Consider the following 57,671-nt stretch of genomic DNA (forward strand, 5'->3'; position numbering starts at 1 on the left):
TACTGAATTGTCTCTTCTCATTTTCACCCATTTTGTCCACTTTCATTTGACGACATACACATATAAGCCTGTAGTTCTGCTACAACATTTTGTTGTTCGGACTCGGGAAGCTTTGTTAATTCACGTAAAAACTTCCTTACAGTATCATTCATCATATAAATTGAAAGTTAAAAGTTTCCGCAGGTAGAGCAATTCGTTGACGCCATTGATAATGGTATTTGTTGGCAGGTAGGGCAAGATTGCTGAAACGTCCAAAGGCCGTATCGCTTAGCTATTCGATGGTCCTTGTCGCTTAATTTGAAGTCGTAAGTTGCAATTGCCCTCTCCCTTTCCTTTAATACCCTGTAGACCGCTTGGGTTTCATTAGAAGATTTGGGCGGATAGTCAGCTAAGGATTTATAGTCACTACTCAGCAAGGCATTTTGTGTGGCCATATTAGATAGTTCGGCCACAGTTTCTTCTAAATTAATCGACACCAGAACAGTTGAATAAACTAATTGAACCAACGCTAATGGTGCGGCAATGGCAATCGCTATCCCCATAACCTCTGGAAACTGATAATAACTTGTAACCATTCCGCCTAAAAAGACCGGAACTACAATACCCATGATTTTTGAGCCATTAAGCCACTTCTGCAATCCTTTTGCCTTTTTTTCATACACATAACTACCACCAATGGCTTCGCCTGCCCTGATGAAGCTTTCCGCTTGAATACGATTAATGTTTGATGGTTGCATATTGTACCATTGAAGTACAAATATAATTCCTCTTTCGCTCCAACCTATGCATTCACTTCGCCTTATAACAAGACGGCGGGAGAAATACGGGAAATTCCCCGGGGTGGTGATGAGGGATCTGCTTGTTATTCTTCCCTTGTCCTTGCAATTGTCAATGAGGATGTTAGTTTTGCGGAAGTAGCGATTTTAGATTGGAGTAAATCAAAAAAGCTAGGTGTAGGGTCTGGCTTTTTTGATGTTCTGCTGGTGTGCTTGACTAAAATTTATTCCGCCTTATTATTTCAAACTTGCTCCTCAAGTTGCTCTACCTTGCCGTTAACCTTTATTTTTATAACCTCAAGGTTGTCCAATCCATCATTGTCCACTACTCTGACTGCAATTTTATGCACTCCAGGTTTGAATTTGTGAGATATGCGTCCTTCCTTATCTAGATATATTTCGGGTATAAATTTGCGATCATCGTAGTTGAAATCCCATGAATAAAACTCTATTCCTCCTTTTGAGTCTCCTGTAGCGTTAAATTCAATCCCATTGTATCCTTTAGCGTCCTTGCCTAAGTCAGACACATTAATACGCAAAGTTGGCTTTTTGGCTATCGGAACGAAATCTTCGACCCTAACTAATTTAATAATCACATCCTGGTTGTTTTTTAGCCGAGCAACTTCCTCAATAGCTCCTTTTCCAAAGGAGAAAGCGATGATATAACCTACCGGTTTTTGTTCGGAAATGTTCTTATCAAAAAGGAGTTTATCGTAACGCTGCACAGCAGCTAAAAAATTGTCTATTACATTGCGGCCAATGTTATCAGAGCGCTTGGCCTGAATCGGAGTATTGTCACCCATACGCCCATCTATTCCAAGATCACCGCGTTGACGATTGTTGGGAAGTCCTCCAAACGCAGCAATTATAAAAGACTCAAACTGAAATGCGTCTTTGTAACGTAATGTATCATAATCGTATTTGTGCAACTGAACCATAAAAGGTTTACTGAACAAATCCATCTGGTTGTATAATCTCAATTCGGCAATTTTAATAGCCTGAACAGATTGGTCGATTCCAATCCACTGGCGGGTTAATTTTTCAGCAACAGCCGCAGTCGTTCCGCCCCCAACGAAAGGATCCAGCACAATATCGCCCTCATTAGAAGCTAATCTGATAATGCGATTCAAGAGAGCCATAGGTTTCTGGGTAGGATAGCCGATTCTCTCTTTTGATTGTGATTGAACGGGTCTTATATCATCCCAGATATTCTGAAGCGGGACCCCTGGCATTTCGTCAAGATAGCGTTTATAAGCAGGTACAGCCCCTGGTTTTGTTTGAATGACGCGTCCCTCGGCAATCAATTGATTCATTTTTTCCCGGGAGTATCTCCAGTATCGGGTTACGCCCATTACTTCGTAGCGTGGATTACCCTTAGAAGCCCCTCCGGGTCCGGTCAAATTATCCAATCGGTACCGCCTACCATTTTCATCCGTGTGTCGGTAAAAGTCGTTGATATATTCCTGGTTGTAAGGGGTATAGATTGGATTAAACGTGTAGTTGTCCGATTTGGAGTAATACCATATGGTATCGGTAACAAATCCTAATGCCATACGCCCCTGTTTAATGTCATTATGAGCTGAACTTCGTTTCCAAATAATTTCAGCTCGGAAGTTGGCAGAACCAAAAACCTTGTCCAGAATGTGCACCCTAATATTAGCAGCAGCGTGCCAGTCACAGTGAAGAAAAATAGAGCCGGTAGGCTTTAAGACTCGATGCATCTCAATAACTCGCTCTTTCAGCCAGGCAATATAATGATCGATGCCTCCCGAGAACCGGTCCTCAAAACTTCTCACCTCGCCTTTGTCTCCCCAGATTACTTCATAAATTTTGTTGCTAAAAAATGGGGGGTCGAGGTAGATTAGATCAACGGAGTTGCTCTCCATCTCTCGTAGGACTTCAAGATTGTCCCCAAGTAACAGTTGATTTATGAACATGGGAAAAGGCTTAGGATTTATCGGACGGCAAGTATAAGTAAATTTCCTTAACAACAAAAAAGTCTAACTTTTTGGGTTAGACTTACTTAGAGGTGAGAAAGGTAAACTTTACAGATGCAACTCTCCGTTACTGCCGCCATTGGGGCTTTTTTATTATCTCAATTGCAATATTTAGCAATCTGAATTATATTTACTTGCATACAAAGCAACATAGATATGGCTACCGAGAATAAGGCTCGTACATTCCGATGGGAGGACGCAACAAATACTAAAATTAAGGAGATTGGTAGACTCCTGGGGCTAAATGATACCGATGTTCTGAAGCGAGCGGTAGATTATTTACACAGTAACCTGAAAGAAGTCGCTGAAGAGGATTTCAAGACAAGGTTAAGCGGCCTCAAATAAAAAAAAGCGTTGTGCGATTAGCCAAATTGGCAGATTTTCTTCCAATAGAATAATATTTATCCAAACAGGTGCAATATAAATATTGCTTTATATTTCTTTCTTTATTATATTCGCTTATTCAATTCAGAAATCGAAGCCCAAAAGCCGTATAGTACCGAGGAGGTTGCCCGGTAAAGTAAGTGAGATTTAAGTAAAAACAGTAAACCCCAGCGCTAGTATCTTGGCAGAAGCAGCGTCGGGGTCCCAGTCAAACCATTTTAAACTTTCATTCAAAATGAATCAACGCGAGCAAAGTTCGGGTAAGGGGACCATTTTTCCAAATCAACCCGAGAGTATTGAGTCAACGGTCAATTCAGAGGGCAAACCCTCGCTTACCACCTTCGTTACCCTAGCCAATGCGCAGGTTGAAGCCGCCCTGAATCACTTCATTAAGTATTGGCAAGGCTCAGACATTCCGGAAAAGGAGCTTCACGGACTAACCGAGCAAATCAAAAACATCATTGCGCTCAACTTTATCGGCGAGACCCCGGTGCTGCCTGATTCGACTTTCCCGATTTACGTGCAGGTGCCGGAGTATATTGCCGACCACATCAATGATCCCTTCCAGCCAGAGTTCTTTGTCGAAGCCATCAAGATGATGCGTGACGCAACCATGAACGACCCGCAGTTTGTAATCCCCGAGGGTGTGGATTACGAGGAACTCGCTTATGCTCTGCAAGACGTTATCGCTGCGGCTCACCAGACTGTCACCGGTCGCGCAACAGGAAAAGCCCTGCACCCCGCAGCCGTACCGTCGGGCAACCCGATGCCCTTTGTTCCCCGCTTTATTATTGACCGTTTGGGCGATGCCGAAAAAGCCGAATCTTTGGTCGAGCTGGTGAACAAAGTCTTTAGCGACGCCGAGTGGCACGATCTCAACGAAAACAATGCCGAGGATCAGGAGGCTATCCACGGCTTGCGCCGGGCAATCGTTCAATGGGTCAATATGGCCCACACAGCACAACAAACCGGCAACTCGCACCCCCTGCCCGAGAAAGAAGAGGATGAGCAGACCGACGAAAACAAAGTGGTGCTCGACCGCACCAAAACGGATTATTATTTCGCTGCCAGTCAGGTGGTCAGCAAAACGGTTGCAATCGAATCCAACAGTATCTTGTTCGACATCATCACCGAACCGGATGACCTGGGCCTTTTGATCGGCAATCTAGCGGCATGGTATTCTTGTTGGGTTGAGCACATTGACGAATCTGCAGGTGACCTTCGGACGGCTCACTACCATTTTGCAAGCTTGATGGCATTCCTGGGTATGATGCCGGTCGCTATTGCCGATGTGGTCGCTGATAAAGCAAAAGACGCCCACGAGATGGCCGTTATGCAAACTAGGCTGGATGCAACCAATGAGCTGATTGCGGAAATCAAGGGCCATAATGCAACTCTGAGAGACAGCGCCGAGACGGCCCGTAAAAGTATGCAACTGGCCGAGGAGATGCGTGGCCAACGCGACGCATTAGCCGAGGAAGTCAAACGCCTGCGGGATCAGCACGAGCCGGCCACCGAGACCAGCCCGGCAGAACCGGTCACTGAATAATCACCTCTTCACGGCCCCAGCTATCCGGCCGGGGCTTTTTTCTCACCACTTCCAAACGACTTTCAGACAATGAATACCCCCAGCTACATTATTGAGCGCAACAATCAGGTCATGGTCAGTTTACGGCCCCTTTACGAGCAGGCCGGATTTGCACCCAAGCACTTCCCTGAGTGGATCAGCACGCGCCTGGGCCGCACGAAACTTAGCCCCGGTAAGGACTTTGAAACCTTCAAACAGGGCCATCATATTCAGTACCTGATGCCGGTGCCGGTTGCCCTGTCGATTTTGGACACCTTGCCCAATGAGCGCACCCAATCGGCTAAGCGGCTCATTACTGATTCCATCAAAGGACTCACCGGCAATGAGCCCGAAAACAGCCCCGCACAGCCACTAACGGAATCAGAGCAGGCCATTACTCCAACGCATACCGAGAACACGCCTAAAGCCGCAAATCTGGCCGCTAATCTGCCCATTCCCCTCTACCAGATCGAAGGCCGGGCAGCCGTCAGCGGACTGGACCTATTCAAGCAGTGGAACGATGCCGAGGACCGGCGCCTGGGCGCCTGGATGAGCTACCGCATTGATAAGATGGGGCTAATTCTGGGCAAAGATTATGTTGAATTTGTTCTGCCGCCCTCACCCGCGCACCGCCGGGGCTTTACGGGCTACCTGCTCAGCCTGAATGCGGCTATTTCGATTGCTGATGCCGAGAAGAAAGGTCAGGGCAAGGTACTGGCGGCTTTGCTGATCGACTACCGCAAGGAGCTATCCAAACTTCGGCTATCGACCAAAGGTTTGCTGTCGGATTTCATTGGCGCAGAGCCCATAAATAAGCCCGTTTCAGACCTGCAAGGCATCGAACCGGCCAACGATGCCGCCGAAGAGCAGAAAGTTGCTCAGGCATCGCTTTTTGACCAAAATACTCAGGCTGGCGGGAGCGAAACAACCCAGGAGGTGACGGACAAGATTGTCCCTGACCCCGAAGAGCCGGAGTCGGCAGAGCAAAACGGAGATTCCCGTTTTGGTGGGGACAATTCTCCCAATTCGCAGTCAGAGCAGGAAAGGCCCAGCGAACGGGTTGCCGAGGACGCCCTGGAAGACTACGGGCAGAAGCTGTTTGATTTGATGGTTTCGTTTGCTCAAAGTTTGCTGCAACAGGCTCAGGCCCTATCTGATCAGTACAAGACGCAGCAGGAGACAAAAAACACCGTTTCGGCGCTGGTGGGCATCGAGCAGGAAGCGGGCCGCCGGAAAATGGGTCTGCACCGGGGCAGCGCCGAAATCCCTGTTCTGACCCTGAGGGACAAAATCCGCCATGCCGTCAGCAAGCGGGCGTCAGTCACTAAAGAAGACCACGATAAAATCTATAAGCACATCTACAAACGGCTTCAGTACGACTACGGCATCAGCGTGGGTGACTTCCCCCGCCAGAAAGATGAAACGCACCTGGGGGCCTGTGAACGTTGGGGGCTATTGGATACGGTCTGGCAGATTGTCGATAGCCGGGAGTTCAACGCCTACGACACCCACCGCCAGGCCGCTTAAAATACCGAATGAAAGTTACGGTTAAGTCGAGTGTAAAGGCCCGGTAATTTGGCCGGGCTCTTTCTCCCATCTTTAACCCTCCAACAATCATAAGACAATGGCAATATTTCAAGAGCACCGATTTTCAATTATGTTCTGGCTGCGCAAATCCAGCGCAAAAATGCCCCTGCCAGCCGGGCACCCTGAAGGGGATTACTTTTGCAGCCTCTGCGTCCGCATTACACTCAATGGGGAACGACTGGATCTCGGAACAACGGGAGTGTATTGCTGGGAAAGCCAGTGGTGTGCCGGAAACCGCAGTAAGCCAGGGCAAATTATTGGCACGGCCCCTTTCCCGGCTACGAATGCCGAGGAGGCCAACCTGAAAATCAGCAGTATTTACAGCAAGATTAGGATGACCTATTTACGGTTGAGTGAAGATCCTGAACTGAGGCTCATTCAGCTTCAACATGCTCTGCTTATTGCCGACGGCAAGCCTTCAGCGGTGCAGAAAGCAGCCCGCGTTGTTGGCGTTATCGAGGAGTACCTGGCTCACCAGGTTAAGCGTTTTGAAGCGGGAGAGATCACTAAAACAACAAAGGTTAATCGCTTCAACTACGCCAGACTCTTCAAGTTGTATCTGGCCTATGCCAAAAAATCAACCATTCAGGTCAGGGATGTAACCCATGGGTTGATGGATGACTTCAAGCATTACCTCGCTACCGTCCGGCACCACAAACACACCCATTCAGGTAAAGTGATGGAATTTGTCAAACAGGCTTTTACGTTCTGCCACCAGCGCAAACTTATTTTAGACAACCCAATGGTAGGGTATGTGATCAAGAAGGCGCAATCGGAGATGGACACGACTCATTTGGAAGAGGAGCAGTTAACCGTTCTGATTCGCTTTGATCCCTACAAATTAGCTGATCAGGGATTAATAACCGAACAGGGAGCCGCAAGCCTGGATCGGGAGCGGGATGCGTTTGTTTTTACGTGCCTGACCGGTCAGCATGATGGTGATTTTAAAGGTAAAGCCTATGAGGTGGTACAATCTAAGTCTGGCAACTGGCTCAAAGGTAGGAGAGGTAAAACAGGCAGCATTTATGAAGTGCCGTTAGATCCGTTCGCCTTGAAAATTATTCGCAAATATGGCGGGATTCAAAACTTGCCCTTTGTTAGTAACAAGACCCGAAACCAGACATTGAAGCTGCTGGCTATGTACGCTCAGATTCCTGTTCATCTGACGACGAAAATTGGCCGTAAGACATTTGCTGACCGGGCGCTAAATATAATGGGCATGAGCGTCGATGAAGTTGCGCAAATGCTTGGTCATCGTGATTCATCCTACGTCAAGCATTACGCCCGCATCCGCAATGTCCGGTTGATGGAGAAGTTTATACCTCTGCAAACCGCAGAACCGGAAGGTATCCGTCGATTGCCAACTTCATTTAACCACTCAGGGACGGTAGACACTTCACAGACCCAGACCGCTTAAGAAACACTTTCAAATTCCATGAACTTCAAGCGCATTCTGTACCGGTTCGCCCGCTGGGTGGACCGGTACGATAAACACGTCCTGACTTTTTACTACATCGTCTTTTTGGTCCTGCTGGCGGCCGGTTTCGCCTTCTCGGTCGAGCCCATCACGGCTCTGATCTGGAAGAGGTAGCAACGTATAGCAATACCCGTAATCACCATGAGCAATGCTGTTCCTTACCGGCAGATGGCCCAGAAAGCCATTCGCCGGGTGATCGACAACAACTCCACGACCCGCCTGACCCAGTTGCGCCGAAAGATCCGAAGTGCCTACCCGTTTGGCTATCCAGACCGCCAGATTATGCAGGTCTGGAATGATGAGGTAGCCCGCCTGCTGGCCACCCGGAAACGACCTAAAAGATGTTCGCAATAACTTAGTTTAATGATTGATTATCAACGCATTAATTCGTATATTGAATCATGGCAAAAGTAATTCAGCCAATCGAAAAAGTGCCCTTTCCCCGGCAGATCAACACCCACATCAATCCGGATGCTCCCATACCGAGCATCGAAGGGAAGCAGAAATACCAGGTCTTCGGCGAGGGCATCCTGCGCCCGGTGTGGATCTACTTCTTTCCGCACCAGCTGACCGCCAAACAAAAGAAGTACCGAGAGCGCGGGCAGTGGCTGTTCGGGCCGCTGCCGCTGGATGAATAACAACGATTAAACAAACCAATGAGTACGGAGAACATTTCCCGCGATTGGGTCAAAATGATTGACCTGGCCACCCCCGAGCATTCGTCTTATTGCTCTACGAGATTTACAAGTCTGGGACTCAGCGCCCGCCAGTTGATGGAGGAGCTTTCAAACGGGCCTATCATCAGGGACGGGTGTATTTATGAGCCGATCCTTGAAGGGCAATTACCTGCGTTTGTGGAGAGACCCACCGACCGGTTTATTATGCAGGAGTTTTTGCAAGTCACCGGCATGACCGGGACGGGTCGGCGCTTTGAGGAGACGGTGTTTAAAGAGCCTTACGAGTACCTGGGATTTGAGCGGGTGATGGCTTTCAGTCCCGATCATTACGTTTACCGGCGCAACGGCTATTCGTATGCCTCCCTGGGGCGCACATTTCTTACGGCGGGCATCAAGGTAAACCCGGCATTCCTCGGGCTGCTGATGGATATTGACAACGACCCTGAGCGCGACATGATCTGGTTCATTACCTCCACCCAGCGGGGCATCAACCGCTCGTTTGATATTTTGTACGATGTCAGCTACCGGGATTACCTGCTGGAGTTGGGACGTCAGTATCAGCAGGCGTTTATCAACAAAGAAGACCAGCGGGAGTTCATTGAGTCACTAATTCCGCCGGTGTTTCTCGAACCCAATCAGCCCCCCTCCACTGATCCTTACGACGTGCTGTACGAGTTCTATTTCGGCGATGTCCGGTTTGATGCGGCTATATCCAGCGGGGCGGATGATAATCAAAAGACCATTGCCATTTTCGCCGATGAAATAGACTACGCCTTTCGCAAGTGGCTGGTGAGTCCCAAAACAAACTTGCACCGGGTTTACTACAAAGGACAGACACTGGTTGAATGTGCTGGGGAGCAGGCCCCGCAGTTACTGGCGGAGATTTTCGGCAGCCTGAAAAAGCAGCTTCTGGAGGGTGAGTATTATGAGCATCTGGTCCGTTTCGAGAAAGGGTTGGCGAAAGTGAAGCATCGAATGAAAATTGATTTTGAATTGCCTTGAATGGGGATTGGGCCATCCGGAGCCATTGTTTACGGGAGTTGCAAAATTGATGGGAGCTTCTTCGAACATTTACCCAATACCCCCGGTTTACAGGCGGTGCGAGCGAACGAGGGGAATGCAGAGAGATTTCGAATAGCCAGGCTGTAAAGTCTGGCTATTTTTCTTGATTCATAGGGCATTTCATGTTGAATCACAGAAGCTAACGGGTTGAATCTCTAGTAGTTCGTCAAGCTTAGAAATAGGCACTAAAAAAAGGTGCCGGACCTGTTGCTCACTTTTACTGGCTGGCAATCGCTTTTGGCACAAATTTCGTACGTATAGTTCTTATATCGGAAAACAACGGTTATTGCTTACCCTTCAATAACGTGTATTTGTTTTGAGCAAGCCCTTCACCCCGCAGCAGGAAGCTTTCTTTTTGGAAGCACTGGTTAGCCACAGTCGAAAAGCATACAATGAACTCTATGATCGCTATGCCCGGGCACTGTTGGGGATTATCTACCGCATTGTCTTGGACGAAGCGGTGGCGGAAGACCTTTTACAGGAGACCTTTATCAAAGTCTGGCGACATGTGCATCACCATGATCCGGCCAAAGGGCGTTTGTTTACCTGGCTGGCGCAGGTAGCCCGCAACACGGCGCTGGATTACCTGAAATGTTCTAAAAATAGGCGCACCATTGAATTAGAGCCTCCAATGGGTGGGGTTGTTTGTCCCAATATTAGCTTGATTGGTCTTGAGGAAACGGCCTGGAAAGCCGTTTCGCCTCAATACCGGCCGGTGGTGGAACTGGTTTATTTTCAGGGCTACACCCATCAGGAAACCGCCGAGCAACTGGTCCTGCCGCTGGGCACCGTCAAGACGCGGGCTCGGCTGGCGCTGGTCGAGATCAAACGTGCTTTTGCGGGGGAATTATAATTCGGCGATGAAGGCTGTGGTGTGGGTAGATCAAACAGTCTCTGGAAAAGGTATTTCTCAGCTTTCCAGGTGCCATGCGTGCTCGCGGTTTGATCGTGCCCGGCGGCAGTGCTTAATCACAGGTAGTGGCGGTTCAGCAGCCAATTGCCGATCCTTAAAATCTATCTGCCTTCTTTTTACGTAAATGAGTGCAACTAAATCAACCGATATGAAAACCTTAGCCCATCTCTTTGAACGCTTTGATCGACTGGATACCCGCATGAATCAATGGCTGGTGCTGCACAGTATTGCACTTTTACGCATTGGGATGGGGATTGTCTTTCTGGGCTTTGGCTTTTTGAAATTCTTTCCCGGAATAAGCCCCATCGAAGTGTTGGCCACCAAAACCACCACTGTTCTGACTCTGGGTGAGCTTCGGGGCCACAGTGCGATGAACTTTGTGGCGGCCCTGGAATGTATTATTGGAATTTGTTTTATTTCGGGCCGGTTTCTACGGATCGGTGTTTGGCTGATGGGCGCCCAAATGATTGGCGCCATGTCGCCTTTGGTGATCTATTCCGGCGAGTTGTTCCCGGGTCCTCTTCATGCCCCGACCCTGGCAGCCCAGTATATTATCAAAGATATTATTTTGGTAGCCGCCGGCCTGGTCATTGCTTCAACCTGGACTGGAGCCCGAATTGTAGCCGAATCCAAAAGTTTTCGTAGCAGTCTCTTCACGCGGGTAGCAAGCGTGGGTATCAGGCCGTTGGTTCTTAAACCTTCTTCATTAAATTAGACGCAATAAATTCCTGGATATTAGCTCGGTACAGAAGGCCAGTGAATAGAGGTAAAGTACGGTATCTGGTAATAATTAAACAGTTGAAATTAGTTTATACGTACTGGTTTGAAACGGTCCGTCTACCCGCTTAGGATGTAATTAGTCATTAGCAACCAGCTCCAAGATTCCGCGTTAGGCTGTATGCGGTCTGGCTATTTTTATACCGTATTATCACTATTAATACCTCACAAAACTATAAAGTCAGAATGCTCGTACATATGATAAGAATTAATTAAGTATTAGCACGAAATAGCCAGGTGGTATCCACTTGGCTATTCTTTTGGGCAATGAAAAGCCCAGCCCCGAAGGGCCAGGCTTCATCATAGGACGAGATTATGGTAGCGAGGCACTCTCCGCCCATAAATACGTACGAACGCCAGTATGATTTAGATTTGGCTTTTAGTATAACGATTTGTCAGCAGCGCCCGCCCGCTAAAGCAGCCACCTACAAGAGCTTTCCTAAAAACATTTCCCCGGCACACCCGGTTTACAGGCGGTACAAAAGCATTTAGTGGATTTGATTAGAAGTATTCGGAAATCGCCAGGCAATTTGTTGTCTGGCGATTTTTATGGGCCATATGCTCACTTTACCCGCTAACCATAAAGACAGGGCGTTTATTAGGCATTACATATTGAGTTAGTTTTCAATAGCCGGGCGGTATTCACCCGGCTATTCTTTTCGCGGACAAAATAGCTGGTAACGTATTCGCTGATGGTGCTTCACTTCGTAGTTCGGTCTCCCAAAGGCGTAGATCGTCAGATATCCGTTTATGCACAGGAATTGAGCGCCCAGCTTGAGGTGATTAGCGACTTTATTGCCGCCAACCATCAATTGGTTTTGGCCTATTTAGTCGATAAGGGTGAAAAGCGCATTGACCTACCGCTGGAAGGAGTTAATGGTCAATCCATGCAAGATGCGCTGAAAAGCCTTCAGACGCAGTGTCAACATATTCTGGATAGGCAATGAGCTGACCTCAGGAGAACTTTTGTCGGTTTTGTTGGGTAGTCAGTTTATGGTACGAATAAAAACAATTCATTTAAAACTACAGGCTTCAATAATGTTTACAAGCATTTTGCCCGTTTGGTAGGGCCGAATACTAACTTCTGGTATGGGTAAAAAACAAACCATACCAACAAGGGTTAATTAAGATGATTTGAAACGTGTATCGCAAGAAAAGTATAGTTCAATTTTTACAAATTTCATCAACATTTCTATGCGTTTCACCCAAAAAACACCCCGCAGAGCGTTCGTCAAAAATTCGGTATCCGACACGCTTGCCCTCAGTACAGCAGTGCCATTACTGGCTTCTTTATTAACTGCTTTCACCGCCGAAGCAGCCTTACCGTTGAGCGACGCACCTGTTGCAGCCACTGAAAAGGAATTCCGTCAGGGCGTCATCGGGCCCGCCGAGCTTTCGCTGGCAACTAGCCAGATAGCCGTGAGCAAAGCCACCCAAAAAAATGCGAAGGAGTTCGCTGGTTTTGAATTGGAAGAGGCTAAATCAGTAACGGCTGTCCTGAAAGATTTGGGCACTCCCGTACCAACGATGGATGCAAAAGCACAGGCGACGCTCAACAAAATCAAGACGGCGGCCAAAGGAAACGCATTTGATAAGGCTTATATCCAGGCACAGCTTGAAAACCACGAGTTTCTGCGCGATCTAGCCCAGAATTATCTAAAAAACTCGATGGGGAAAACAAGCCCGGCGGAAAGCCAGACGCGGCATCTGGCCACGCTGGCACTGGCCGTATTCAAAGAACACGTTGCGATAACCAAGCGTATTTTGGGGGAATTAGGAGGTTAACGAAAACCGGGTTGTCTTAAGCATTTACAGTAGGCCATCTGGAGACAGCATGGCCTAAATCTTTTTAATACGATTGACGCATAAGCTCGATCCTAGAACCATTTCTGCTCAGCAATTGAGGAATAGACGACTTTTGTAGGTTTTGTAGGGTAGTCACCCTACGTATTCTCAATTATTTTTTGCCATTTCAGTCCGCTTGTGGAGCCGCTGCACCTGCATTGCATAAAACTCTTTTCCGGTTGATGTTACAAAGCCGTCTTTGTTTAACTGCTCGGCGATCTGATCATAGGTCTTGCCCTGGCTCCGTAATTGGGCTACCATTGCCGATGCCCGGCGGTTGTTCTTATTCTCGGCCGCCCGCTGGCGCGTTGCTGCTGCTCCCTTCTTCTGGGCTTCGTGAGTCATATTCTCCGGCTTTCCTAGCGTGGCGCCCTGGGCAATCTTTGCCGCCAGTGCTGCTTTGGTCCGGCCGCTGATCAGTTCGCGCTCGTGCTGGGCCAATGTCGCAAAGATGCCGATGGTAAGTGTATTGGCATCGGGCATATCAACGCACTGGAATTGCACACCCGAATCCCGGAGCGCAAAGATAAATGAAGCGTTGCGGCTGAGCCGGTCGAGCTTCGCAATGATCAGGGTAGCGCCGTGCTGTTTGCTGGCGTCGATGGCCGCAGCCAGTTGCACCCGCTGGTTCTTCTTTCCCGACTCTACCTCCACGAACTCGGCCACTATCGGGGCGTTGCCTACGAAGCCTTGAACGGCGGCTTTCTGGGCATCCAGACCTAAACCCGATTGACCCTGCTTTGCGGTTGATACCCGGTAGTAAGCTACATATCTCTGTGGTCCTACCTGCTGGAGTGCTTTCTTTGCCATGGTGGGAAAGGTGGAAAATTACACCTGAAAGATAGCGAAAATACACTAAATTAACAATACTTGAACGGTCGTACAAGCCTTGTTATATAAGTATGTGTACGATGTACGTACGTTTAACTGTCTGATTCATACATACGTTATGCGCATTTTTTGCTATCTTTAGTAGTACGCAACCAACCTACTAAAGCAATGAAAGACAACCGTTTGAATATCAAAATTAGCAGCAAGCTCAAAGCAGAGTTTATGGCCTCCTGTGAGGAACGCGAGATAAGCGCATCTGACGCCATCCGTGATTTAATTGCAAAAAGTGTAAGAAACTTTAAAAACGGAAAGGGGAAAGTAGAATGAAATGCCAGTTTGTGGCTTCCCCAGGGTTATCCATATTAGGGCAAGCCCCTTGACAATTGAATGAGAATTGTAGACTAAAAGCGTTAGGTAGAGAATGTAGTTATGCTTAAATTCTTAGTCAACAATATCGTCAACATAAGGAAAACAAAGTAGTTAACTAATTGACAGTCAATTACTTGCCTTTAATCAAAGTGGTCCCACCGGGAATCGAACCCAGATCTAAAGTTTAGGAAACTTCTATTCTATCCGTTGAACTATGAGACCAGAAAAAACCTGTACAGTCCTCAAAACCGTACAGGTTTGTCACTACGTGTTGTGTGCAAAAATGCTTAGAAATCTGCTATTTACCAAAATCCTGGCTAGTGTCGGTCTCTTCCGCCCAGTCGCCCAGCGGCACATCCATCCAGTTCGGGTAAATGGTGTAATGCTTCTCTTTCACCAAGGTATACAGCAAGTTACGCAGTTCGTCGAGATTCTCGCGCGTTTCGGCTGAGATGAACACCACGTGCTCGGACTTCTGAGTCAGGTACGTTTTCTTCAGGTAATCCAGGGCGGTTTTCTTTCGAATGGCCACCGGCAGATCATCATCAAAATCATCGTCCTGGTTCATCCACTCATCACGCGGTTCAAACTGGTCTATTTTGTTGAAAACCAGAATAGTCGGTTTTTCGCCCGCCGTGCTGCCTACGCCAATTTCCGACAAAATGTCGTTCACGACGCCAATGTGTTCTTCAAACGACGGATGCGATACATCCACGACGTGCAGCAGAATATCGGCTTCACGCACCTCATCCAGCGTCGATTTAAACGCTTCAATCAGCGTAGTCGGCAGTTTCCGGATAAAACCGACGGTATCCGTCAGCAAAAACGGAATATTCCCCAGCACCACCTTCCGAACCGTCGAATCGACCGTTGCAAAGAGTTTGTTTTCGGCAAACACGTCGGCTTTCGCCATCGAGCGCATCAGCGTCGATTTGCCCACGTTTGTATACCCCACCAGGGCTACCCGCACCAGGCGGTCACGTTCTTTCCGGCGCGTAGCGCTCTGTTTATCAATTTTCTCCAGCTTCTCTTTCAAAAAAGCGATCCGATCCTGCACAATCCGGCGGTCGGTTTCGAGCTCTTTTTCACCCGGACCCCGCGTTCCGACCCCGGCTTTCATCCGGCTTAAGTGGGTCCACATCCGGGTCAGACGCGGATACATATACTGATATTGAGCCAGTTCGACCTGCAATTTGGCCTGGGCGGTTTGGGCCCGCATCGAGAAAATATTCAGAATCAGCAAGCTCCGGTCCAGCACCTTGATGTTGGTCAAAGCCGCTTCGAGGTTGCGCACCTGTGAAGGCGTCAGATCATCGTCAAAAATGATGGTGTCGACCGGATTATCGATGATAAACGTCTGAATTTCTTCCAGTTTACCTTTCCCGACGTACGTCCGGGTGTCGGGCCGGTCGAGTTTCTGGACAAACGCCTTAACGGTAATTACGCCCGATGTTTCGGCCAGAAAAGCCAGTTCTTCCAGGTATTCCTGCGTTTTTTCGGCCGACTGTTTTTGCGTCACCAAGGCCACCAGGACAGCGGTTTCGGGCTGTTTGTGTGTTTCGATCATAGATGGAATGGATTTGTAAGGAGCCAAACGAGCTGCGGCACCGCGTCGGCATGAATGCCCCGCAGAAGCCAACGAATCGCTGGTTCAACCACCTTAAATTACAAATGAGAATAAGAATTACAACCGTTGACTACAGAAACGGTTTTTAGCGGAAGCGGAAGGGGCCGTAAACGGCTAACATTTTCATGGGCGTACTACCTTTAAGCGGCACAAAGGTAACAAATTTTCTTAAAAAAAGAACAGCATTTCAGGTCCTTTTTCTTTGCTGGCAAAAAACTTTCTGTACATTTGCGGTCTCAAAGCTAAAAAGCCGATGAATACCGCTGCCACCCCTCAATAACGGGCTCCTCCATTCTTTTCTTTCCCCGTCGTCGGTTTGACCGACCGACAACATTCCTCATTTAACTAGTTCAGTATCCGGCGATTTGGTCGCCCATTCTCTCTTTTTCATCCATGACGAAGTTTTTTCGCCTGTTAGTAGACGCTTTGCGCGGTTCAGAAAATAATTATACATCGGGCAGTATCAACCGGGCCATTTTCATGCTGTCGGTGCCAATGGTGCTGGAGATGGTTATGGAGTCGCTTTTCGCGATTGTCGATGTTTTCTTTGTGGCCAGAATCAGCACCGAAGCCGTTGCCACGGTGGGCCTGACCGAGTCGGTTCTGACCATTGTTTATTCCATCGCCATTGGCTTGAGCACGGCAGCCACGGCCCTGGTATCCCGGCGGGTGGGCGAAGGCAACGCCCGTGAAGCCGGAAAGTCGGTGGCACAGGTCATCCTGGTTTCGGTCGCCATTGCGTTGCTGATCGGAATTCCGGGGGCGGTTTTTGCCGAAGACATTTTGCGGCTGATGGGCGGTGACACCCATTTAATTGCCAACGGGTCCGGTTTTACGCGCCTGATTTTTGCCAGCTCGCCCGCGATCGTTCTGCTCTATACGCTGAGCGGTTGCCTGCGCGGTGCGGGCGAAGCCTCCGTGGCCATGCGTTCGCTGTGGATCGCCAACGGGATCAACATTGTCCTTTGTCCGGTTTTCATCTTTGGCTGGGGGCCGGTTCCCGAAATGGGCGTAGTCGGCTCAGCCATTGCCACCACCATTGGCCGTTCGGTGGGGGCGTTGTATCAACTCTATAACCTGATGCGCAACGGTCGGACGGTCCAGGTGAACCGGTCGGATTTTCAGCCCGATGCCAGCGTCATTCGGAACCTGCTCGGCATTGCCGCCGGGGGCACCGCGCAGTTTCTGGTGGGTTCAGCCAGTTGGGTTTTCCTGACCCGCATTCTGTCGACGTTTGGCAGCGACGTGGTAGCCGGTTATACAATTGCAATCCGGATCATGATTTTCACCATTATGCCGTCCTGGGGCATGGCCAATGCCGCAGCCACGCTGGTTGGGCAAAATCTGGGAGCGCAGCAACCCGACCGCGCCGAAACCTCGGCCTGGCGGGCGGCTTTCTGTAACATGCTGTTTTTGCTGAGCGTCGGCATCCTATTTTATGCCGGTGCGGCCGAGATTGTCGGTTTTTTCAACCGGGATCCTAAAGTGATCGAAATTGCCGTGAAAACGCTCCGCATTTTTTGCCTGGGTTACGTCTTTTTCGCCTACGGCATGGTCATTAGTCAGGCCCTGAACGGAGCCGGTGACACCCGGACGCCAACGATCATTAACGTCGTCTGCTTCTGGCTGATCGAAATACCGCTGGCGTATGTGCTGGCTAACACGCTTAGCTGGGGGCCGGAGGGCGTCTTTTGGTCGGTGGCCATCAGTGAATCCCTGCTGGCGGTCATGGCGGTTTTGGTGTTCCGCCGGGGCCGCTGGAAGTTAGTGCAGGTTTAGGGAGATAGAGGCCATCCGTGCGCAAATGGATTCGGGAAATCAGGGAGGAGCGAGGGGGAGCGGTGTATTATGAAAAGCATCGGCACTCATTAGAATATAATTAGAAAGTAAACGCTTGTCTCGTTCCCCGGTTTACATGAGTAGCCACCTGTTCCTGTCTATTCATGCAACGTACGTTCACCATTTCATTGACGCCCGCTTATACCGATTCCCTGATTCAGCAACTCCAGTCCCTCGATGAAGTCATCACCCTGACGCTTCATCGGGGCGGCTCGGTCAAACCGCCGGGTGATGTGCTGACCGTGCACGTGCTCAATACGGGTGCCGACGAAGTGCTGCGCCGGGTTGAGCACGTCTGCCCGATCGGTCATTACGCCATCGCCACCGCCGAACTGGCCAGTCTGATCGACCCGAAGCACCACGAACGCATTCGGCTCGACGTGGACGAGGCCATTTGGGAGGAAATGGAAACCGGTTTGCGGTACCAGGGGCGTCTGACGGGGAATTTTCTGTCGTTGATGGCGCTGGGCGGAGGCATTTCGGCGGTCGGCCTGGTGTCCGAACCGGGTCCGCAGACCCTGGCGTTCGTCGCGGCTTCGATTGTGGCACCCGGTTTTGAACCACTGGTCAAAGTGCCGCTGGGTTTAATTCTGAAGAATTACCAGGCGGCCTTATTTGGCCTGCGTTCCTCCCTGATCGGGTACGGTTTTGTGGGTCTGGGGGCGGTTTTGACTTTTTTGATCTTGCAGGGGCTGGGGGTAACTAATGCCGACGAATTTCTGAAAAATCCCGAAATGGAAGCCATCGCCAACCCGACGGGTAAAAACATCACGGTTTCGCTGGGCGGCACGCTGGCGGGCTGCATCATCGTGGCCGCTTACCGGCGCAGCGTCATCGCCGGCGCCCTGATTGCGATGGTCGTGATCACCGCTATGGCGATGGTGGGAGTCTCGCTGGCGTGTGGCCGACTGGATCTGGCCTGGAGTGGTCTTCAGCGCGTCGGTATCGATGTCGGGCTGATCTTCCTGGCGGGTATTCTGGTGTTTGAGGCCAAGCAGTGGCTGATGCGACGGCGCCAACCGCTGGTGTGAGGGTGAATCAGGAACACGGATCGAGCAGATAAAATAGCCATTAATTTCGACAAAACCGTATTCTCTTCAAAGACCTAATACCATTACATTAAGCCAGGATAAAATTCCGCATCGGGCCTAATCCAATCCAAATCTGCAATATTTGACGAAAAACCATACTTTTCCGATGAACCTTCGGTAAATCCTGATTTTTACAAACTTTTCAATAAACTTGCTGCATTGTTCACCTGGTTTCGAAAACCCATCCTGCATTTTTGGGAAACATGAAAGATTACATTCGCCCGATTCACCGCCTGCTCGTCGCCAACCGGGGCGAAATCGCCATCCGTATCATGCGGGCTGCTACCGAGTTAGGAATCACGACCGTCGCCGTTTATACGTACGAAGACCGCTACTCGCTGCACCGCTACAAAGCCGACGAAGCCTACCAGATCGGTCGCGATGACGAACCCTTGAAGCCTTACCTGGACATTGAAGGCATCATTCAACTCGCCAAACGGAAAAAAATTGACGCGATCCATCCGGGCTACGGTTTTCTGTCGGAGAACGTAACGCTGGCGCGCCGGTGCCGCGAAGAAGGCATCATCTTCGTCGGTCCGACGCCGGAAGCGATGGATGCGCTGGGCGACAAGGTGCGGGCGAAAAACCTGGCGACCGAAGCCGATGTGCCCATGATTCCGGATAGCCGGATCGATTTGTCAGACTTCTCGGTGGCCATGTCGGAAGCCAAACGGATCGGTTTTCCGGTCATGATCAAAGCCGTGGCTGGTGGGGGAGGACGTGGAATGCGCGTGGTTCGGCAGGAAGAAGAACTGGAAAAATCGTATAACGAAGCCCGGAACGAAGCGAAAAATGCGTTTGGTGATGACACGATTTTTCTGGAAAAATTCGTCGTCGATCCCAAGCACATTGAGGTGCAGCTACTGGGCGATACGCACGGGAACATTGTTCACCTGTACGAGCGGGATTGTTCCGTACAGCGTCGCTTTCAGAAGGTTGTCGAAGTGGCGCCCTCGTTTGGTCTGCGGCAGGCCACCAAAAACAAGCTCTACGAGTACGCCCTGAAAATTGGTCGGCAGGCGAATTATTCCAACGCCGGAACGGTGGAATTTCTGGTCGATAAGCAGGAGAATATTTACTTCATCGAAGTGAATCCCCGGATTCAGGTGGAGCACACCATTACAGAAGAAGTGACCGGTATCGACCTGGTGCGGACGCAGATTCTGGTGGCGATGGGTTATAAATTGTCGGACAACGGGATTTATATCAACCACCAGGATGAAATTCCCCTGAATGGGTACGCCATTCAATGCCGCGTAACGACGGAAGATCCCGCCAATAATTTCCGGCCCGATTTCGGAACCATCATTGCCTACCGCAATGCCGCCGGTTTTGGCATCCGGCTCGATGAAGGAAGCTCGTACCCCGGCGTGAAGATTTCGCCGTACTTCGACTCCATGATCGTGAAAATATCAGCGCGGGGCCGGACGCTCCGGGGCGCCACCCAGCGGCTGAAACGGGCGCTGGTGGAGTTTCGGATTCGGGGCGTGAAAACCAACATTCCGTTTCTGATGAACGTGATCGATCACCCGATTTTCCAGCAGGGTGACGCGCGGGTTTCGTTCATCGAAAACCATCCTGAACTGTTCGATCTGCGTAAACCCAAAGACCGGTCGACGCGGGCCTTGAATTACCTGGCGGATGTGATCGTCAACGGCAACCCCGAAGTCAAGGTCAAACCGGATGCCAAAACAAAGTTCCGTACGCCCATTGTCCCGGTTTATGATAAGTACGGCGACTGCCCGAAGGGCAACAAAGACCGGCTGACCGAACTTGGTCGGGATAAATTTGTCGAATGGATTCGCGAACAAAAACCGGTTTTGTACACCGATACGACGTTTCGTGACGGGCACCAGTCGCTGCTGGCTACCCGGGTCCGGACGAGAGACCTGCTGAATGTCGCCGAAGGATTTGCCAAGAACCACCCCGAGCTGTTTTCGATGGAAGTCTGGGGGGGCGCTACCTTCGACGTGGCCATGCGGTTTTTGCACGAAAGCCCCTGGACGCGGCTCCAGAAGTTCCGCGAAGCCATGCCGAACATGCTCCTGCAAATGCTGTTTCGGGGCTCCAACGCGGTCGGTTATTCCGCTTACCCGGACAACCTGATCGAGAAATTTGTGGAGAAATCGTGGGAATCCGGCATCGACATTTTCCGGATTTTCGACTCGCTAAACTGGGTCGAAGCCATGAAGGTGAGCATTCGGGCCGTGCGCGAACGTACCGACGCCCTGGCCGAAGCCGCAATCTGCTACACCGGCGACATGCTGGCCCCCGATCAGCAGAAATATACCCTGCAGTATTACCTCGACATGGCCCGCCAGCTGGAGGACGAAGGCGCTCATTTGCTGGCGATCAAGGATATGGCCGGTTTGCTGAAACCGCTGGCGGCCGAGGTGCTGGTGCGTGAGTTGAAAAAAGCCGTTAGCATTCCGATTCACCTGCACACGCACGACACATCTTCGATTCAGGCGGCAACCTACCTGAAAGCGGTCGATGCCGGGGTCGATATTATCGACTGTGCCCTCGGTGCGCTGTCGGGCCTGACGTCGCAGCCCAATTTCAATTCGGTGGTGGCGATGTTGCAGGGACACGAGCGGGCCAGCTCGATCGATTTGAATTCGCTGAACGCCTATTCCAATTACTGGGAAGACGTTCGGGAGTGGTATTATCCGTTTGAGTCGGGCATGAAAGCCGGCAGTGCGGAAGTCTACCAGAACGAAATCCCGGGCGGGCAATACTCCAACCTGAAACCGCAGTCGATTGCACTCGGGCTGGGCGATAAGTTTGAAACCCTGAAAAGAAACTACAGCGTTGTCAACCAGATGTTTGGCGACATTGTGAAGGTAACGCCCTCGTCGAAGGTCGTGGGGGATATGGCGCTATTCATGACCTCGAACAACCTGACGGCGGAGGACGTGATGAAAAAAGGCGCGTCGCTATCGTTCCCGGAATCGGTAAAGGGCTTTTTCAAGGGCGAACTCGGCCAACCTTACGGCGGTTTTCCGAAGGAGCTCCAGGAGATTGTCCTGAAAGGCGAAGAACCGTTGACCGGTCGCCCGAACGAGAAGCTGAGCCCCATTGATTTTGACGAGGATTTCAAGAAATTCAAAGAGAAGTTTCCGCAAAACGAAGGGTTTCTGGATTACCTCTCGTACCAGATGTACCCGAAAGTGTACGAAGAATACTACAAAGCCGTCCAGGAACACGGCGATGTCAGTATCATTCCGACCCCGGCTTTTCTGTACGGTTTAAAGGAAAACGAGGAGATCCTGATCGAGATCGACGAAGGCAAAAACATTCTGGTGCGGCTGTTGTACGTTTCGGAACCCGACGATCATGGAATGCGGATGGTAACGTTCGAGCTGAATGGGCAGAGTCGTCAGGTTCAGGTTCGCGACAAATCGCAGAAAGTTGATTTTCAGGCCAATGCCAAAGTAGGCAAGGAAGGCGATGTCGGTTCGCCCTTGCAGGGTCGTTTGACCAAGATTCTGGTCAAAACGGGTGACAAAATCGCCAAAAACCAGCCCCTGTTTGTGATCGAAGCCATGAAGATGGAAAGCATTGTGGCCGCACCCAAAGCCGGCACCGTCAAGCAGGTGGTGCTGAAAGAAGGCACGGTGGTGGTGCAGGACGACTGGGTTGTCGAACTGGAATAGAAGCCGTACCTTAGTACAAACAATCTTGCGTATGAGCATGCTGGATCGAATCACTAGTATACCGGATGTTTGTAATGGCAAACCGACCATTAGAGGGATGCGAATTACGGTTACAACCATTCTGGAATACCTGGCGGCTGGTGAAACCAACGAAAACATTCTGGAAGCTTACCCCTATTTGGAACAAGAAGATATACTAGCCGCGCTGGAGTATGCAGCGCGGCTTACCGATCTTACCATAAATTCATATCCTTTGCCAATGGCTTCATGAAATTTCTGGTCGATGTGAATTTGCTAAAAAGTTCAGATTTTTTAATACACCCGATTTTGAATTTGTGTCCGATATACAAACCACCCTGCCGGATGCACAAATTTGGGAATATGCTCTTGAAAAAAACCTGGTTATACTCACGAAAGACGGTGATTTCTACGCCAGAGCACTAACGGCCTCCCGGAAGCCGAAAGTAATCCGATTCAAATTAGGCAACCAGACGCTGGCAAACTAGCATGCCTATTTTTCAACCAACTGGGAACGACTGAGGAGCTGATTGAAAAGCATGATTTGCTAATAGCTTATCCAGATCGGGTTGACGTTATTTTTTAAGATTCATTTTTTATCCGAATGCCCCAGTGATTTGTCCGGGTTGACCACATCGCGGACCAATTGCTTTAATTCCTTAATGTCCGGAAAACGGCCTTCTACCTTGCGGTCAAAAATCTTCTGACCATCAATTTCGACCGAAAACCGCCCACTAATTTCCGACGGGTGCAACAGCACACCGTGAACATCATCGCCAAAGGTGGTCAATAACTCCTGCGCCATCCAGGCCGAGCGCATCAGCCAGCCACACTTGGGGCAGTATTCCAGCGTAATCGTAGGTTTCATAAACAAAGCAGTAACGGGTTGAAGGAGGGGCGGAGGAAAAGGGAGCCCGGATTCCGCTGATCCTTTTCTGCTCGCGTCCTTCCGGCCTTTCCTCCTTTCTTCAAGACAAAAATTGCAAAAATGGTTTCTTTCCGCGAATTTGGTTGTTACTAAACCAGTTACAACCATGGAAAACCAACCGTATAACAACCCGGTTCCTCCGCCACCGGTCAATTCGCTGAGCCCTTCCGACGAACGGATGTGGGGAATGCTGGCACATCTGAGTGCGCTGGCCGGTTTTATTATTCCTTTTGGAAACCTCATCGGTCCGCTGGTCGTCTGGCAGATTCAGAAAGATAAATCGGCGTTCGTCGATTACCACGGGAAGGAATCCTTAAATTTTCAGATCACGGTGAGCATCGGCTATCTCATTGGATTCCTGCTGCTTATTATCGTCATCGGCGTCCCTATCCTGTTTGTGATCGGCTTGCTCAGCGTCGTTTTTTCCATTCTCGCCGGTGTCCGGGCCAACAACGGAGAGCATTACAAGTACCCGTTCACATTCCGTTTTATCAATTAAAGGGTTCAGGACGAAAGGCGCTTTCGGTTGGCGGACGTTTTGTTATTTTTGTGGCTGCAACGCGCCACCAAGCCTTCTTTTTGAATGATTGCGTCTCCTGATCTACCGCAACCCGTTGGGGCTCTTCGCCCGGCTAACGGGTTGTCCGATACGAGTTTGCTGAAAACAATCCGCCGGTTGGCGGGTTTCCTGTTTTCCCTTTTTCTTTTCCCGGACTTAGCTGAAGCGCAGAAACATCCGCTCGGCACCTGGTTCATTGGCACCGTTCAGCTGCCGGCCCGCGAACGGGGCTGGGGCGGTTTTCTGGAAGGGCAGATTCGTTCCAACGCGCTGTTCGATCAGGTAAATTATTACGAACTGAAAGGCGGCATCAGCTACGACCTGGGGCCGACTTTTTCGGCCATGATTGCCACCGGGCGTTATCACACCTACAATTTCCGGGATCTGGCCGATGGGCCGCAGTTGCTCGAAACCCGCTTGTGGGAACAAATCACGATGAGTCAGAACGTCAACCGGCTGAAATTCGAACACCGCTACCGGATCGAACAACGCTGGTTTGGCGGATCGACGCCGGAAAATGTGGCGATTCAGGGCCGGTTCCGGAACCGGGTGCGCTACCGGATGAACCTGATGATCCCCCTCAATGAAGAAACGATCAAACCCGGTACGGTTTTTCTCTCGCTCTACGACGAGCTTTTCCTGAACTTCAAAGCACCGCACCTCGAACGAAACCGGGTGTACGCCGGCCTGGGCTATCAGCTCGACCGGAACTGGATTTTGCAGGGCGGCTGGGTCAATCAATACGACCAGGCCCCCGTCCGCACCGGCAGCAAAGACAACGTGGTGTTATCCGTGATGTACCGACTGCACCGCAAAAACGGTGAACGCGAACGGCTGCCTACCCTGGTCGATTAACCGGAACACGGTGCCCTATTGGCTTGATTGGCGACGAAAAACCGGGTATTGGCCAGCGATACCGACGGTTTGATCATGCCGGGCTGAAACGGCACCAATGGTTCGTTCCGCAAGATTTTGGTCGGAAAGTCCGGATTTGCTATGGCATAACGGCCAATCGCCAGCAAATCGCCGTGGCCGTTGGTTAAAAGGGATTGGGCGAGGGTCAGATCGTGCAAACCGCCGTTGGCAATCACCGGGCAATCCAGCAATTGGCGGGCAATGCCGGTCGATGACCGACCATCGGCATACCGACACTCCCGTTGCCAGCCTCCGCCTTCGGCCGCTATGTGCAGATAATCAGGACCGGCTTTTTTCACCTCCGCAAAAAGGGCCTCAGCCATGTCGGGGCCTTCTTCCCACCGGTACGCCAGATTATTGACCTTGCCTTCGGACAACCGCAAGCCGACGACAAAACCGCTGGGCACGGCCGCCCGGATTCCGGCGATGATTTCGGCCAGAAACCGAAACCGGTTGGCGACGCTTCCGCCGTACGGGTCGGTGCGCTGGTTTGTATAGGCCGTAATAAACTGATCCGGCAAATACCCGTTGGCGCCGTGAATCTCAACGCCGTCGAAACCGGCGGCAGCGGCATTTCGGGCCGCCTGCACGTACCCCGCGACTGCGGTTTTTAGGTCCGACAGCGTCATGGCGCGGGGAAGGGCAAAGTGCGGATTGCCCCCCGACGAAGCCGACGGTTTGCCGAGCGGCTGAACGGCGGAAGGGGCCAGGGTATGCTCCAACACCTGCGACAGGGCTCCGGCATGCATCAACTGACAAACAAAAACCGTGGGGTATTTTTTGACCCGATCAGTGATGCTGCGCCAGCCGGATACCTGGTGGCGGGTGACGATGCTGGGCTGGTTGGGATTGCAGATCGAAGCGATGGCATCGGTATAAACCCCTTCGCTGATCAGAAGGGCAAAACCGCCCCGGGCAAAGGCTTCGTAATAATCGCCCATGTCCGGCGTGGGAACGCCCTCGGGCGTGGCGCTGATCCGCGTCATGGGGGCAACGACAAACCGGTTTGGGAGGGCATGAGGCCCGATCTGCACCGAATCGAAAAAAGAAGGGGTTGAATGGCTCATCGACGTAACGAATTAGTGAGCACAAAGTTCCTTCCGCTTTTCCGCTTTCGGCTTAAAGCAGGTTAATAAATGGGTTAAAACCAGGTTTAGTGTCCGGCCTGTTCCCGTCGGAGTTTACTCAGAAAAACCGGGGTGATGCCCAGATAAGCCGCAATATCTTTCAGCGGAATTCGCGGGGCGAGTTGTGGATAGGCCGTTAAAAATTGCTCGTAGCGTTCTTTGGCGGGGATGCTCAGGGTGTTGATCACCCGTTGTGAGGTAGCAATCAGGGCATTTTGATTTAGGAGCCGGAAAAAGGTTTCCAGCTTGGGAACGTGCTGGTAGAGCTGATCGAGCGCCGGTTGATCGATCACCAGCAGCGTGACGGGCTCAATGGCCTCAATGTTGAACGAAGAGGGGGTATGGTGGAGAAAGCTGTCCAGATCGCCCGCCCACCAGTCCTCGACCGAAAACCGCAGGATGTGATCAACGCCCTGATCGTCGGTGTGGTAGGATTTCAGGCAACCGCTGACCACGAAACTTTCGTAGCGGCACACATCGCCCTGTTGCAGCAGAAACTGCTTTTTTTTGAGTTTCCGGAGCGTAAAATGCGTGGTGACGAGGGCAAACTCTTCGTCCGTCAGGGGCGTTTTTCGCTCGATATGAGCACGCAGAACATCGAACATGACTCAGAAAGCAGTCCGGGCGGCAAACCTACCTTAAAACAGCGGACGCCGGACTCTGAAGGACCGTTTCAAGCCGCGAATCAGCAGAAACGCGCCGAGCAGCCCAAAGATAATGGCCAGAACGCTGATGTTGAGAATCGCAAACACAATGGCGACCCCAATAACCGGAATTGACGCCTTGAGTTGCCACGGAATCCGTTGCCACCAGTTCAGCTTTTTGCGGGGTTTGAGGCCGAGGATTTCGCGCAGGGTTTTCTTCTGGCCGGGTTTGGGGCGGGGTTGCTGGGCAATAAAACCGCTTTCGGTTCCGCCGACGGATGAATTGACCCGCTCCGTGGCCTGCCGAACCCGCTGCGAAACCGGGTGAGCGGGCGGCACCAGGGCCGCCGAAGCATACGCATCCGGTTTTTGAGACTCCGGTGCCGGTTTTTCACCCACCAGCCGGGTCCAGTCATCGTTCTCAACGACCAGGGAATCGCTCACCGCGGCAACGGGCTGTGCGGGTTGGGACGAACGAAACGATTCGACCGGCATGGGCTGATACCGGGCGTACGGACGATGGCAGGAAGCTGTATACAGACAACAAATAACGGCAAGGGGCGCAAGGGCACTTTTTCTCATCAGGCTGAACGTCGATTCAGAATGCAAAACCTTTCCTTACAACGAAAGCGATCCGCCGGTTTATACTTTCTGAACCAGAAATTATGGTCAAAAAAAGACCTGTACGGTTTTTGAATTCGTACAGGTCTGATAGCCAATGGCTTGAAATTGAAAGATCGTTCGCCGTCCGGTGCTTATTTCGCAGCGGTTCCGCTCTGGGGCGTGGTGGCCGGAGCGGCTGGCTGTTGCTGGGCCGGAGCCTGCAGGCCCGCACCCGGAACGGTTTTCGTAGCGGCCGCATCGACGTTGGCGCTGTTGATGGTGGCGCCCACCGGATTGCGGTCGATGATGATGTACGTAGAAAGCGTCAGGACCATGATGGCGATGCCCAATCCCCACGTCACCTGCTCCAGAATGTCGGTGGTTTTCTTGACGCCCATCAGCTGGTTGGAACCCAGACCGCCAAACTCACCGGACAAACCGCCCCCTTTAGAATTTTGGATCAACACCGCCAGAATCAGCAGGATGGTACAAATACAAATTAATACAATGATTGCCGTTAGCATTTCGATGAGCCCTTGCGGGTATGTTTTAATAGATACTGGTTGCGTAAAAAGACGTTAATTACTGATCCTGTGGATTCTTTAGCGCAGCAATTTTCTCCGCAAAATAAACTTTTTTTTCCGGATTTTTCAACATAAGTTTCACGTAAATGTCAATAGCGCGCTCGGGTTTGCCCTGCCTGGCGAGAATTTTGGCGAAGGCCTCGGTGATGGGCACGCTCGAATGCCCCGGCATCCGGCGCGTCAGGTCTTCCTGATCGGCCTGCTCGTTGGCGTTCATGCGCGGGCGCTGAATGGTTGGCTCGCGTTTGATGAAATCCTCAATCAGCTGCAACTGCCGGTTGCGTTCGGGATCGGCCACCGGGTCCAGCGGTTCGGGTTCTTCCGGTTTTTGTTCCTGCTGTTCCAGCGTGGTCTGAATAACGTTCTCGGTCCGGATCGCTTCGTCGATAACGGGCCGGGTTTCGTCGGGGGCTGCGGGTTCCGATTCCGCACCGTCGGCCGGTGGTTCTGCCACGACAAGCTCCTCGAAACTGACCGACTTCGCAAAGTCGAAAATCGGGTTGGTCAGAAACGTATGATTCTGCTCGGCTTTCTTTTTGAATAATTCGTAGCTTTCTTTCTTGTAATCGTCGGGAATCGGGACGTGTTTGAGCGATAATTCGTTCAGGCGGCTCAGCAGGTTCTCGGACCACTGAAACTCGTTTTCGATCAGTTTGCGGAGCGCATTCCGGCTCAGGGCGTGGGCCGCGGCCTGCCGGACGTATTCGATGGCGTGGCTCTTCTGATGAACGGACGTGGCCTTGGCCGCCAGAAAATAAAGCGACTGACAATATGGATAAGCAGCGATCGCTTCCTGTAAGGGTTGTAAATCAGCCGGTAATAGTTCTTCGGGATGCGTGACCCAGAACGAAAAAGTTTCTTTGTCCAATTTGTTCATTGGATTGACAGTCGGAAGGTGGTATCGCTTTGGTCAAATTTAGCAAATTGTTACCAGTTTCAACTTCCAGTTGGCAGTTAAAAATTAGGGCAAAAACCGGATCGACCGGTTGAAACAAAAACCGGATTTTACCAGTCCGCTGCGGTTTTATTGAAAATATCCAATACCAGCTGATCCTGAATTTTGGGCAGAATCCGGCTTTCGCTCTGGGAGAGCGTCTGGTTCGCCGGAAAATCCTGGTAAAACGAAAACGGCTGATCGAAGTTCTTCGTTTCGTCTTTGGAGTTCGAAAACCGCACCTGGACCGTCACCTGCAGGCGGTTTTGGGCCGCCTGATCGGAGGCCGTGGCCGCCACCGGCAACACATCATACCCGGAAATGGACCCTTCCAGCACAATATCGCCGTTGTTGGGCACCACCTTCATGCTGGTGTACCGCTGGTAATATTCCTTTAATTTTTCGGTAAATTGCAGGGGCAGGTTGGCCGGTCCGCCAGCCGCCGAGGTCGTAAACGTATTGACTGTGATGGTCTTGATATTCGGATCGAGCGTCGTGCCCGTAAACGAATACTTTCCGCAGGAGGTCGAAAGGAATAAGGAGCAAAGAATAACGACTAACGAACAAAAACCGGGGAAAAGGGACCGAAACCGGGTCAGTTTGTTCATTGCACGATCAGTTTTCTTCATCGATTTCGTATTGTTTTATTTTCCGATATAACGTTCGTTCGGAGATGCCGAGGGCCTGGGCTGCGTATTTTCGTTTGTTGTTGTTGCGACGCAGCGCCTTGACAATCATTTCTTTCTCCTTTTTTTCCAGCGACAGCGAATCATCTTCCTCGGTTTCGTGCGTGATGTCCTCCACCGTAACATCACTGCCGGTGTCGGTCGGATCGTATTCATCCACATCAATGACATTGCCGGCGGGCAGCAAACGCGGCACGGGTTGTTCCGGCTCCGGATTCAGGTCGCCGGTCTGAAGCGTCTCGAACAATTCCTTGTTGTTTTTCAGGATTTCATGGCCGTTCTGCTCGTTCTTCAGCACGTCGAGCACCAGCCGTTTCAACTCGTTCATGTCCCGGCGCATGTCGAACAGCACTTTGTAGAGCAACTCGCGCTCGGAAATGGAATTGGTATCCGAATGAGCACCCGGCCACACCATCGGTGCCTGGGGCGTCTGCGACGAAACCGGGGGCAGGTATTTGGCCAGCGCTTCGGCTTCAATGACCTTGTTGCTTTCCGATTCGAGAATGGAAATCTGCTCGGCGATGTTCTTCAACTGGCGGATGTTACCCGGAAAGGGATACCGCAGAAGGAGTAATTTGGCCGCTTCCGACAATTGGATGGGCTTGATGCGGTAGCGTTCGGCAAAATCCGTCGTGAATTTCCGGAACAGCAATTCGATGTCATCCCCACGCTCGCGCAGGGGCGGCACGAAGATGGGCACGGTGTTCAGGCGGTAGTACAAATCTTCCCGGAACCGGCCCTGCTCAACAGCCGCCAGCAGATTGACGTTGGTCGCGGCCACCACGCGCACATCGGTTTTCTGCACCTTCGACGAGCCCACGCGGATGAACTCGCCGTTTTCGAGCACCCGCAACAGACGGGCCTGCGTACCCATCGGCATTTCTCCGATTTCGTCCAGAAAAATGGTGCCGCCGTTGGTGGTTTCAAAATAGCCTTTCCGCTGATCGACGGCCCCGGTAAACGAACCTTTTTCGTGGCCAAACAGCTCCGAATCAATGGTGCCTTCGGGAATGGCCCCGCAGTTGATGGCGATAAACTGACCGTGTTTGCGGCTGCTCAGGCTGTGAATAATCTTGGAAAAAGACTCTTTCCCGCTTCCGCTTTCGCCGGTTATCAAGACGGTCAGATCGGTGGCGGCCACCTGAATGCCTACGTTGATGGCGTAGTTCAATCCCGGCGCGTTACCAATAATGCCGAACCGCTGTTTGACCGACTGTACTTCTCGTAAATCCATAGGGTAGGAAAATGGGGAACGCTTAAACCGTAGTGCCCAGCAGCGTAGCCGCCGTGCAATCCGTTACCAGAACGTTGACATACTGGCCCTTCTGGTAATTCCCCTTCGGAAACACCACCATTTTGTTCTGATCATTGCGGCCACTTAAAAAGTCGTCGGAACGTTTGGATGGCCCCTCGATCAGCACCCGTTGTACTTTTCCGATGTGCCGCTGGTTGCGCTCGAGCGACATGTTGCGTTGCAGGGCGATGATCTCGCTCAGGCGACGGTTTTTGATGTCATTCGGGATGTCGTCGGCGTATTTCCGGGCCGCCGGGGTGCCGGGGCGTTCCGAGTACGCAAACATGTAGCCGTAATCGTAGCGGGCGTATTCCATCAGCGACAGGGTATCCTGGTGTTCTTCTTCGGTTTCGGAGCAAAAACCGGAAATCATGTCGTGCGAAATGCCGCAATCGTCGCCCAGAATGGCCCGGATGCGGTCGATTTTCTGGATATACCAGCCCCGGTCGTAGGTCCGGTTCATCAGTTTCAGAATCCGGTCGTTGCCGCTCTGGGCGGGGAGGTGAATGTACTTGCAGATGTTGTCGTGTTTCGCCATCGTATGCAGCACCTCGTCGGTGATGTCTTTCGGGTGGGAGGTCGAAAACCGCACCCGCAGTTCCGGATCCACCAGCGCGACCCGTTCGAGCAACTGGGCAAAATTGACTTTTTCCGCACCATCGGCCGACGTCCATTTGTAGCTGTCGACGTTCTGGCCTAATAAGGTAACTTCTTTGTAACCGGCCGCCGAAAGTTCTTCGGCTTCCCGCACGATGGAGTGCGCATCACGGCTCCGTTCGCGGCCCCGGGTGTAGGGCACCACGCAGAAACTGCACATGTTATCGCAGCCCCGCATAATGGAAATAAACGCCGTTACACCGTTGGAATTCAGGCGAATGGGCGAAATGTCGGCGTAGGTTTCTTCCCGCGACAAAAAGACGTTGACGGCTTTCTGGCCGGTTTCGGCTTCTTCCACCAGCTTCGGAATGTCGCGGTAGGCATCCGGCCCGGCCACAATATCCACGATTTTTTCTTCTTCCAGCAGCTTGGCTTTCAGGCGTTCGGCCATGCAGCCCAGCATTCCGACGAGCAATTCCGGTTTCTGTTTTTTCAGCGTATTGAGCTGCTTCAGGCGGTTGCGGACTTTTTGCTCAGCATTCTCGCGGATGGCGCAGGTATTCAGGAAAATCACGTCGGCATCGTCGGCGATGGCGGTGGTGGCAAAACCCGCGTTCCGCATCACCGATGCGACAATCTCACTGTCCGAAAAATTCATCTGACAGCCGTAACTTTCAATATAAAGCCGTTTCTTACCAATTGCCAGTTCTTCTTCCAGCACGCGCGGTTCGTCGGTGCTTGCTTTATCGGCCTCGGTCAGTATGGCTAAGGTCTCCGTAATGCGTTCCATAAATCAAACGTGTGTGGGCGGAAGGCGGTTTTCGGTAGACGGTTTTCAGTTATACGCTACAGGCTACAAACCGTAAACAGAAAACCGTGTACCGAAAATCAATCCCCGGCCCGTAAAATCAAGCTTCAAAGTTACAAAGATTTTGGAAAACTATGACAGTTTGTCAGGTAGGAAAATGGGGATTGGAAAAACTGCTAGAAGGGGTAACCGATTCCGAAGTTGATAACGAGCGGATTGGGGCCGCGAAACATCTTGTCAAACCGGAATTTGGGCAGAAAAAACCGCTCGTCGATGAATTCACCGGGGCGCTTGCCTTCCACCACGTACCCGTTTCGGTCGGGATCGTAGAGAAAATACCGGGCGGGATCGTAGACTTTGATCGCACCGTCGAACCGGATGATGAAAAACGAAAAGTCAATGCGCAGGCCAATGCCGGTTCCGACGGCGATCTGCTGCACGAAGCTGCGGGAGATGTAATCGCTGTTCGACTTGCGGAACAGAAAATTCTCGCCCATCCGGTTGGGGTTGTCGCGCAGCGTCCAGACGTTGCCGGCATCGACGAAAAACGCCCCGTTGATGTCGCCCCCCAGATGAAACAGATGCGTTCGCAACTCCGCCGACGCTTCGAGCAGAATGTCGCCGGGTTGCTCAAAATCGTAGCGGAACTGGCCGGTGGGCACCCCATTCCGGTCTTTTCTGAAATCCGGCACCAGAATATCGTCCGGCTGCGTATAGGGAATGGACGAACCCGCCCCCAGCCGCCGGGGAAGCCAGGCCCGGATGCTGTTGCTACCACCGGCAAAAAATAACTTTTCGTACGGCGCCGTCCGGTTATCGCCGTAGCCAATCAGCAAACCGGTATTGATGCGGAAAGCCAGCGTCGTTTTGGGCCGCAACGGAATATAATGCCGGAAATCGACGTTGGCCCGCAGGTATTTGTAATACTGCAAACCGGTGGAATCGGACGTATTGAAGAAATTGCGGAGCTGTTCGTTTCGGAACAGATTCAGGGTTGTGCCCCCGGACTCCGCCGAAACCCGGAAAAAATTAGCCCGCCGGTTTTCGCCCAGCACGTTGGTGTTATAGGTATAAACGAAGCCGACATTGGATGCAAAAGCATTCCGGAAACTGTTCTTTATTGTACTGCCCAAAGCCGCCTGACGGTCGAGATCAACCCGGAAACTATCACCGATAGCGGTTGCTTTGATGATGGCTTTCAGGTAATTGACATCCGCAACGACCAGGTTAAATTGCTGGTTGGTGTTTTTCAGCCAGTTGTACGACATGGCAGCTCTTAAAATTCGGCGCCCGTAATCCGGCCGGCTCGTATAATTATACCCCAAGCTGATCTGGGTGCGGGGACTAAGCCGGTTAAAACGAAACCGGACTTTTCCGGGAAATAGAATATGGGGAAAAATCAGGGAGTTGTTCAGGCCGAATTCCTGAGCAAAGTACACATTTCCCCGGCTGGCTGCCGTAAAACCGGTCTGGGCCTCAATACCGTAGCGCAGGGCGGTTTCGAAGGTGCCCAAACCGCCGAAAATGTTGTGAATCCGGAAGGATAGGTTGCCAAAAGGACCGGGATAGCCTTGTCCCTGATACAGCACGAAAACACCGCCTTCGGTGGTCAGCTCGTACTTGTCGATGGGCAAGAGGTTGATGCGGGTTCGCAACCGGCCCCGGGTCGTATCCGTAAAGCTGATGTTGGCAAAACTGAACTGGTTGAGCAGAAACAATTGCCGCTGGGTGTCCTGAAAATTTTTGAGTCGGTAGAGGCTGTCGGGCCGCAGAAAAATCCGGCTGTCGAGCAGGCGCATCGAATACTGCTGGCGTCCCAGATGAAACCGCAAACCGTTGAAGCGAACGGTGTCGAGCGAAAACCGGTCTTCGGCGCGGGCCACCCGCACTTCCACCTCGCCAATCCGGTAAACCGGGTGCCGGGGCTGGCCGGGCGGGTTGGCAATCCGGACCCACATGTTAATACGGTGGCGCGTCGAATCGGTGCTTTCGGTCCGGACCGAATCCAGATCGAGCACATCGAGCGGCAGCGGAATATACTGCCGGGTGAAGCTGTAATAACCGCTGTTTCGCAACAACTCCTCAATCCGGATGCGTTCGTTCTCCACTTTATCGGCATCGAACCGTTCGCCGGTTTTCAGCACCGAAGCCCGTTCGAGCGTGGGCCGGACGATGGAATCGATCCGGGGGTCGGCAATCTGGTAGGTAATGGTGTTGAGGTAAAACGGAATGTCTTCCGCGACGGTATACGTGACCCGAACCCGGCGCCCCAGCGTGCGGGTACTGTCGGTGGTGTAGGCGACTTTTCCGCGCAAAAATCCTTTGTTAAACAGATACCGCTGCATTTTCTGCGCGTTTTCTTTTGCATCGGCTTCGTAAAAATAAGCCGGAGGTTCACCCAGCGATCGCATCACCCAGTTGCCCTCATCGACGCGCCGGCGCAGGCGGGTAAGCTGGCGGTTGGCCCGTCTGAGTTGTTTGCGGTAGGAGCGGGTCGAGTCGGGGTTCTCGGCTAACTGGTCGTATTCCTTGCGTTTGGCGTCCAGGTCGCGCTGGGCGGCTGCCGGGTCGAAAGTTCGGGAGCCAAGCTGGTAAAACCAGAGGGCGGGCGTGACCGGTAAACGAAGAATCCGGCGGTTGGGTCGTTGCGGAATCAGGGACTCCAGTTCGGTGCTCGGGATGGTCCGGTTGCCGCGAATGGTCTGGCTGTAGAGCAGGTACTGATTTTTTTGTAACTTTTCCGAACTGACGCAGCCGGACAGCAGGGCAAGCAGACCGAAGAAAAGCAGGAAGGCGGATGAATTACGGGTGAAGAACGCCGGATTACGGTAGTTTCTCCGTAATTCGCAATGCATATTCGCACCGGAAAACCGGCTGTAATTCATTTTTCTCTTCATGCTCTCAAAATCACTCAGCAAATATATTCAGTCGCTGCATCAGAAAAAATACCGGCAGGAACACGGCGCGTTTTTGGTGGAAGGAAGTATCAACGTCCGGGAACTGTGCGCGTCGGATTATCAGCTCGAATTGGTACTGGTCACCGAGGAGTTTTACCAGCAAAACGCCCCGCTGCTGAATCAACAACAGGTTCGGCTGGAAATGGTTTCGGCCGATGAGCTGAAACGGGTTGGTTCGCTGGTGGTCAACGATTCGGCCCTGGCGGTGGCGAAAACCAAAGAAAACCGGTTTCTGGCGGCCGATCCCGACGAATTTGTCCTGGTGCTGGATGACATCCGCGACCCTGGTAATTTGGGCACCATCCTGCGCATTGCTGACTGGTACGGCATCCGCAAACTCATCTGTTCCCAATCCACGGCCGACGTATACAACCCCAAGGTGATTTCGGCCAGCAAAGGCTCTTTCACGCGGGTCGAATGGTACTACTGCCACCTGGAAGCATATTTGAGCGAGCTGCCCGACCCGGCGGTTTTCGGCGCTTTTCTGGAGGGGGCCAGCGTGCACACCCAGCGTTTCGGATCATCGGGTTATCTGGTGCTGGGCAACGAAGCCAACGGGATCAGTCCGGAAGTGGAGCGGTTTGTCAATCAACGTATTACAATTCCGAAGTACGGTGGGGCCGAATCCCTGAATGTGGGCATTGCCACGGCGGTTATTTGTGACAATCTCCGGCGGTCGGAAGGGCAAAAATAAAAATAGCCCTGTTCGAGGCAAGGCTATTTTTACTGCTTTCTTAACCTAAACTAAATGTACATATTAACTACAAAAGTACGACCGGATCGCAGCTCTATATTTACCCCAATATGGGGGATTTATTAAAATCATGAGAAGGTGTAAATTTGTGAAATAGGGGGATTTTATCCCCCAAACCGGATGAGGACACTTCTTTGCATACTGCTGCTCGGCCTGAGCTGGGGGACGGCACTCCCCCAGGCGATTAAAAATTTACCAGCGGGCAATTCGTTCGAATCGCGGGGGGCGGCCCTGAAGTTTCTGGATCAGATTTCGGTCGATAACGGCCTGTCCCAGAGTGAAGTTTACTGCGTTTTAAAAGACAGTCAGGGCTACGTCTGGTTCGGTACGCAGGACGGTCTGAACCGGTACGACGGCTACCAGATCACGCACTACAAACACAACCCCTTCGACAGCACGACGCTCTCGCACGACCAGATCTTGACGCTGCACGAAGACCGGCAGGGCAAAATCTGGGTGGGCACCGTCAATGGCCTGAATCAATACGAACCCGTCACCGGGCAGTTCCGGCGCTTCAGCGATTTACTGGAACCCAAACGCCGTCGCTACGGCCTGACCACCGTGAACGCCATCCAGTCCGACCGGTTCGGGACACTCTGGATCGGCACCAGCTGGGGCCTGAAGCGGCTGGTGTTCAGGAGTGCGACTCAGTGCGACGTTCGGCATTATACCATCGACAGCGAGGACGACCGGCGGGCCCAGATGGTGAACAAACTGCTGGTCGATGCGGCCGGAACCCTGTGGATCGGCACCGGAAATGGCCTGGCCCAGTTGACGGTATCCAAACCGGAGCTGAAACCAACCCAACCGGCTCCGGTAAAAATCGTGGCCTGCTCGGCGGAACACCTGTATCAGCTTCCCGACGCCTGGGTCAAAACACTGGCGCTGGACGAATACGGCACGGTTTGGGTCGGCACGGCCAGCGGAATCGCCCGGATCAATCCGAACCTGAGCCAGTCGGAAATGTACCCCGAAATTACGGAACGCATGGGCGACGCGGTCGTTACGTCCCTGCACATCGATCGGTATAAAACCCTGTGGGTCAGTACTCAACAGAGTGGTATTTTCCGGTTTAAGATTGCCAGCGATCAGCACGTTCGGTACATCGACAGCATTCAGGAGGATTTGTTTCGCAAGAAAGGGCTGAAGACCAGCTCCATCAACACGGTTTACGAAGGACCGGCTCCGTCCGAAGACATTGTCTGGATCGGAACGCACGACGCGGGGGTGCAGCTCTACAGCCGTTCGAAAAATTCGTTTCGGCAGTGGCCTACCATCACCAGCCGGCAACAGTCGTCGGCGGCCAGTCTGGTGTTTGCGGTTACGACCGATCATGCCGGTAAATTGTGGATCGGAACGCACGAAGGCCTGATTCAGATCGACCGGCTGACGTCGGCCATCCAGCGGTTCCGGGCCAGTTCCGAAAAACCGTACAGCCTGGGCAGTGATAAAATTCAGTGTCTGCGCGAAGACCGGCGCGGAAACCTGTGGGTCGGCACCGCGGAAGGTCTGTACCGGTACGACCGCCCGCAAAACCGCTTTGAACGCCGGTTGCCGGGGATGCGCGAAATGGTCCAGAAGAACAACGAAAAAGGCGATGGCGTGCTGAGCCTGTACGAAGACCGGGCGGGCAATCTGTGGGTGGGGGGCTATTCGAGCCTGCGCCGGGTCGACGCCCAAACCGGGCGGGTGACCACCTACCGCCATGATCCGAAAGATCCAAACAGCCTGCGGGCCTTTATCGTCTACGCCATTCAGGAAGACCAGCGGGGCATGATTTGGGTTGGCACGGGTTTCGGGCTGAACAAGATCGACGTCAAAACCGGGAAGATCACCCATTACGAGAGCAATCCCCGCGATCCGCAAAGCCTGATTGGCGAGCAGGTCCTGAGCTTTCTGCGCGACAGTAAAGACCAGTTCTGGCTGTGCAGCAACAAGGGGTTCAGCAAAATGGTGTACGGCGCCAACGGAACGGAGAAATTTATTCACTACACCGAACGCGACGGCCTGCCCAACGAGATGGTGTATGGCGCGCTGGAAGACGAGCGCGGGCGCATCTGGATGAGTACGAACCTGGGCCTGTCGTGCTTCGATCCGGAGAAAAAACAGTTTGAAAACTACGACATCAACGATGGGTTGACGATCAACGAGTTCAACATGAACGCCTTCCACCGGGCCGAAGACGGCGAACTGTTTTTCGGGGGCATTGGCTCGCTGGTTAGTTTCCTGCCCATGCGGATGGTCAAAAACCGGCACATGCCCCGCACGGTGCTGACCTCGTTCAAGAAATTTGAAAAACCGGTGAATGTCGATAGTGTACTGGCAAACAAGGGGAGCATCGAGATTTTGCCCGGCGAAAATTTCTTTTCGTTTTCGTTTGCCGCGCTCGATTACACCAACTCCCACAAAAACCAGTACGCGTATATGCTGGAGGGGTTCCACGACGGCTGGATCGAGAGCGGACTGCGCCGGTACGTGAGTTTTACGAACCTGAAACCCGGCGATTACGTGCTGAAGGTGCGGGGCTCGAACAGCGACGGCGTGTGGAGCGATGCCCGGATGCTGCGGATCCCAATCACGGTTTTGCCGCCGTTCTGGCAAACCTGGTGGTTTCTGGCGATGCTGGTGACGGTCATTGGCGGAGCGACCTGGCTGATTTACAACTACCGGGTGCGGAAGAAAGTGGAGTATTTGCTGGAACTGGAGCGGGTGACGCTGGCCGAGAACGAACGGGTCCGGAAAATGGCGGCTCAGGATCTGCACGATGAGTTTGGCAACACGATCACCCGGATTTCGATGCTGACCGAGATCATCAAAAGCAAGCTCAACGGCCACGGAACCGAAATTGCGCCCCTACTGACCAAAATCAGCGACAACAGCAACCGGCTGTATCAGGGCACCAAGGATTTTATCTGGGCGATTAATCCCGAACACGACAATTTTCTGGAAATCGCCATTCGCCTGAAAGATTTCGGCGACGACGTCTTCGACCGGAGCCGCATCACGTTTGAAGCCATCGGCATTGCGGACGAGCTGCGGAAAGTGGTGTTGCCGGTTGGAACGAGCCGCCACCTGATCTTTTTATTCAAGGAAGCCATGAGCAACACCCTGAAACACTCGCAGGCCACCAGCGCGCAGATCCATTTTGCGATGCTGAACCGGCGTATCGAGGTGCAGTGGAAAGACAATGGCATTGGGATTCAACCCAGTACGAAGTCGGCCGTCGGCAATGGATTGCACAACATCCGCAGCCGGGCCGGCAAAATCGGCGGAAAAGTCGATATTATTTCCGAAACCCTGGAAGGAACTACCATTCTTTTCCGGATGGACATCCCGCAGATGGGGTGAATAAAAGCCGCCCCTGCTTCATCAACACTCCTTTCGTAAAGTAAATTGCCCCGTTGGTGTAATAACGGGGGAGGGTGCCCTAAAAAAATAGTTACTTACTCTTACAAACTCTAATGAACACACGTATGAATGTACCTCAACTTTTGCGCAGTCCGCAGACGATACGGATTTGTATTGTGGAGGATGATAACCTGATCCGCGACGGCTTCGCGCTCCTGATCAACAGCACGTATGGTTTTAAAATTATCAATGCCTACCACCGCTGCGAAGATGCGATCAAAAACATTCATTCCGACGCGCCCGACGTGGTTTTGATGGACATCGAACTGCCGGGAATGAACGGGATCGAGGGGATTGCCCGGATCAAAAAACTTCGTCCGAAAACCAACATCATTGTGGTGACGGTCTACGAAAACGACGAACTGGTGTTCAAGGCGCTCTGCGCCGGTGCGGGTGGGTACCTGACCAAAAACATGCAGCCCAGCCGCTTGCTGGAGGCCATTCGCGACATTCAGGAGGGGGGCGCGCCCATGAGTACCAACATCGCCCGGATGGTGGTGGCCTCGTTTCAGAAAAACCGCAATTCGCCCCTGACAGCCCGCGAAACCGAAGTGCTGGAACTGCTTTCAAAAGGCAAAAGCTACACCACCATTGCCGAGCAGCTGTTTGTGGACAAGGAAACCATCCGGACGCACATCAAGAATATTTACTGGAAACTGGAGGTGCATTCCAAGGCCGAAGCCATCGAAAAAGCCATCAAAGAAAGATTGATCTAACCCCTTAAAATCCCCTTTTCTGGGGTAGAGTGCCGCCGAAACCGCCCCTTACTTTTGTACCGTTGACGCGTGCAGGGCAAAAGCAACGCGCTCGGCGATCTAAAAATGAAGTAAAGGTTCTGAGCAATCCGAACCTGATCTATGAGATGAACGTAAATGGAAAAACCAGTCGTTTCGGCTGGTTTTTTTCATTCGGTAAAATCACCCTCAATGCGGGATTTCACGACGATGCTGGTTCGTGACCTTTGTAAAAAACGACACGAATCAACAAACCATGAAAGTACTGCTACGAGGAGTTTTGCTTGTACTGTTTTGCTACCAGTACGGGCTTTCCCAATCCAAAACGATTTCGGGAACCGTTCGCGGTTCGTCCGATAGACTACCGGTTCCGGGGGTGACCATCAGCATCAAAGGCACCACCCAGGGCGCAACCACCGACGGCAACGGTACGTTCCGGATCGCCAGTGTGCCGCCGGAAGCCACGCTTGTTTTTTCGTTCATCGGGTTTACGACCCAGGAAATCGCCGTGGGAAACCGGACGAATTTCGACATCCTGCTGGAAGAAAGCACCGCCATTCTGAATGAGGTGGTGGTGACGGCGTCGGCCATCGAGCGCGAGAAGAAAACACTGGGGTATGCCGTCACGAACGTGAAAGGCGAGGACCTGATTCGGGCCAACGAATCGAACATGCTGCGGTCGTTGCAGGGGCGGGTGCCGGGCGTGCAGATTTCGAGCGCATCGGGCGCGGCCGGGGGCGCCACCCGCGTCGTGATTCGCGGGGCGCAGTCGTTCAACGGAAACAACCAGCCGCTGTATGTGGTCGATGGCATCATCATCAGTAACAGCAACACCACGACGCAGATCATCAACGGCAACGGTACCCAATCGGCCGTGGGCGGGGGCGACCTCAACAACGGCGTTGACATTACGAACCGGGCCGCCGACATTGATCCAAACAACATCGAGTCGGTGTCGATTCTGAAGGGGCCGGCCGCAGCCGCGCTCTACGGCTCGCAGGCGGCTTCGGGGGTTATTATCATCACGACCAAAAACCGCAGCAAAGCCATCACCGACAAGCCGCAGATCAGCCTGAACAGCTCCGTCAGTTTTGAAAATCCGCTCCGCCTGCCCGCTTACCAGAACTCGTTCGGGGCCGGTTTTGACGGCGTCTACGATTTGTTCGACGGCGGAAACGTGAGCTGGGGACCGAAAATTCAAGGTCAGAAAGTGGCCGACTGGCACACCTACGGCCTGTATTCGCTCGGGCAGCAGGATGCGCCGGATTCCGTTCCGCTGGTGGCCAAACCCAACAACGTCCGCAATTTTTTCGAAACCGGCGTCACGCTCAACAATTCGTTTTCGATCCGCAACAACAACGGCACGTCGAACTACATCCTGACGGTTTCGGACGTCAATACCAAATCCATGATCCCCAAAACCGGCTACCACCGGACCGCCGTGAACGTGGGTGCCGGAACCCGGTTTTTCAACAACAAGGTATCGACGAACCTGTCGGCCACCTACACGCGCTCCGGGGGCGACCGAGGGGTGCAGGGGCAGGGCCGCTCCAACATTCTGCAAACGATTTACAACACGCCCCGCGACATCGAGATCACCGACCAGAAGGATTACAACGATCCGCGGTACAGCCTGACCGGCTACTACTTGGCCGACTTCCGGAACAATCCGTACTGGCTGCTCGATAATAACTTGCTGAAAGACAACGTGAACCGGTTTTTCGGGAACGCCCAGATCAGTTACGACCCGGTGCCGTGGCTGAACCTGATGTACCGGATCGGCACCGATATGTACTCGGATTTGCGGAAACAAACGCTGGCCCAGGGCACGATCAACAACGTGGGGGGACGGTACGTTGAGGACAATACGACCTTCCAGAGTCTGTTGTCTGATTTTATTGTTACCGCCAACCGGGACCTGAACCCGAATCTGAACCTGAAGGTGATTCTGGGGCACAACTTGCAGGATTACAACACCTCGCGGGGTATTTACGACGGCCAGCCGCTGATCGTACCCGGTTTTTACGACCTCAGCAACGCCAGCACGATTGTTACCACGCGGGTCGATTCGCGCACGCGGCTATACGGTGTTTATGGGGATGTGCAACTGGCCTACCGGGATTTTCTGTTTCTGGATGTGACGGGCCGGAACGACTATTCATCGACCCTGCCGAAGAAAAACCGCTCGTTTTTTTATCCGGGGGCCAGCGTCAGTTTCATTCCGACCACGGCCTTTCTCAACCTCCGCAGCACGCCCATCAGTTACGCCAAACTGCGGGCCAATATCGCGCAGGTGGGAAAAGTCGCCAACGCCTACCAGATCAACCCGGTTTTTACCCGCACCACCATCAACGACGGTTTTCAGGCGACGTACCAGTTTCCGCTGAACGGCGTTGCCGGTTTTTCGGTGGGTAATATTCGGGGCAACCCGGACCTGCGTTCGGAGCTGACAACCTCCTGGGAAGTGGGGGCCGAGGTCCTGTTTTTCAACAACCGGCTGGGGCTCGATTTTACCTATTACAATTCGAAAAGCGACCAGCAGATTGTCAACGTGCCGATTTCGAGCACCTCCGGTTTTCTGGCCCAGACGCTGAACGCCGGGGCCATGACCAACAAGGGCATCGAGTTGCTGCTGACCGGAACGCCGGTGAAATCGACCGGCGGTTTTCGCTGGGACGTGTCGTTCAACTTCACGCGCAACCGCAACAAAGTTACCGAGTTGTATAACCCGCTGGCGCCGGTTGGGCTGGGCGGGCTGGCATCGCCCGGTTTGCAGGCCCGGTTGGGCGAACCGTACGGCGCGTTTTTCGGGAGCAAGATGCTGCGCGATCCGGAAGGGCGCGTGGTGATCAACCCCAGCACGGGGCGTCCGCTGGCCGACCCGGTTTTGCAGGTACTGGGCAATATCCAGCCCGATTTCTCGGCCGGTTTGAGCAATACGGTTTCGTTTAAGGGCTTGACGTTCAATGTGCTGGTGGATACGCGCCAGGGTGGGAAATTCTTTTCCCAGACGGCCAGCATTGGTCGCTTTGCCGGTTTTTTGGAGGAAACGACCTACAACGACCGCGAACCGTTTGTGTACCCCAACTCCGTGATTCAGAATCAGGACGGCAGCTTTACGCCCAACACCACGATTACCACCAACGGCGGGTATGAATACTGGTCGACGGTTTCCAACTTCGGCGAAAACGTCCTGTTCGATGCGTCGTTTGTGAAGCTCCGCGAAATGAGTCTGAGTTATGCGCTGCCCAAATCGCTGATTGGTAAAACGCCGTTTTCCACCATTCAGTTGTCGCTCATTGGCCGGAATCTGATGCTCTGGACGCCCAAATCGCAGCCGAATGTCGATCCGGAGGTCAGTTCGTTCGGAACCGGCAACGCCCAGGGCTACGAGTACCTGGCGTACCCTTCGGCCCGGAGTTACGGCGCCAGTCTGAAAATTGTGTTATAACCGATCCTGATTTTTGACGATATGAAACCGACTTTCCTGAAGGTGGTGCTTCTGGCGCTGTTGACCGGCCTGACCACCGCCTGTGAAAAAGACTATTTAGACATCAATACGGACCCGAACAACCCCTCGCAGGCGGATGTCAACCTGGCCCTACCCGCCGGACAGGCGCAGGTGGCGTTTATTGTGGGCGGGCAGTTCAACATTCTGGGTGGGGTGCTGGCCCAGTACTGGACGATTCCGAAAGGCGGAAATCAGTTCCGGACCTGGGATCAGTACAACATCACGTCGGCCACGCTCGACGGGCAGGGCGGGCAGTTCACCAACCTGTATGCGGGGGCGCTGGAAGATTTTCAGTACGTCATCGACCAGGGCAGCGCGCAGAATGAATGGCGGATGGTCGGGATTTCGAAAATCATGAAAGCCTACGCCTTCGGCGTGTTGACGGATCTGTACGGCGACATTCCGTTTTCGGAAGCGCTGAAGGCCGACCTGACGATTACGCCGAAATACGACGCCCAGAAGGATATTTACGCCGGTTTGCAAACCCTGCTGGATGAAGCCAAAGCCGACATTGCCAAAAAACAGGGCCGGTTTCCGGGAACGGCGGATATGATTTATCAGGCCGCCAACGAAACCGGCCTGGATCGTTGGGTGCGGGCGGCCAACACGCTCAAACTTAAATTTTTTCTGCGGCTGAGTCAGGTCGATCCGGCTGCGGCCCGGGCGGGGGTTCAGGCGCTGTACGCCAGCAGCGGAACGGCCTTCCTGCGGGCGGACGAAAACCTGCATTTTGCGAACGGAACTGCCACCAATTCCGAAAATCCGCTCTGGCAGGCCAATTTCCGGCTGGCCAACAACCTGACGGCCAGCACGACGATCGGCAACCTGATGCTGCCGACGAATGATCCGCGTCTGCCGGTTTATTTTCTGGATGCGGATTTACGAACGCCCGAAATCGAGTACGTGTTCACACCCAACGGCACCACCTCGACCAACACGGCTTTGTACACTTCGTATCCGGGCAAGTATTTCATCGGGCAGCGGTTTTCGAACGGTACCATCAACGGCACCTCGGCCGCCAGCGGAATAACGGCTGCGGACGACAATGCGGCCAAAGCGCGCCCGGTGGTGTTGCTGGCCTACGAAGAAAGTCTGTTGCTGCGCGCCGAAGCCGTGGCCCGGGGCTGGGCCGGAACCACCACCGACGATCCGGCCAAACTGTACAACGAAGCCATCACGGCGTCGATGACCCGGTTTGGCGTTCCAGTGGGCGATTACCTGACCAAACCGGCGGTGGATTACAGCAAGCAGACCGACAAAATCAAGGCGATTAGTACCCAGAAATACCTGGCCTTGTACGGTCTGAATGGGGTAGAGGCCTGGTCGGAGCAGCGCCGGACCGGTTTTCCGGCCCCGACAGTTCCGGTGGTTAATCTGACGGGAAATCAGTTTCTGAAACGGCTGCCGTATGTCGATTCGGAATTGCAGCGAAATCCGAACATTGACGCCACCGGCATCTCACCCGGCGATGTGCTGACCCCCGTTTGGTGGGATGCCAATTGAGGCCAATGAACCGTATGAGTGTAAAGGGAACACTACTTTGGTGATCAAAAACCGGTCTGATTGGGCCGGTTTTTTCTTTGTCAAGCCATATGACCGCTCATCCCAAAACCGGTTCCATCCGGCAAAATCACCTCATTTGCGGTACGGCGCAGGGATGCCATTCCACTACTTTTAGTGCAATATAAGTTTGCAGAAAGTGAATCAGAGGTCACTTACACCCAACAGAAAACAGCAGATACGTATGAAACCAGTATTTAAAAGGGTGGCCCTCCTCCTGGCCCTGAGTGCGCCGGTGATGGCCGAACATCCGGGCATTTCCCCGGTTCCCGGCGACGAAAAAGAAAAGGCGGTTTCTACCTCGCCCAACGTCAGCCATACCAAGGCGATGGGGGTAGCCATTTACCAGTCGATTAAATCGGCCAAGATGAACCTGATGATCGAAAACTACATCGAAGTACCGCTGAAGGTGACGCTGACGAACGAGCAGAACGAAGTGCTGCACGTCGAGAAGGTGAGCAAACGGGTGAAAAAGTACTGGCGGAAATTTGACATGGAAACCATGAACGACGGCTTGTATACCTTCGAGGTCAGCGACGGTTTTACGAAAGTGACGAAGGTGTTCAAACTGGAAACCCGGAAAAGGGAGGTGAAAGAACCCACCCGCTTCGTGTCACTGCTGGAGTGAGGGGATCATTCAAGGGAAAATCCCCCGCTGCCGAAGGTTACGTGAGTCAAAGAATGCCGCTCTTTCACTCCGAACTTCGCAGCGGGGGATTTTTTACGGCTTCCCGCCCGGCGTACGGGTCCATAAATCGCCATTCTTCGTCCGGAGTTGGGACAGGTGCCCCTGCTCCGCCAGGCGCTGCAACGTGGCTTCGCTGTCCTGGCGGGAAACGCCCGCCAGTTCCGAATACTCACGCGCGGTAAGCGAAGGGTAGTGGGTGAATAAATCCTGCCACTGCGGATCAATTTCCATTTTTTGCGCCGAACCGTGTACCTTCCTGAGCGCAGTCTCGTAGGCTCCGTACGGTTTGAATCCGTACACGAATTCCTGTTCGCCCGAATCATTGACGAAAAACAAGGACGGGAAACCCCGGACGCCCAATTGCTTCCCCAGTTTCAAATCGTCCTCAAACCGGGTTTGGGCCTGCCCTTCGTAATCCTGTTTCAGCCGGACACTGTCGAGCCCGACCGATTGGGCCGCTTCTTCCAGGTGTTCCCAGCGGGTAATGTTCTTCTTTTGCAGGAAAACCATCTCCCGGATGGCCCGCAAAAACCGGATCGCCTTTTCCGGGCTCTGCAACTGGGCGGCTTTGAAGGCGATGGAGGGCGGATAGGAGGAAGGCAGCGGATCGTCCAGCCACACATCCCCGTCGATGGGCATGTCGTAGTGCCGACTCACGTCATCCCAATGGTGGGCGACGTCCGACGGTTTGCTGATGCCACCGCTGTTGTAGCTCCAGTCGGGCAGTAAACCGCCCATCCGGTATTCAATTTCCAGCGTGTGGCCATACTCAAGCTTTAGTTTGCGTAACTGGGGTTCGATTCCCCAACAGGTCGAACAGATGGGGTCGGTGTAGTAAATAATTTTCACCGGTTTTTTAGTGGCGGAAAGCGCCTGCGTGGGTTCCGCTGCCGCTGCATCGGGTAGTGCACACATTCCGGTTTCTATATCGCACAAAAGCGGATTTTGAGTCTTAACTTCCATCGTAATTTGGTTTACCTGCGCCCTGATTCGCCGGTTACCGGCGACACGGGGCATTCGTTATCCTTAATTTTTTACAAAGTTGGTGCGTTACTGGGTATAATGTCAATTAGTCAGAAAAAGTTGACTGGAAGAAAAATGCAGAAAAATGAAAAGGCCTGCCCGGCGGAGGAGGTACTGAAACTGATTTCGGGAAAGTGGAAACCGCAAATTTTTCGGTTGGCCCTGAACGGCCCCCTGCGCTTCAACGCCTTGCTTCGTCAGGTGGAGGGGGCCAATAAGCAGTCGCTAGCGACCGGTTTAAAAGAATTAGTGGAGGACGGCTACCTGGAGAAAGTCGTCATCAAGGCCAAGCCGCTGCATATTGAATACACCTTGTCCGAAAAAGGCAGGACGCTGATTCCGGTTTTTAAGCAATTGGAAATTTTATAAAAAAGGCGGCTGTCGCAAGTTCCTGTAAAACAGCGAGTCGAACAGAGCGCTCCGCCAAATGGAGAACGAATGAACCATTCATCGTCCCAACGAAAAGCGCGGTTTGGTGCGCGTTGGCACGGCAACATTTTTGTGCATGAGTTCCAGTTGCTCAGCGGCAAACCGGATCAATTTTTCCAACGGTTGATTCGTTCGTGTTAGGTGAAATTTATGATGATTTGAGTAGACGGTTTATGCTCGATTGAGTGAAGATGATGTGAAGGATTTACAAGGCTACAGGTTGGCAACAGTTCGGCAAGTAAAACAACTAAAGCGTACTGAAAGCCCCTTCTATAAAAGCCCCTTCTATAATAGAAAAGAAATCACGTTTGGAGTGGCGTTCCAAAATCACCGGTGAGTTTTCTATTTGCTCAGCAAAAGGAATACGCAGTTTTATCAATTTCCCCGAAAGCGTCCAAATCCCTTAATTGCACTCTATCCAACGTACTTATCTAATCAAAGCCTATTCTTTTCGAGTATCTTGCTGTAATCTCACAACAGACTTCTATTTTATTTGGCATATGGTACTATCTTTGATAGGATTAGGAAACGCTCTATTAATCAACCAAACAATGTTCCCAACTATGAAAACTTTACGCGATCTTCTTTGCGGGTCTGCTCTTGTAGCAGGCATCCTTTTTATTAATGGCTGTCAGCCCCAACAGGACCCTGCAATTGGTCAGTCCGACGCACCTTTGCCCGGTGATGCCAGGGCACGGGCGGCTGCGCTGGACAACCGCTACATCGTCGTCCTGAAAGAAGGGGCACTGTCCAGCCAGCAAATTTCTGATTTAGAGCAGCTTGCGGCTAAGATGGGCATTAATCCCGTGGAAATCTACCAGCGCTACAGGCTGGCTATCGAAGGATTTGCCGCCCGGTTAACCCCGGAACAGGTTGCGCTGTTGAGAAAAAGTCCATTGGTTGACTTCATTGAAGCAGACCAGATCGTAAAATTGGATGAACCGACCAAACTAGGCTTTACCACCCAGGCATCTACGCAGCAAGTCCCCTGGGGCATCCGGGCGGTGGGCGGTTTTGTAAATTACACGGGTACCGCAAAAGCCTATATACTTGATACGGGCATTGACCTTGACAATCCTGATCTGAATGTAGACGCAGCTGCGGGCTACAACGCCTTCACCTCGGGTGCTGATGCAGCCTCGCTGGATGATCTGAACAGTCATGGTACACACGTGTCGGGAACCATTGCCGCAAAGGACAACGACTTTGGGGTGGTTGGTGTAGCGGCAGGTGCTAAAGTAGTGCCTGTCAAAGTATTGGGTAAAGATGGCAGTGGCTCAACGTCTGGTATTGTCGCCGGGATTGACTTCGTTGGCCGTACGGGTAAACCCGGCGACGTAGCCAATATGAGCCTAGGCGGATTGGGAGGTTCAAGCGCTATGGAAAATGCCGTTAAGAAGGCCGCTAGCAAGGGCATTTACTTTAGTCTGGCTGCGGGCAATTCCAGCTTACCGGCCAGCTGGTTTTCGCCTGCCCGTCTCAATGCGACCAATGTCAATACGGTATCCGCTCATGACAGCCTGAGCAAGTTTGCTTCTTTCTCGAACTACGGCAACCCTCCCGTCGAAGTGGCGGCTCCAGGCGTTGCGGTGCGATCGACAGTGCCCGGCGGATACGCTACGTACAGCGGGACCTCGATGGCAGCCCCTCACTTAGCGGGTATCATGCTGGCGAATGGCAGCGGGAAATACTTCACCAAAGGGGTTGTGACGGGTGACCGGGATAAATCACCTGATAAGAAAGCTTCGCGAGTTCGGTAAGCCTGCAACACTTAATCTGTGCTGAGTTCTCCAACTATTCACAATCGAAATCTTTGTGAATAGTTGGAGAGCCAATAAATTAGGAAAGCTGGACGGATTGATTAATTCCAGCCACTGACGTCGAATAAATCCCCGCTGCTGGGCATTGTTGTCATTGAAGTCGTACCGTTTGTTGCCATTTGTGCAACCATGGCGTGTCGCCCGCGAGAGAATCAGGCCCGGACTGGCTAAACGCCGTTCAATGACCTGATGGTGCCCCTCGACGAGGAGCTGAAGAAATCCAAGATACTGGAAAGTGAGGAATTATTTAAAAACTACCGGCTACGTCGTTATTAACCTGTTTTTTCGTGAACTAAACTAGTTAACCCAATTGGCCTGGGTCAAAAACAGACGTCCGTTTGCAAAAGATCAAGTACGAACCAACTCTCGTAACCTAAAACGCCCGGGGCTGCTTCACAACCTTGCCTGCTTCGTCGATTTAGGGTCTGCCCCCACCAAGATCACTTCACGATTATTAAAGCTGATTCGGCTTCTTAAACCGCCGTCTTATTTTTAACAACCAGTTGTGATTTCACAAAAAACGAAGTTTCCCTGTTGCTCCAGCTTGTATCGCAAAGCAGCCAATAAATGCGTAAAAAAGGATATATTGGCAACCGAAAATTTCATTTTAACAAAGTGTCTCTTTGAAGCAATGCGTTTTTTTTGGTTCCAATGCGCCCGGAATTAGAAGCCTATGGCAAATAAAGTGGGTTTTTGGGTTCCTGATTTTTCGTGGCGTAAAGCATTACGCCAATTCTCAGGCACGATGCCTTTGGAGAACGGATCGCCTACTTTTCGGCCGGTTCCACCGGTTCCAGATTAAGCAGGTCCAGGACAATTTTCCACTGGCCCTGGCTGTCTTTTTTCCAGATGCGGAGGTAATTGCCGGTTTGTTTGGTGGACTTCCCGGCTACAGTGGCCAGCACCTGCGAATTGCCGTATACGTACCCCAGATCGCCGGATTCCGCCACGGAGGCATTCAAAGGAAAAAAACCGAGCGTAACGGGTTGTTTCAGCAACGAATCGATGCCGGGACGCTCCAGGAACGGTTGCTGGTTCATGCGGTAGACGCGCGTCTGGGGCGCTAAAAATTGCTTATACGTCGCTGCGGCTCCGCTTTTTTCCAGCGTTTTGATAAACTGGTTGTCAAAGGCCAGCAATTCTTCCCGGTTTTTGGTGGTGTCAGAACTGGTCACGCTGCGGATGCCCGTGGCGGCCCGAATGGCGTTGACGGGCGGACTGGACGGAGCCGGGTGACTGATGCCAATGTCGAGCGCGATGCGCCAGTTGCCATCGGCCTGTTTTTTCCAGAGCGTTACGTAGTGCCCAAAACCGCTGGGTTTGTCGGCCATTGTTTTGGGCCGCGTTTCCCAGGGGCCGGTGGTATACCCCAGATCGCCGGATGCGGATACATCGGCAGCAACGGGTTGCCAGGTCAGCTTCCCGGGACTTTCCGGGCCGGTTTCGAACAACGACCGGCCATTGGTCACCTTGCCTTTGGTGAACAAAATACCGTCGGGCGCCAGGTATTGCAGAAAGGCGGTTTTGGTGGTGCTGTCTTTGGAAAGCTGGGCAAATTTTTTCTCGGTATTGACCAGCGTCAGCAGCGGACTCTGCGCCACCGCCGTACCCGCGATCAGCAGCAGAAAAGCAACGGAAAAAGTTTTCATATTACATAAACGTACTCATGCTCGATTCGTTTGCCAATTGTTTCGCGTGTTCCTTGCCTAAATAATTATCAATCAGATAATGAGCAAGATACAAAACCGGTGTTAAGGCAACGGCGACGACAAATTTGTAGATGTAGTTGACAATTGCCACCGCAATGACCTGCTTGAACGACCAGTTGCCAAATAGGTAAAATGCGATGACCAGCACCACAAAACTGTCGACCAACTGCGAAACCAGCGTCGAGCCCGTGGCCCGCAGCCAGATTTTGCGACTGCCCGTAATGCGTTTGAGCGATTGAAAAACCGTGGCATCCAGCAATTGCGCCACCAGAAAAGCCGTGATCGAACCGAGGATGATGCCGAGTCCCTGCCGAAAAATCATGGCGAAGGCGTTGTTGATGTTCACCGGATTACCCACCGCGTCGGTTTTGTTGACGTCCAGCCAGAACTGCGCGGGGGGCAGCGTGGTCACGAAATAGATGATCAGGAAGCTGTAGGCGATAAAACCCGCCGTGACGTAAGAGATCCGCTTAACGCCCTGCACGCCGTAATACTCGTTGATGATGTCGGACGTAATGAACACCGCCGGCCAGATAACCACCCCCGCCGTCAGGTTGAAATCCAGGATAAAATCACCCAACAGGTGCAGTTGGGCCGGAGCAACGCCAAGTAAGGTTTCGGCCGAAAAAATCTTGACACCGATGATTTCGGCAATGATGGCATTGGTCAGAAAAACCGCACTGAGAAAAATATACAGATTGGTCCGTTTGCTGGTAAAAGAAGCCACGGGAGTTAGAAGTGATGCGTTATGAGTGAAGAGTTGAAAGCAGTGACAAGATAAAACTCATAACGCATAATTCATCATTCTTCCCTTATTTTCGTCGGCTTTCCAGAAAGGCTTCAATCCGGTCGAGGGCGGGGGTCAGGTCGTCGATGGAAGGCAGGCAAACAATCCGGAAGTGGTCGTTATGAACGTAATTGAAGCCGGTTCCGGCCACCACCAGCACCTTCTGTTCGTCGAGTAAGTCAAAGACAAAATCATCATCGCTGACGATGTTGAACTGCGACAGATCAATTTTCGGGAAAATGTACAGCGATCCTTTCGGCTTCACGCAGCTCAGACCCGGAATGGCCGTGATCCGGTCGTAGGCGTACTGAATCTGCCGGTACAGGCGTCCGGTGGGCAAAATCAGGTCGTTGATACTCTGGTATCCGCCGAGCGCGGTCTGAATGGCATACTGCGTCGGTACGTTGGCGCAGAGCCGCATACTGGCCAGCAACGTAAGTCCTTCGATATACGATTTAGCCCGGTGTTTGGCTCCGCTCAGCACCAGCCAGCCCCCGCGAAAACCGGCTGCCCGGTAGTTTTTCGATAATCCGCCCATCGAAATACAGAGCGTGTCTTCCACCACCGTAGCCATCGGGTGGTGAACGGCCCCGTCGTACAGGATTTTGTCGTAAATCTCATCGGCAAAAACAATCAGCTGGTGGCGCTCGGCCACGCGGGCGATGCCTTCCAGCACCTCTTTATCATAAACCGCCCCGGTCGGATTGTTCGGATTGATCACCACAATGGCCCGGGTGCGCGCGGTAATTTTGCTTTCCAGGTCGGCCAGATCCGGGTTCCAGCCCGCCTGCTCATCGCAGAGGTAGTGAACCGGTCTGCCACCGGAGAGCGCCACCGAGGTGGTCCAGAGCGGGTAATCGGGTGAGGGAACCAGCACTTCATCCCCTTCATTGATGAGCGCCTGCATCGTCAGCAGAATCAGCTCACTTACGCCGTTGCCAATAAATACGTCGTTGATCGCGACGTCTTTAATGCCCAGATTCTGCGTATAGTGCATCACGGCTTTCCGGGCCGCAAACAACCCCCGCGAGTCGGAATAACCCTGCGCATTCCGGATGTTCAGAATAATGTCGTGAACAATCTCATCGGGCGCATCGAAGCCAAACGGTGCCGGATTGCCAATGTTCAGTTTGATAATGGTGTAACCCTGGCTTTCGAGGTCGAGGGCTTTCTCATAAACCGGCCCGCGGATTTCGTAACGTAAGTCATTGAGCCGGTTGGACTTTAAAAAATTCATAGGGGTGCTGTTCGGAATAAAATGGCGACAAAGGTAGAAACTTTGGATTAGCTTCGGAAGATTCAATTGGCAATTAAGGGAAACCGCGCAGTGAGTTGCAGCGACCGGGAACTGGCAATACGCGTAACGCCATCGACGGCAACGTGTGGCGTCAGGCGGGCTTCAACGTGTAGTTTCCGTCACGACCTGACTGCCTTTGTACCCTGTATAAAAAATCTCAACATCCATGGATAGCTTCTTGTGGGGGGCAAACGTGAAAAAACCGCCTGCCATCCCCGTATAGTGCGAACTATACGGGCCGTTAAATTTCCAGTACGTTTGCAGTCGTTCGTTGACAGCGGTATAATGCCAGCTGTTCTGAACCGCTCCGGCCAGCAGGCCCATCTCGTAGCGAAACCGTTTTCGGGTCGGCATAACGGCTTTTTCCGGACTGGCGCAGGTGTTGTAGACCTTCACAATTCGCTCGTAGTGATTCCTGGAGGCCTGAAAGGTCTGCGGATTCAGCAAGCGGGTGAACGTGGGATTCTTACACTCCGTCAGGTGGGTCGTTAGCATCAGTAACGCCAGGTTTCCCCGCAGCGGCACAACCGTTTTAGAGGGTAATTGGATCAGGTGCGTCAAGCGGTCTTCCGGTTTCAGTAAACTATACAGGCTGACGTATCCCTGGATTTGCTCGTGCATAAAATACGTTTTCGTTTGACCGGCCTCGGTGAATGAAAGACCGAGCACGGATTGCTTGTCTTCTTCCAGGAAATAGCCAGAAAGTTGTTCCGGGGCGAATTCCCGGATCGAGCCATCGGAACCGGTCCGAAAATCAATCGTCTGATTCGTGCGCTGTCTACTATCTCCGGGAAGGGTGTCGCCCGCTGCAATTACGTATCCTTTAGTGAAAAATAATTGTGAATAGGATGGCCTGGCCAGGAAAGATAAAAAGCTGGTAAGCAATAAAACGTTGTAAAAATGATTCATGAAAAAGGAATCGGTAGAGGTAAAAGAGGGATTGATAGAATACTAGTTACTGCATCAAGGAGAGCTGGTTCGCACGAAACCGCAAAAAAAAGCCGCTGGTGGACCACCAGCGGCTAGCTAAAAGTTCTATCCGTGGGTCAGACCGTCGCAAACATCGACTTGGCTTTCGCTTCCAGCTGGCTTTCACCCATCAGGAAGACGTCCACCGCTCGCGCGGCTTCCCGACCTTCGGAAATGGCCCAAACCACCAGCGACTGACCCCGGCGCATGTCCCCGGCGGCAAACACTTTCGGATTGGAGGTAGTCTGATAATTAACGGCTTTCACGTTGCCGCGTTCGTATTCCAGTTCCAGGGCGTCGAGCAAACCTTCCTGCTGCGGATTCAGAAAACCGGCCGCCAGCAGCGCCAGCTCACAGTCAATGTCGCGTTCGGAACCCGGCACTTCGATCATCTTCATTTTGCCGTCTACGGTTTGCCACTCCAGATCCACAATCCGCAGGGCTTTCAGGTTGCCGTTTTCGTCGCCAATAAATTCTTTCGTGTTGATTGACCAATGCCGGTCGCAGCCTTCCTCGTGCGAAGTCGACGTGCGGAGCATCATCGGCCAGTTCGGCCAGGGGGTGCTTTCAGCGCGTTCGGCGGGCGGCATTGGCATCAGCTCAATCTGGGTTACGGATTTAGCTCCGTGCCGGTTCGACGTGCCCACGCAGTCGGAACCCGTGTCGCCACCACCGATGACGATGACGTTTTTATCCGTTGCCAGCAATTCACCGTTTTCGTATTTTGCCCCCCGGTGGTCGACCACAACCGGCCGTTCAGCCACGCGTTTGTTCTGCTGGCTCAGGAATTCCATCGCAAAGTGAACGCCTTTCAGGTCGCGGCCCGGAATCGGCAGATCACGCGGCACTGTCGAGCCACCCGTCAGCACAATGGCGTCGTAGTCGGCCAGGAGTTCCTTCGCTTTAATGTGTTCGCCCACGTTCGTGTTGGTCCTGAACACAATTCCTTCGGCTTCCATTACGTCCAGCCGACGGTCGATCACCCATTTTTCCAGTTTAAAATCGGGGATGCCGTACCGCAGCAAACCGCCTACCTGGTCAGCCCGCTCAAAAACCGTCACCGTATGGCCCGCTTTGTTTAGTTGCGCAGCCGCAGCCAGACCGGCCGGACCCGAACCAACCACCGCAACCTGTTTGCCGGTGCGTTTGGTGATCTTATTAGCCTGCACCAGGCCGCGAGAATAGGCCGCTTCGATGATCGATTTCTCGATAAACTCGATGGCAACCGGCGGTTTGTTGATGCCCAGCACGCAGGACGATTCGCAGGGCGCGGGACAAATGCGACCCGTAAATTCCGGGAAGTTATTGGTCGATGCCAGAATTTCGTAGGCATACTCCCAGTTCTGCTCAAACACCGCGTCGTTAAACTCCGGAATGATGTTTCCCAGCGGACAGCCGTTGTGGCAAAACGGAATTCCGCAGTCCATGCACCGGGCGGCCTGTTTCTGCGTATCTTCCTCCGCGTACGGTTTTTCGATTTCCTTGTAATCGTGAACCCGCTGCTGCGCGTCGCGTTTTTTGGGCAATTCGCGGGTGAATTCTAAAAATCCAGTGGGCTTTCCCATGTAGATTAAAGCGTATACGGTTTTTTAATCGGCTGAGGTCAACCGAATCACCCAAAACGGTGATTCGGTTGATTCTCTGGAGAATTTCGAAAGAAAACGGGTTGGTTTACTGATGAACCACATCGACGACGATGTCCTGGTAGACCACATTTTTGTCGCGGATCTGATCGGCGAGCGAAATGCCACGACCCGTAAGCGCCTTGCGGAAGTCCGTAGGCATCACCTTGACAAACTGGCCGATGAGATTGTCCCAATCCTGAATCAGTTGCAGGGCCACGTTGCTGGTCGTGTACTGGAAGTGTTTCTCCACGTACTCCTTCATGATGGACACATCCTGGCTGTCCAGCTTTTCGAGGCTCACCATTTCCGGATTCACCTTGGCAGCAAAATCGCCGTCTTTGTCCCAGACATAGGCCACCCCACCCGACATGCCGGCGGCAAAGTTGCGACCGACCGAACCCAGAATGATCGCCAAACCGCCCGTCATGTATTCCAGGCCGTGGTCACCAATTCCTTCGACTACAACTTTCGCGCCGGAGTTCCGTACGCAGAACCGCTCACCGGCCATGCCGCGGATGTAGGCTTCGCCCGAAGTGGCACCGTAGAACGACACGTTCCCGACGATGCTGTTTTCTTCCGGTTTGAACGGCGCCATGCGGTCGGGATACACAATCAGCTGGGCTCCGCAGAGTCCTTTGCCAAAGTAATCGTTGGCGTCACCTTCCAGCTCCAGCTTGATCCCGTTTGTGTTGAAGGCGCCAAAACTCTGGCCCGCCGTTCCGCGGAATTTGAAGTGAATGGATCCTTCGGGCAAGCCTTTGCCCGCGTGGATTTTCGAGATTTCGTTGGATAAAACCGTACCCACCGCCCGGTTAAGGTTGATGATCGGGTACTCGGCGTACACGGATTCTCCGTTTTTCAGGGCCGGTTCGGCGGCTTCGAGCAGGCTCCAGTCCAGAATGTCGGCCATGCCGTGATCCTGGTCTTCCTGCTTGAAGTTAGCCACATCGAGGCTGTTGGCGTCTTTGTAAAGAACCGCCGACAGATCGACATTTTCGTATTTCCAGTGCTTGATGTCTTTGCGAATGTCGAGCATTTGCGACTGTCCAACCATCTCGTTGATGGTCCGGAAGCCGAGCTCCGCCATGATTTCGCGCAGTTCCGTTGCCAGGAACGTAAACATATTCACAACGTGTTCCGGTTTTCCCGTAAACAGGGCGCGCAGGTCTTTGTTCTGCGTGGCCACACCCACCGGGCAGGTATTCAGGTGGCACTTCCGCATCATGATGCAACCCACCGTGACGAGCGCAGCCGTGGCCACCCCAAATTCTTCGGCGCCGAGCAGGGCGGCAATCGCCAGATCGCGGCCCGTCCGGATTTGCCCGTCGGTTTGTACCGTCACCCGGCCCCGCAGCTTGTTGCGAACGAGCGTCTGGTGCGTTTCGGCCAGCCCCAGCTCCCACGGCAAACCGGCGTGACGGATCGAGCTGAGCGGAGAGGCCCCCGTTCCGCCGTCGTGACCCGAAATCAGGATGTGGTCGGCGTGGGCCTTGGCAACCCCGGCGGCAATGGTTCCAACCCCGGCTTCCGACACCAGTTTCACGCTGATGCGCGCTTCCCGGTTGGAATTTTTGAGGTCAAAAATCAACTGCGCCAGATCTTCAATCGAATAAATGTCGTGGTGGGGCGGGGGCGAAATCAAGCCCACACCGGGGGTCGAGTGGCGCGTGCGGCCAATCCAGTCATCGACTTTATGACCGGGCAATTGACCTCCTTCACCGGGCTTGGCACCCTGCGCCATCTTGATCTGTAGCTCCCGGGCGTTGGTCAGGTAGTGGCTGGTGACGCCAAACCGTCCGGATGCCACCTGCTTGATCCCCGAGTTCATGTTGTCCCCGTTGGGCAGCAATTGATACCGCAATTCGTCTTCACCCCCTTCGCCGGAATTGCTCTTGCCGCCGATGCGGTTCATCGCAATGGCCAGCGTTGTGTGCGCTTCCCACGAAATCGAACCGAAGGACATGGCACCCGTCGCAAAGCGTTTGAAAATGCTTTCGATCGGTTCTACTTCGTCAAGCGGAACCGGAGTGCCCTTCCGGAACTTCATCAAACCGCGCAGCGTCAGCGCCTTGCGGGTTTGATCGTCGATCAGGTTGGCGTATTTCTTGTAAATCTGGTAATCGTTTTTCTTGGTCGCCTGTTGCAGCAGGTGAATCGTATCGGGGTTGAAAATGTGCGCTTCCCCGCGTTGTTTCCACTGGTAGACGCCCCCCACTTCCAGGCGGTTG

48 protein-coding genes and 1 tRNA gene (1 of these 49 running past the window's edge) are annotated in these 57,671 nt (G+C 52.6%); 27 read left to right on the forward strand and 22 right to left on the reverse strand.

The features are described from left to right. Positions 1–167: 167 nt before the first annotated feature. Together ACYVHX_RS21795 and ACYVHX_RS21800 are read right to left on the reverse strand one after the other, a co-directional pair. Positions 168–737 (reverse strand): mobilome CxxCx(11)CxxC protein, encoded by a 570-nt coding sequence (locus ACYVHX_RS21795; RefSeq protein WP_460673810.1) that lies wholly within the window; start codon positions 735–737, stop codon positions 168–170. Positions 738–1,018: 281 nt separating this feature from the next. Further along, positions 1,019–2,713 carry a DNA methyltransferase gene (locus ACYVHX_RS21800; protein WP_460673811.1) on the reverse strand — a complete coding sequence of 565 codons (1,695 nt, stop codon included), beginning with the start codon at positions 2,711–2,713 and terminating at the stop codon, positions 1,019–1,021. A gap of 679 nt (positions 2,714–3,392) precedes the next feature. Between ACYVHX_RS21800 and ACYVHX_RS21805 the strand changes: the two genes are divergently transcribed. The 11 genes from ACYVHX_RS21805 to ACYVHX_RS21855 all read left to right on the forward strand — a co-directional run bounded on the left by ACYVHX_RS21805 (position 3,393) and on the right by ACYVHX_RS21855 (position 13,002). After that, a complete protein-coding gene (locus ACYVHX_RS21805; RefSeq protein WP_460673812.1) occupies positions 3,393–4,706 on the forward strand; it encodes a hypothetical protein in 1,314 nt (437 codons plus the stop codon). Positions 4,707–4,775: 69 nt separating this feature from the next. Further along, a complete protein-coding gene (locus tag ACYVHX_RS21810) occupies positions 4,776–6,251 on the forward strand; it encodes a hypothetical protein (protein ID WP_460673813.1) in 1,476 nt (491 codons plus the stop codon). 97 nt (positions 6,252–6,348) lie between these two features. Next, entirely contained in the window at positions 6,349–7,728 is a 1,380-nt protein-coding gene (locus tag ACYVHX_RS21815) for a phage integrase SAM-like domain-containing protein (RefSeq protein ID WP_460673814.1), read from the forward strand. An 18-nt stretch (positions 7,729–7,746) separates the two neighbouring features. Further along, entirely contained in the window at positions 7,747–7,902 is a 156-nt protein-coding gene (locus ACYVHX_RS21820; protein ID WP_460673815.1) for a hypothetical protein, read from the forward strand. A gap of 27 nt (positions 7,903–7,929) precedes the next feature. After that, positions 7,930–8,142 carry a hypothetical protein gene (locus tag ACYVHX_RS21825; RefSeq protein WP_460673816.1) on the forward strand — a complete coding sequence of 71 codons (213 nt, stop codon included), beginning with the start codon at positions 7,930–7,932 and terminating at the stop codon, positions 8,140–8,142. Between the two features lie 47 nt (positions 8,143–8,189). Then, positions 8,190–8,426, forward strand: a complete 237-nt coding sequence (locus ACYVHX_RS21830; RefSeq protein ID WP_460673817.1) for a hypothetical protein — start codon at positions 8,190–8,192, stop codon at positions 8,424–8,426. 18 nt (positions 8,427–8,444) lie between these two features. Further along, on the forward strand, positions 8,445–9,467 hold the full coding sequence (locus ACYVHX_RS21835) for a hypothetical protein (RefSeq protein WP_460673818.1): 1,023 nt from the start codon (positions 8,445–8,447) through the stop codon (positions 9,465–9,467). Positions 9,468–9,843: 376 nt separating this feature from the next. Then, positions 9,844–10,380, forward strand: a complete 537-nt coding sequence (locus ACYVHX_RS21840) for an RNA polymerase sigma factor (RefSeq protein ID WP_460673819.1) — start codon at positions 9,844–9,846, stop codon at positions 10,378–10,380. Positions 10,381–10,588: 208 nt separating this feature from the next. Continuing rightward, a complete protein-coding gene (locus tag ACYVHX_RS21845; protein ID WP_460673820.1) occupies positions 10,589–11,155 on the forward strand; it encodes a hypothetical protein in 567 nt (188 codons plus the stop codon). A 754-nt stretch (positions 11,156–11,909) separates the two neighbouring features. Then, on the forward strand, positions 11,910–12,164 hold the full coding sequence (locus tag ACYVHX_RS21850; protein WP_460673821.1) for a hypothetical protein: 255 nt from the start codon (positions 11,910–11,912) through the stop codon (positions 12,162–12,164). 187 nt (positions 12,165–12,351) lie between these two features. Further along, positions 12,352–13,002, forward strand: coding sequence for a DUF4142 domain-containing protein (locus ACYVHX_RS21855; RefSeq protein WP_460673822.1), 651 nt, complete (start codon positions 12,352–12,354; stop codon positions 13,000–13,002). A gap of 168 nt (positions 13,003–13,170) precedes the next feature. Here the strand turns inward: ACYVHX_RS21855 and ACYVHX_RS21860 are convergent, their stop codons facing one another. After that, positions 13,171–13,872, reverse strand: a complete 702-nt coding sequence (locus ACYVHX_RS21860) for a recombinase family protein (protein WP_460673823.1) — start codon at positions 13,870–13,872, stop codon at positions 13,171–13,173. Positions 13,873–14,061: 189 nt separating this feature from the next. On the opposite strand from ACYVHX_RS21860, the gene ACYVHX_RS21865 reads away from it, so the two are divergent. Beyond that, a complete protein-coding gene (locus ACYVHX_RS21865; protein ID WP_460673824.1) occupies positions 14,062–14,220 on the forward strand; it encodes a ribbon-helix-helix protein, CopG family in 159 nt (52 codons plus the stop codon). Between the two features lie 192 nt (positions 14,221–14,412). On the opposite strand, the gene ACYVHX_RS21870 is transcribed toward ACYVHX_RS21865, so the two are convergent. Together ACYVHX_RS21870 and hflX are read right to left on the reverse strand one after the other, a co-directional pair. Next, positions 14,413–14,484: transfer RNA gene (locus ACYVHX_RS21870), tRNA-Arg, on the reverse strand. Positions 14,485–14,560: 76 nt separating this feature from the next. Continuing rightward, positions 14,561–15,829, reverse strand: coding sequence for a GTPase HflX (gene hflX, locus ACYVHX_RS21875; RefSeq protein WP_460673825.1), 1,269 nt, complete (start codon positions 15,827–15,829; stop codon positions 14,561–14,563). 453 nt (positions 15,830–16,282) lie between these two features. Here hflX and ACYVHX_RS21880 point away from each other — a divergent pair, with 453 nt between their 5' ends. The 5 genes from ACYVHX_RS21880 (at position 16,283) to ACYVHX_RS21900 (ending at position 22,981) form a co-directional block, all read left to right on the forward strand. Continuing rightward, positions 16,283–17,668, forward strand: a complete 1,386-nt coding sequence (locus tag ACYVHX_RS21880; protein ID WP_460673826.1) for an MATE family efflux transporter — start codon at positions 16,283–16,285, stop codon at positions 17,666–17,668. A gap of 164 nt (positions 17,669–17,832) precedes the next feature. Continuing rightward, on the forward strand, positions 17,833–18,759 hold the full coding sequence (locus ACYVHX_RS21885) for a DUF389 domain-containing protein (RefSeq protein WP_460673827.1): 927 nt from the start codon (positions 17,833–17,835) through the stop codon (positions 18,757–18,759). A 263-nt stretch (positions 18,760–19,022) separates the two neighbouring features. Beyond that, positions 19,023–22,475: a pyruvate carboxylase gene (locus ACYVHX_RS21890; protein WP_460673828.1), complete on the forward strand. Its 3,453-nt coding sequence runs from the start codon at positions 19,023–19,025 to the stop codon at positions 22,473–22,475. Between the two features lie 31 nt (positions 22,476–22,506). Continuing rightward, positions 22,507–22,746 carry a DUF433 domain-containing protein gene (locus tag ACYVHX_RS21895; protein ID WP_460673829.1) on the forward strand — a complete coding sequence of 80 codons (240 nt, stop codon included), beginning with the start codon at positions 22,507–22,509 and terminating at the stop codon, positions 22,744–22,746. 1 nt (position 22,747) lies between these two features. Further along, positions 22,748–22,981, forward strand: a complete 234-nt coding sequence (locus ACYVHX_RS21900) for a DUF5615 family PIN-like protein (RefSeq protein WP_460674693.1) — start codon at positions 22,748–22,750, stop codon at positions 22,979–22,981. Positions 22,982–23,082: 101 nt separating this feature from the next. On the opposite strand, the gene ACYVHX_RS21905 is transcribed toward ACYVHX_RS21900, so the two are convergent. Beyond that, entirely contained in the window at positions 23,083–23,361 is a 279-nt protein-coding gene (locus tag ACYVHX_RS21905) for an Rdx family protein (RefSeq protein WP_460673830.1), read from the reverse strand. A 166-nt stretch (positions 23,362–23,527) separates the two neighbouring features. On the opposite strand from ACYVHX_RS21905, the gene ACYVHX_RS21910 reads away from it, so the two are divergent. Both ACYVHX_RS21910 and ACYVHX_RS21915 read left to right on the forward strand, forming a co-directional pair. Then, positions 23,528–23,920, forward strand: a complete 393-nt coding sequence (locus tag ACYVHX_RS21910) for a DUF4870 domain-containing protein (protein WP_460673831.1) — start codon at positions 23,528–23,530, stop codon at positions 23,918–23,920. A gap of 84 nt (positions 23,921–24,004) precedes the next feature. Next, positions 24,005–24,835 (forward strand): DUF2490 domain-containing protein, encoded by an 831-nt coding sequence (locus tag ACYVHX_RS21915; RefSeq protein ID WP_460673832.1) that lies wholly within the window; start codon positions 24,005–24,007, stop codon positions 24,833–24,835. Here ACYVHX_RS21915 and ACYVHX_RS21920 read toward each other — a convergent pair. The 9 genes from ACYVHX_RS21920 to tamL form a co-directional block, all read right to left on the reverse strand. After that, positions 24,832–25,962, reverse strand: coding sequence for an oxidoreductase (locus tag ACYVHX_RS21920; RefSeq protein WP_460673833.1), 1,131 nt, complete (start codon positions 25,960–25,962; stop codon positions 24,832–24,834). The two genes, ACYVHX_RS21915 and ACYVHX_RS21920, sit on opposite strands and share 4 nt — an antisense overlap. An 86-nt stretch (positions 25,963–26,048) precedes the next feature. Beyond that, positions 26,049–26,627 carry a Crp/Fnr family transcriptional regulator gene (locus tag ACYVHX_RS21925; protein WP_460673834.1) on the reverse strand — a complete coding sequence of 193 codons (579 nt, stop codon included), beginning with the start codon at positions 26,625–26,627 and terminating at the stop codon, positions 26,049–26,051. 33 nt (positions 26,628–26,660) lie between these two features. Further along, positions 26,661–27,248 (reverse strand): hypothetical protein, encoded by a 588-nt coding sequence (locus tag ACYVHX_RS21930; RefSeq protein WP_460673835.1) that lies wholly within the window; start codon positions 27,246–27,248, stop codon positions 26,661–26,663. A gap of 173 nt (positions 27,249–27,421) precedes the next feature. Then, positions 27,422–27,793 (reverse strand): preprotein translocase subunit SecG, encoded by a 372-nt coding sequence (secG, locus tag ACYVHX_RS21935; RefSeq protein ID WP_460673836.1) that lies wholly within the window; start codon positions 27,791–27,793, stop codon positions 27,422–27,424. A gap of 58 nt (positions 27,794–27,851) precedes the next feature. Next, positions 27,852–28,730, reverse strand: a complete 879-nt coding sequence (locus ACYVHX_RS21940; RefSeq protein ID WP_460673837.1) for a hypothetical protein — start codon at positions 28,728–28,730, stop codon at positions 27,852–27,854. A 128-nt stretch (positions 28,731–28,858) separates the two neighbouring features. Further along, positions 28,859–29,395, reverse strand: a complete 537-nt coding sequence (locus ACYVHX_RS21945; protein ID WP_460673838.1) for an LptE family protein — start codon at positions 29,393–29,395, stop codon at positions 28,859–28,861. Between the two features lie 7 nt (positions 29,396–29,402). Next, complete coding sequence (locus ACYVHX_RS21950) at positions 29,403–30,707, reverse strand: sigma-54 interaction domain-containing protein (protein ID WP_460673839.1); 1,305 nt, start codon at positions 30,705–30,707, stop codon at positions 29,403–29,405. A gap of 22 nt (positions 30,708–30,729) precedes the next feature. After that, entirely contained in the window at positions 30,730–32,154 is a 1,425-nt protein-coding gene (gene miaB / locus ACYVHX_RS21955; protein WP_460673840.1) for a tRNA (N6-isopentenyl adenosine(37)-C2)-methylthiotransferase MiaB, read from the reverse strand. Between the two features lie 194 nt (positions 32,155–32,348). Next, a complete protein-coding gene (tamL, locus tag ACYVHX_RS21960) occupies positions 32,349–35,069 on the reverse strand; it encodes a translocation and assembly module lipoprotein TamL (RefSeq protein ID WP_460673841.1) in 2,721 nt (906 codons plus the stop codon). On the opposite strand from tamL, the gene ACYVHX_RS21965 reads away from it, so the two are divergent. From ACYVHX_RS21965 to ACYVHX_RS21990, 6 genes are all read left to right on the forward strand, one after another. After that, positions 35,068–35,823, forward strand: a complete 756-nt coding sequence (locus ACYVHX_RS21965) for a TrmH family RNA methyltransferase (protein WP_460673842.1) — start codon at positions 35,068–35,070, stop codon at positions 35,821–35,823. The two genes, tamL and ACYVHX_RS21965, sit on opposite strands and share 2 nt — an antisense overlap. Before the next feature lie 180 nt (positions 35,824–36,003). Next, on the forward strand, positions 36,004–39,231 hold the full coding sequence (locus ACYVHX_RS21970) for a ligand-binding sensor domain-containing protein (RefSeq protein ID WP_460673843.1): 3,228 nt from the start codon (positions 36,004–36,006) through the stop codon (positions 39,229–39,231). Between the two features lie 125 nt (positions 39,232–39,356). Next, complete coding sequence (locus tag ACYVHX_RS21975; protein ID WP_460673844.1) at positions 39,357–40,007, forward strand: response regulator; 651 nt, start codon at positions 39,357–39,359, stop codon at positions 40,005–40,007. Positions 40,008–40,281: 274 nt separating this feature from the next. Further along, a complete protein-coding gene (locus ACYVHX_RS21980; RefSeq protein WP_460673845.1) occupies positions 40,282–43,476 on the forward strand; it encodes a SusC/RagA family TonB-linked outer membrane protein in 3,195 nt (1,064 codons plus the stop codon). Positions 43,477–43,497: 21 nt separating this feature from the next. Beyond that, positions 43,498–45,039, forward strand: coding sequence for a SusD/RagB family nutrient-binding outer membrane lipoprotein (locus tag ACYVHX_RS21985; RefSeq protein WP_460673846.1), 1,542 nt, complete (start codon positions 43,498–43,500; stop codon positions 45,037–45,039). Between the two features lie 241 nt (positions 45,040–45,280). Further along, positions 45,281–45,724 carry a hypothetical protein gene (locus tag ACYVHX_RS21990; protein ID WP_460673847.1) on the forward strand — a complete coding sequence of 148 codons (444 nt, stop codon included), beginning with the start codon at positions 45,281–45,283 and terminating at the stop codon, positions 45,722–45,724. A gap of 93 nt (positions 45,725–45,817) precedes the next feature. On the opposite strand, the gene ACYVHX_RS21995 is transcribed toward ACYVHX_RS21990, so the two are convergent. After that, positions 45,818–46,699: a ClpXP adapter SpxH family protein gene (locus ACYVHX_RS21995; protein ID WP_460673848.1), complete on the reverse strand. Its 882-nt coding sequence runs from the start codon at positions 46,697–46,699 to the stop codon at positions 45,818–45,820. Between the two features lie 183 nt (positions 46,700–46,882). Between ACYVHX_RS21995 and ACYVHX_RS22000 the strand changes: the two genes are divergently transcribed. Together ACYVHX_RS22000 and ACYVHX_RS22005 are read left to right on the forward strand one after the other, a co-directional pair. After that, positions 46,883–47,176, forward strand: coding sequence for a winged helix-turn-helix transcriptional regulator (locus ACYVHX_RS22000; RefSeq protein WP_460673849.1), 294 nt, complete (start codon positions 46,883–46,885; stop codon positions 47,174–47,176). A 623-nt stretch (positions 47,177–47,799) separates the two neighbouring features. Further along, positions 47,800–48,996 (forward strand): S8 family serine peptidase, encoded by a 1,197-nt coding sequence (locus tag ACYVHX_RS22005; protein WP_460673850.1) that lies wholly within the window; start codon positions 47,800–47,802, stop codon positions 48,994–48,996. Between the two features lie 827 nt (positions 48,997–49,823). Here ACYVHX_RS22005 and ACYVHX_RS22010 read toward each other — a convergent pair. The 6 genes from ACYVHX_RS22010 to gltB all read right to left on the reverse strand — a co-directional run. Then, positions 49,824–50,705 (reverse strand): YybH family protein, encoded by an 882-nt coding sequence (locus ACYVHX_RS22010; protein ID WP_460673851.1) that lies wholly within the window; start codon positions 50,703–50,705, stop codon positions 49,824–49,826. A gap of 1 nt (position 50,706) precedes the next feature. Next, the gene (locus ACYVHX_RS22015) at positions 50,707–51,492 is read right to left on the reverse strand and encodes a queuosine precursor transporter (RefSeq protein WP_460673852.1); all 786 of its coding nucleotides are present in this window, start codon (positions 51,490–51,492) and stop codon (positions 50,707–50,709) included. A gap of 85 nt (positions 51,493–51,577) precedes the next feature. Beyond that, positions 51,578–52,789, reverse strand: a complete 1,212-nt coding sequence (locus ACYVHX_RS22020) for a pyridoxal phosphate-dependent aminotransferase (RefSeq protein ID WP_460673853.1) — start codon at positions 52,787–52,789, stop codon at positions 51,578–51,580. Positions 52,790–52,951: 162 nt separating this feature from the next. Beyond that, positions 52,952–53,470 (reverse strand): hypothetical protein, encoded by a 519-nt coding sequence (locus ACYVHX_RS22025; RefSeq protein ID WP_460673854.1) that lies wholly within the window; start codon positions 53,468–53,470, stop codon positions 52,952–52,954. Between the two features lie 425 nt (positions 53,471–53,895). After that, complete coding sequence (locus ACYVHX_RS22030; protein ID WP_460673855.1) at positions 53,896–55,383, reverse strand: glutamate synthase subunit beta; 1,488 nt, start codon at positions 55,381–55,383, stop codon at positions 53,896–53,898. 106 nt (positions 55,384–55,489) lie between these two features. Further along, positions 55,490–57,671: the final stretch of a glutamate synthase large subunit gene (gene gltB, locus ACYVHX_RS22035; RefSeq protein ID WP_460673856.1), read on the reverse strand. Its footprint extends 2,393 nt past the window's final position; the window shows 2,182 of its 4,575 coding nt (coding positions 2,394–4,575); its start codon lies beyond the right edge, outside the window; the stop codon is at positions 55,490–55,492.

This window comes from Larkinella ripae (assembly GCF_054780775.1).

Bases quoted from the DNA above. Each gene is read 5' to 3' on its own strand.
- ACYVHX_RS21795 (WP_460673810.1), bottom strand. From the start codon at position 737: ATGCAACCATCAAACATTAATCGTATTCAAGCGGAAAGCTTCATCAGG.
- ACYVHX_RS21800 (WP_460673811.1), bottom strand. From the start codon at position 2,713: ATGTTCATAAATCAACTGTTACTTGGGGACAATCTTGAAGTCCTACGA.
- ACYVHX_RS21805 (WP_460673812.1), top strand. From the start codon at position 3,393: ATGAATCAACGCGAGCAAAGTTCGGGTAAGGGGACCATTTTTCCAAAT.
- ACYVHX_RS21810 (WP_460673813.1), top strand. From the start codon at position 4,776: ATGAATACCCCCAGCTACATTATTGAGCGCAACAATCAGGTCATGGTC.
- ACYVHX_RS21815 (WP_460673814.1), top strand. From the start codon at position 6,349: ATGGCAATATTTCAAGAGCACCGATTTTCAATTATGTTCTGGCTGCGC.
- ACYVHX_RS21820 (WP_460673815.1), top strand. From the start codon at position 7,747: ATGAACTTCAAGCGCATTCTGTACCGGTTCGCCCGCTGGGTGGACCGG.
- ACYVHX_RS21825 (WP_460673816.1), top strand. From the start codon at position 7,930: ATGAGCAATGCTGTTCCTTACCGGCAGATGGCCCAGAAAGCCATTCGC.
- ACYVHX_RS21830 (WP_460673817.1), top strand. From the start codon at position 8,190: ATGGCAAAAGTAATTCAGCCAATCGAAAAAGTGCCCTTTCCCCGGCAG.
- ACYVHX_RS21835 (WP_460673818.1), top strand. From the start codon at position 8,445: ATGAGTACGGAGAACATTTCCCGCGATTGGGTCAAAATGATTGACCTG.
- ACYVHX_RS21845 (WP_460673820.1), top strand. From the start codon at position 10,589: ATGAAAACCTTAGCCCATCTCTTTGAACGCTTTGATCGACTGGATACC.
- ACYVHX_RS21850 (WP_460673821.1), top strand. From the start codon at position 11,910: ATGGTGCTTCACTTCGTAGTTCGGTCTCCCAAAGGCGTAGATCGTCAG.
- ACYVHX_RS21860 (WP_460673823.1), bottom strand. From the start codon at position 13,872: ATGGCAAAGAAAGCACTCCAGCAGGTAGGACCACAGAGATATGTAGCT.
- ACYVHX_RS21865 (WP_460673824.1), top strand. From the start codon at position 14,062: ATGAAAGACAACCGTTTGAATATCAAAATTAGCAGCAAGCTCAAAGCA.
- hflX (WP_460673825.1), bottom strand. From the start codon at position 15,829: ATGATCGAAACACACAAACAGCCCGAAACCGCTGTCCTGGTGGCCTTG.
- ACYVHX_RS21880 (WP_460673826.1), top strand. From the start codon at position 16,283: ATGACGAAGTTTTTTCGCCTGTTAGTAGACGCTTTGCGCGGTTCAGAA.
- ACYVHX_RS21885 (WP_460673827.1), top strand. From the start codon at position 17,833: ATGCAACGTACGTTCACCATTTCATTGACGCCCGCTTATACCGATTCC.
- ACYVHX_RS21890 (WP_460673828.1), top strand. From the start codon at position 19,023: ATGAAAGATTACATTCGCCCGATTCACCGCCTGCTCGTCGCCAACCGG.
- ACYVHX_RS21895 (WP_460673829.1), top strand. From the start codon at position 22,507: ATGAGCATGCTGGATCGAATCACTAGTATACCGGATGTTTGTAATGGC.
- ACYVHX_RS21905 (WP_460673830.1), bottom strand. From the start codon at position 23,361: ATGAAACCTACGATTACGCTGGAATACTGCCCCAAGTGTGGCTGGCTG.
- ACYVHX_RS21910 (WP_460673831.1), top strand. From the start codon at position 23,528: ATGGAAAACCAACCGTATAACAACCCGGTTCCTCCGCCACCGGTCAAT.
- ACYVHX_RS21915 (WP_460673832.1), top strand. From the start codon at position 24,005: ATGATTGCGTCTCCTGATCTACCGCAACCCGTTGGGGCTCTTCGCCCG.
- ACYVHX_RS21920 (WP_460673833.1), bottom strand. From the start codon at position 25,962: ATGAGCCATTCAACCCCTTCTTTTTTCGATTCGGTGCAGATCGGGCCT.
- ACYVHX_RS21925 (WP_460673834.1), bottom strand. From the start codon at position 26,627: ATGTTCGATGTTCTGCGTGCTCATATCGAGCGAAAAACGCCCCTGACG.
- ACYVHX_RS21930 (WP_460673835.1), bottom strand. From the start codon at position 27,248: ATGAGAAAAAGTGCCCTTGCGCCCCTTGCCGTTATTTGTTGTCTGTAT.
- secG (WP_460673836.1), bottom strand. From the start codon at position 27,793: ATGCTAACGGCAATCATTGTATTAATTTGTATTTGTACCATCCTGCTG.
- ACYVHX_RS21940 (WP_460673837.1), bottom strand. From the start codon at position 28,730: ATGAACAAATTGGACAAAGAAACTTTTTCGTTCTGGGTCACGCATCCC.
- ACYVHX_RS21945 (WP_460673838.1), bottom strand. From the start codon at position 29,395: ATGAACAAACTGACCCGGTTTCGGTCCCTTTTCCCCGGTTTTTGTTCG.
- ACYVHX_RS21950 (WP_460673839.1), bottom strand. From the start codon at position 30,707: ATGGATTTACGAGAAGTACAGTCGGTCAAACAGCGGTTCGGCATTATT.
- miaB (WP_460673840.1), bottom strand. From the start codon at position 32,154: ATGGAACGCATTACGGAGACCTTAGCCATACTGACCGAGGCCGATAAA.
- ACYVHX_RS21965 (WP_460673842.1), top strand. From the start codon at position 35,068: ATGCTCTCAAAATCACTCAGCAAATATATTCAGTCGCTGCATCAGAAA.
- tamL (WP_460673841.1), bottom strand. From the start codon at position 35,069: ATGAAGAGAAAAATGAATTACAGCCGGTTTTCCGGTGCGAATATGCAT.
- ACYVHX_RS21970 (WP_460673843.1), top strand. From the start codon at position 36,004: ATGAGGACACTTCTTTGCATACTGCTGCTCGGCCTGAGCTGGGGGACG.
- ACYVHX_RS21975 (WP_460673844.1), top strand. From the start codon at position 39,357: ATGAATGTACCTCAACTTTTGCGCAGTCCGCAGACGATACGGATTTGT.
- ACYVHX_RS21980 (WP_460673845.1), top strand. From the start codon at position 40,282: ATGAAAGTACTGCTACGAGGAGTTTTGCTTGTACTGTTTTGCTACCAG.
- ACYVHX_RS21985 (WP_460673846.1), top strand. From the start codon at position 43,498: ATGAAACCGACTTTCCTGAAGGTGGTGCTTCTGGCGCTGTTGACCGGC.
- ACYVHX_RS21990 (WP_460673847.1), top strand. From the start codon at position 45,281: ATGAAACCAGTATTTAAAAGGGTGGCCCTCCTCCTGGCCCTGAGTGCG.
- ACYVHX_RS21995 (WP_460673848.1), bottom strand. From the start codon at position 46,699: ATGTGTGCACTACCCGATGCAGCGGCAGCGGAACCCACGCAGGCGCTT.
- ACYVHX_RS22000 (WP_460673849.1), top strand. From the start codon at position 46,883: ATGCAGAAAAATGAAAAGGCCTGCCCGGCGGAGGAGGTACTGAAACTG.
- ACYVHX_RS22005 (WP_460673850.1), top strand. From the start codon at position 47,800: ATGAAAACTTTACGCGATCTTCTTTGCGGGTCTGCTCTTGTAGCAGGC.
- ACYVHX_RS22010 (WP_460673851.1), bottom strand. From the start codon at position 50,705: ATGAAAACTTTTTCCGTTGCTTTTCTGCTGCTGATCGCGGGTACGGCG.
- ACYVHX_RS22020 (WP_460673853.1), bottom strand. From the start codon at position 52,789: ATGAATTTTTTAAAGTCCAACCGGCTCAATGACTTACGTTACGAAATC.
- ACYVHX_RS22025 (WP_460673854.1), bottom strand. From the start codon at position 53,470: ATGCACGAGCAAATCCAGGGATACGTCAGCCTGTATAGTTTACTGAAA.
- ACYVHX_RS22030 (WP_460673855.1), bottom strand. From the start codon at position 55,383: ATGGGAAAGCCCACTGGATTTTTAGAATTCACCCGCGAATTGCCCAAA.